Consider the following 56467-nt stretch of genomic DNA (forward strand, 5'->3'; position numbering starts at 1 on the left):
GTCCATCTCGGCGGGGTCGGCCAGCGTGACCTTCGCGATCCAGCCGGTCCCGAACGGATCAGTGTTGAGCAGCTCGGGGCTGGTGCGCAGGTCACCGTTGACCTCGGCCACGTCGCCCGAGACGGGGGCGAACAGGTCGCTCACCGCCTTGACGCTCTCGACCACGCCGAAACTGGCGAACTGGGCGAGGCGTGCCCCGATCTCCGGCAGCTCGATGTAGACGATGTCCCCCAGCTCGTCGGTGGCGAAGCTGGTGATGCCGATGACGGCGACGGAACCATCGACTTGCACCCATTCGTGCTCACGGGAGTAGCGCCGGTCGTCTGGGGGAGTCGTGGACATCGGGCTCCTTCGGGGGATGCGGCGCTCGCGCTCAGGCGGGATCCGGCTTTGGGCGGCGGTAGAACGGCAACTTTACCTGCTCGGCGGGGTGCGGGCGATCGCGGACGACCACCTCGACCTCGGCGCCCACCGCCGCGTCGGCGGCGGGGAGGTAGGCCATGGCGATCCTCTCGCCGAGCGTCGGCGAGAGCGTCCCGCTCGTCACCACCCCGGACTCCGCCCCATCGACCAGGACCGGATACCCATGGCGGGCGATCGCCTCGTCACGCATCATCAGTCCGACCAACCTGCGCCGCGGTCCGGTCTGCTGTACCGCCGCCAGGGCTGCGCGCCCCACGAACTCGCCCTTCTCCAGCTTGACGACGCGGCCCAGGTTTGCCTCATACGGGTTCACCGATCGGTCGAGCTCGTTTCCGTACAACGGCATCCCGGCCTCGAGTCGAAGCGTATCGCGGCTGCCGAGGCCGCAGGGCCGCAGCCCAAGGTCCGCGCCGGTCGAGATCAACGCGTCCCACAGGCGCTGTGCGCGGCGCGCGGCGCAGAAGAGCTCGAAGCCGTCCTCCCCGGTGTAGCCGGTGCGGGCGACCAGGCACTCGGTGCCGGCGACTCTGCCCGGGACCGAGCGATAGTTGCCCAGCTCCGAGAGATCGAGGTCGGTCAGCCGGCCGAGCAACTCCGCGGCCCGCGGGCCCTGCGGCGCGATCAGGGCGGTCTCGTCCGAGCGGTCGGCCAGGTGCACGTCGAAGTCGCCGTGGGCGCTGAGAGACTCGAGCTGCGCCAGCACGGCGTCGTGGTTCGCGGCGTTGCACACCATCAGGTAGCCGTCGTCGACGCGGTACACGATCACGTCGTCGATGATCCCGCCGTCGGGGGCGCACAGCATCGAGTACTGGGCCTGTCCGGGCTCCAGCAGGCCGGGGTCGCTGACGACGGCGTACCGAGCAAAGGCGAGGGCCTCCGGTCCCGACAGATGGAGCTCGCCCATGTGCGAGAGATCGAAGACGCCGACCGCGCCGCGCACGGTACGGTGCTCGTCGAGAATCGAGGTGTACTGCACCGGCATCTCGTATCCGGCGTAGGGAACCATTCGGGCGGAGAGCGCCAGGTGGCTGGCATGCAGCGGCGTATGGCGCAGGGTCGCGGGCGCCTCGGTCACGACGGCGCCCTGCCGACGGACAGCTCCGCCACTCCAGGACGCGCGGCCAGCAGCTCGGCGGCGCACTGCACGACGGCACGCTCGGTGGCGTGGGTCATCAGCTGCAGCGCCTCGTCGATTTGGAACCAGCCGACCTCGTCGAACTCGTGGTCATGATCCTCGAGGCTGCCGCCGATCGGATGCATCAGGAAGAAGTGGACGGTCTTGTGGAAGCGCGTCCGCCCATGAACGAAGAAGTAGGTGATCGCGCTGATCGGGTCCTCGATCTCGACCAGCAGGCCGGTCTCCTCGCTCGTCTCGCGGATGGCGGTCTCCGCCAGCGTCTCGCCCGCGTCGGGGGTTCCCTTGGGAAGCGCCCACAACGGTGGCTGGCGACGGCGAACGAGAACGATCTCGAGCCGACCGCCCTCGGTGCGGTGGACGACCCCGCCGGCCGACGTGGCTCGAGCGGAACGCAGCGCGGACACCCGCGCCGCTACGCGCGACGGGCGCGCGGTAGCCCGAGCGACAGGAGGGCGCGACGCGGGCTGGCGCGGCCGACGCTGCCCACCGACGGAAACCGGAAGCGGCTCGTCGGTGAACGCAGGGCGGCAATCGTCGGGGCGCGCTGATGCGCGGGCGAGGAGGCGTGGTAGATCAGCGACGGGCTCTGCAGGCCGAGGTTCCGCTTGCGACCGGCGGCGCGGCGCGCTCCGAAGTCGATCGCGGGATGGGAGACGAACCGGGCCGTCAGACTCGCGCGCATGGCTGGCATTGTACGCGGCGCGGCAGCCGGTGCAAGCAATCGGAGACGTACGTCAGCCCGGTTCGGCGAGAAGCTCCCGGTAGAGCGAGACCATGCTGTCAATGCGAGTCGCCACGTCGAAGCGATCGGCTCCGGCCACCGCCGCGTGCGCCAGCATCGAGCGGCGCGCGGGGTCGCGAACCAGACCGCGCAGGGCGGCCGCCAGACGGGTTCGTCGCTCCGCCGCCGGATCGACCGGGACGACCAGCCCGTCGACACCGTCACGCACCGAATCGGTGACCCCGGGGCCGGCGAGGGCAACCACAGGCAGCCCGAGAGCCAGCGCCTCGGACAACACCAGCCCCTGTGTCTCGGTGCGCGATGCCGCCAGAAGAAGGTCCGCGCCCTTGGCCAGCGAGAGCGCCTCGCGCCGCGGCAGCTCACCGGTCAGGTGCACCCGGCCGGCCAGGTCCGACTTCGCGGCTCGCCGGCGGAGCGACGGCTCGGAGGGCCCGCCACCGATCATGAGCAGGCGGATCGCGGGCTCATCGGCGGCGACCTCAGCGAAGGCATCGACGACGAGGTCCACGCTCTTCTCCGGTGCCAGCCGGCCGAGGGACGCCACGACGATCGCGTCAGCTGGCCAACCGGCCGTCGGTCGAGGGTCGACGGTAGGCAGCGCCGCCAGCGCGGCCACCTCCAGGCCGGTCGGGATCGTGCGTACCAGCGGTCGGGACCGCCGGCCGAGGCGATCCGCGATCTCCCCCGCCAGCTCGTTCCCCGGAGCCACGATCGCCGCGCAGCTGCGCCAGTAGCGGCGCAGGTAGGCGTCCATCAGCACGGAGCCGGGCAGGGCCAGCGGGCCAAGGTAATGACGGTAGTCGCCGAAACGGGTGTGATGGGTGAATACGAGCGGCGCGCCGCGCCGGCGGGCCAGCCGTCGTGCCATCAGCCCCGAGGTGAACGGCGACTGGGCATGGACGATCTGCGGCGCGAAGGCCGAGGCGGCCGCGAGTGCCTCGGATGGGACTGGCGTTGGCACCCGGTAGCCGGCCGGTGCCGGACCCGGGACCTGGAACGACGGGAGCCAGGCCACGCGGGGGTCGGGCCCCGAGGCGCCGGCGGTCCCCGGCTCGACGCCCTGGGCAGGCCGTGGCACCACCAGCAGCACCTCGTGCCCCGCGGCGCCCAGCCCCCGGGCGAGTGCCTCGGTCGAGACGGTCACCCCGGAGAGATAGGGCAGGTACGACTCGCCGAAGATCGCGATGCGCAGCGACTGATCGCCGGTCATGGCACCTTCCCGGCCAGCTCCGCGAGCGGGATCTGGCCCCGCTCCGGATCCCGAACGCCCGGAACGAAGAGGAGGACCCCCATCAGCAACGAACCGATCAGCCCGGCCGCGATCATGGTTGGCCCCGGGCCGAGCAGCGCCGCCACCGGGCCGGTCAGCGCGAATGAGACCGGCACGAGGCCGATGGAGACGAGCCAGTCCAGGCTCGACACACGGCCGAGCATCTCACGCGGTACGAGCGTCTGGAGCAACGTGATCCAGATAATCTGACCCACCTCGAAGAGCGCCGCTGTTGCGAAGCCGATGACGAAGGCCTGCCACAGGGAGTTCATGACGCCGTATCCGGCGAAGAGCGCCACGCCACCCGCCCAGACGGCGTACATGACCGTGATGCGTCGCCGGGGGAGGCCCAGCTGCCCGACCGCGAGGGCCGCGGCGATCGAGCCGACGCCGCCGACCGCGAAGATCGCGCCGAGCGCGTCCGGCCCCAGGCCGAGCTCATTCTTCACCAGGAACGGGAGCAGCACCTGGACCGGCCCGGCGAAGACCAGCAGGCTGAACATCGCCGACAGGAGGGTGGCCCAGCACCATGGGTTGCGCCGCACGAAGGCGAGGCCATCCCCCACCTCCGCGATCGTCTGGCGCGGCCCGTGCGCGACGACCTGGCGGGTGGGACGAGTGGTGATGAAGGCGATTGCGGTCGCGGACACCACGAAGCTGGACCCGTCCACCAGGAACGCAATTCCCGGTCCAACACCGGCGATGACGAATCCGCCGATGGCCGGCCCGGCCAGCCGGAACATGAGCGGGCGCACCAGCGCCTGAAAAGCATTGGCCTGCGGCAGCTGCTCCTCGCGGAGGAGGTCAGGGACGATCGCAGTGGAAGCCGGGTTGAAGAAGGCGTCTCCGAGGCCGACGAAGGAAATCAACGCGACCACGTGCCAGATCTCGATCAGGCCCGAGATGGACAGAACACCCAGCATGCCAATCGCCGCGGCCCGCACGCAATCGGCGCCGATCATCATCCAGCGGCGGTCGTATCGGTCCGAGAAGACGCCGCCGAGCAGGACGAAGAGGATCAGCGGCAGCGTCCACGCGACGCCGACGAGCGAGAGCGCGGTCGGCACGTTGCTGATCTCGTACACCTGCCAGGCCAGGGCCACGACGAAGAATCCGTCCCCCAGGAGGGACACGAGCGATCCGGCGGTGAGGAGCGCGAAGTCACGCTCCTGCAGCGGCTCGAGGAGCCGGGTGCGCAGGATTCGGGCGCGCAGAAAGCGAGGGATCAGCGGCATGGATCAGCCCAGGCGGGGAGCAATGGTGGGCGATACTGGATTCGAACCAGTGACCTCACGGATGTGAACCGTGCGCTCTAACCGGGCTGAGCCAATCGCCCACGCGGGGTTCGCCAGTATACCGATGGGCTCCCGAGCCCTCAATCGGCGAGCCGAATGACCAGGCGGAGCAGCAGCCCCAGCACGAGCATCGCGATCAGCGGTGCCCAGTCGAGCCCGCCGCTGGGCGGCACCACCCGTCGAATCGGGGCCAGGATCGGCTCGGTCGCCTGGTAGATGAAGGCGACCAGCCCGCCGCCACCACTCGGGGCGAGCCAGCTGACCACGACCCGGGCGATCACCAGCAGCATCAGGACGCTGATGAGGAGCTCAAAGAAGTTGAGGATAACGAGCGGCATCTCGACTTCGAGGATAGCAGTGCGCGTTCAGGTGAGCCGGGGCCCAAAGATCGCCGTGCCGATCCGGACGAGGGTCGCTCCCTCGGCCACCGCCGCATCAGCGTCCGCGGTCATCCCCATCGACAGCTCGGGGAGGGGGTGGCCGGCCAGCTGCTGCAGCTCGTCGCGCAGTCGTCGCAGCGTGGCGAAGACGCGCCGCGACTCCTCGGGCGGGACGCCGGCCGGCCCGATCGTCATCAACCCCGCCAACCTGACCGCGGTGAGATGGCCGATCGCGGCCGACAGCGCGCCCGGTCGCCGCACCGCCTCGTCGAACCAATCCAGCGCGAAGCCAGCCTTGCTCGTCTCCCCTGTCACGTTGACCTGAAGGAAGGCCATCGGGGCACGAGACTCCTCCGCGGCGATGCGGTCGAGGCGACCCAGCAGGTCAAGCGAATCGACCGAGTGGATGGCGGCGAATGCGCGCACCGCCGGCCGAGCCTTGTTGCCCTGAAGGCGGCCGACGAGGTGCCACTCGGCGTCGGGCGCCGCCGCCAGCTTGGGGATCGCCTCCTGGACCCGGTTCTCACCGAAGCGACTCAGTCCCGCGGCGGTCGCTTCGCGAATGACACCGATCGCGAATCCCTTCGTGACCGCCACCACCCGAACCGCGTCCGAGTCCCGCCCTGCCGCATCGGCCGCGGCGCGCAGTCGTGCGAGCAGCGCCTCGTGGCGGGAGCGGATCAGCTCGACGCTGAGCGCCGGCTCGTCGATCGGCAGCATCGCGAACGGGTGTCGGGGGGATGCGAACGCCCCGGCCGCTCGGCCGGGGCGCATCGGTCCATGGGAGCGCTATTCGCTCTTGCGGCGCAGGAAAGAGGGGATGTCCAAATCGGTCTCGCCGTAGGTGGGGCGATCGAGCCCGCTCCCACGCACCGGGATCGGCTGCCGCTCGCTGGTGCGCGCGGTCGTCTCGGCTGGCCTCTCGCTGGCGGCGAAGGGCGATGCCTGGGGCATCTGGTCCTCAAGTGCCTGGCGCTCGGCGCGGTCGCGCTCGATCTCGGCCAGGATCTCGCGGCTCCGATCGTCGAGCGATGCCTCGATCCCAGTGGCGACCTCGCTCGCGGCAGTCACGGCCCGGCTCGCCGGTCGTGGCTTGCGCGTGGCGTCGAAGCCGGTGGCGATGACCGTGACCTTGACCTCGTCCCGCATCCGGTCGTCGATCACCGTGCCGAAGATGATGTTGGCCTCCGGATCGGCGGCCTCCTTGATCACCTCGGCCGCCTCGTTGACCTCGAACAGGCCGAGGTCGCTGCCGCCGGTCACGTTGAACAGGATCCCGCGCGCCCCGGTGATGTTGACCTCGAGGAGCGGGCTCATGACCGCGGCCCGAGCGGCCTCGACGGCGCGGTTGTCGCCGGTCCCGATGCCAATTCCCATCATGCTCGAGCCAGCGTCGCGCATGATCGTCTTGACGTCGGCGAAGTCAAGGTTGATGAGGCCCGGCACGGTGATCAGGTCGCTGATCCCCTGCACGCCCTGGCGCAGCACGTCGTCGACCACCCGGAAGGCGTCGAGGATGCTGGTCTTCTTGTCGACCACCTCCCGCAGCCGGTCGTTGGGGATAGTGATCAGCGTGTCGCACTTGTCCTTGAGCAGCTCACTGTATTGCTCGGCGACGAGCTTGCGGCGGACCCCCTCGAAGCTGAATGGCTTGGTGATGACGCCAACGGTGAGGGAATCCAGGTCCTTGGCGATCTCGGCGATGACGTGCGCGGCGCCGGACCCGGTGCCACCGCCCATGCCGGCGGTGATGAAGATCATGTCGGCGTCCTTGAGGGCCTCGTAGATCTTCTCGCTGTCTTCCTCCGCGGCCCGCTGGCCGACCGCCGGGTCGGCGCCGGCGCCGAGGCCTCTGGTGATCTTGTCGCCGATCCGGATCTTGTGCGGCGCGTCGCTCTGCAGGAGGGCCTGGGCGTCCGTGTTCACCGCGATGAACTCGACCCCCATCATCTCGGCGCGGATCATGCGGTTGACGGCATTCGTCCCGCCGCCACCGACCCCGATGACCTTGATCAGTGCGAAGTGCTCGGCGTCGGAACGGAGCGGCATGGGGGGTTCTCCTGCACAAGGTGCTGGCTGCTTGGCTGGGCGAACCCGGAGCTCGCGCGGGTCTGACCGATTCTACCGACCCGGCGGAGGCGGCGTGGCCGATTTATCCACATACGCCTGCCGAGTTGTCCACAGGCCTCGAAATCACGGTGGAGCGATTGGCGGTTGCTCCACATCCGTTGCGTGGCCCGCGACCGATCAGCCCGGGAAGAGGCCTCGGAGCCAGTCCACGAACCGCCCGACGCCGCCGCCGATGGGCGACCCGGTGGTGAAGCTGATCGGCTCGCTGCCGATGTGGTGCGCGCCCCACAGGAGCAGCCCGATCGAGGTGCTGAAGGCCGGGTTTGAGAGCTGGTCCATCAGCCCGCCCACGCCCTGCGGCGACGCCACCCGGACCGGCATCTGGAGCACCTCGCGGGCGAGCTCCGCGACGCCGCCGAGACGCGCGCCGCCACCGGTCAGCACGACCCCCGCGGGGAGGGGGCCGGCGTGGCCCGAGCGCTTGATCTCCTCGCCGATGAGCGAATAGATCTCGCCCATGCGCGCCTCGATGATCTCGCACAGCTTCTTGCGCTGGATCGTCTGCCCGCCGCCCTCGCCGAGCACCGCCACGTTGAGCAGCTCCTCCGGCGCGATCTCGGCCAGGTTGGCGGAGCCGTGCTTGATCTTGATCTCCTCGGCCAGGTCGAGGCTGGTGCGCAGTCCGATGGCCACGTCGTTGGTGACATTGATGGCCCCTACCGGCAGGACGGCGGAGTGGTAGACGGCGCCATCGGTGAAGATCGCCAGGTCGGTGGTGCCGCCGCCGATGTCGGCGACCATCACGCCCAGCTCCTTCTCCGTGTCGGTCAGGGTTGCCTCCGCGGCCGCCAGCGAGCTGATCACCAGCTCGTCGATCTGGACGCTGGCGTTGGCGATGCACTTGGACAGGTTCTGGACCGAGGTGGCTGCTCCGGCGACGATGTGCGTCTCGACCTCGAGGCGCACCGCGCTCATGCCGAGCGGGTCCTTGATCCCTTCCTGTCCGTCGACGATGTAGCCGCGCGGGATGACGTGCAGGATCTCGCGGTTGGAGGGGACCTGGATGGCCTTGGCAGCCTCGGTCGCCCGCGCCACGTCCTCGCGGCTCACCTCGCGCTTGTGGCCGGAGACGGCCACCACGCCGCGGCTGTTCTGGCTGCTGATGTGGCTGCCGCCGACGGCCACGAAGGCCGAGCTGATCTTGTAGCCCGACAGGCGCTCAGCCTTCTCCAGGCTGGCGGCGATCGAGTTCACGGTCTGGTCGATGTTGGCGACCATCCCCTTCTTCATCCCGGCCGAAGGGGCGATCCCATAGCCGATGATGTTGACGTCGCCACCTCGGCTGACCTCGCCGATGAGGGTCGTCACCTTGGTCGTGCCGGCATCGATGCCGACCAGGACCGTCTCCCTGTCCAAGCTACCTCCCGTACGTCCCGTCGCGCTTCCGTGGCACGGGTGCGTCCGAGCCTACAGGAAGTGGCGGCGAATGAGTGCCACGTTTTGGAAGATGCGCAGCCCGAACGCGAACAGCGCGACCAGGTACAGGTCGATTCCCAGCCGGTCGCCGACGAAGGTGAGGGCCGCCGCCACGATGGTGTTCGTCACGAAGCCCGAGATGAAGACCCGGTTGTCGTAATGCGCGTCGAGCTCCGCCCTGATCGCGCCAAGGACCGAGTCGAGGCCGGCCAGGATGCCGACCGCGCTGTAGCGCGCCAGGTCCGGGCTGACGTTCACGTTGAGCGCCAGGCCGAGCGCCACGCCTAGGGCCAGGCCTCCGAGGGCAAGCCACATCAGAGATGCATCCTGCGTGCGCCGCACCGGCCGGTCTCGACCGAGCTGCGGATTTTACGGGCGCCAATATACCCTCCGTGGATCGCGAGCATCCACCCAGCCGACGGTCGCCTCCCCCTCGAAGGAGAAGAGGGTGCGCACCGCGCTGACCTGCGCCTCGACCCGCTCCTGGAGCGCTCCGGGCTGACCGGAATCGGAGTCGGGATAGAAGCCGAAATCAGCCTGCCAGCTGGGCTGATCCGACACGAGTAGGAAGCCGTCGTCGTCGGTCAGCCGCAGATCGAGGTCGGCCGCCGTCGACCCGAGCTCCGCCGGCTCCACCTCGGACAGGCGCAGCGCCGCGGCGAGGGTGGAGGAATCAATTCGATCGCCGACGATCATGCGCCGGCTCGCGACGCGACTATCGTCGATGAGCGGCAGCGCGGCGAGGTCGGCAGGCAGTTCGCCATTCAGCGCCGCCTGGCCGATCAGGGTGCCGTCGGCGTCGCCGATCAGGCGGACGGAGCTCGTCTGCCAGACGAATGCCGCCACTTTTTCCACGATGCGAACGTTCACGGCGTCTGGGAGGACCGCCTCCACCGTTGCCCGGGAGATGGCCGGCAGCCGCTCGAGCTTCGCGGCCACGGCGGTCGCGTCGATCGTCAGCAGGGCCATCCCGTCGAGCGATGCCAGCGCGCGCTGCACCTGAGTGGCCGGGGTGTACCGCTCGCCGGCCCACGCGACCCTGGCGACGCGCAGCCATGGCCCGTTGATGAGAGCCAACAGTCCGCCGATGAGGACCGCGGTCAGCACTCCGGCGGCGATCCGGCCAGGAGCCGGCAGCGCGCCTCTCACACGCCTGCGGAGCGGCGGACCGGGGCGGCGCGCATGGGCCGACGGGCGCTTCCGAGACGTGGTCGAGCGACGCGTCATCGGTCCGCCGGCGGGTCGCCGTTGCCCGGCGTTCGCCCCTCCCGAGCGGATTCCAGCCCAAGCTCGATCAGCCGCTCGATGAGCTCCGCGAATGTGAGGCCCGCCAGCTCGGCCTGCTTCGGGTACATGCTGGTCGTCGTGAACCCCGGCAGCGTGTTCATCTCCGAGAGGTAGACCGCGCCCGGTGGCGCCAGGAAGTCGACGCGCGCCAGGCCGGCGCAGTCGACGGCGCGATACGCGGCCAGCGCGAGCTCCTTGACGCGCGCCGCCAGGTCGGGGTCGACCTGCGCCGCGGGCACCACGTCGGCCAGCCCGGGGACGTACTTGGCCTCGTAGTCGTACCACTCGTGGTGGCTGATCACCTCGCCCGGCTCGAACACGAGCGGGTCGTCATTGCCGAGCACTCCGCATTCGAGCTCCCGGGCGCCTGCGACATACGCCTCGACGATCACCTTGCTGTCGTACCGGAACGCCTCGTCGAGCGCGGCGGCAAGCTCGCCAGGGCCGTGGACCAGGGTCATCCCGACGCTGCTCCCCAGCCGGGCCGGCTTGACCACGGAACGTTCCCCGACTGCATCCGCGATGTCACGCAGGACTCGCTCGGGCGCGCTGCGCCATGCGGTGCGACGGAACCAGGCATAGCCGACCACCGGCAGGCCGTGGCCCCGCATCAGGTCCTTGAAGACGACCTTGTCCATCGCCACCGCACTCGCCATCACCCCCGCGCCGGTGTACGGGATGCCGGCCATCTCGAGGAACCCCTGCAGGGTGCCGTCCTCGCCGAATGGCCCGTGCAGGGCAAGGAATGCGACATCGATCGCGTCGGCCAGCGAGCGCAGGACGGCGCGCGGCGCGAGCTCGGCGCGATCGTCGGCGACGGCGACCGGCAGGTCGGAGTGCGCGCGCAGCAGGCTCGTCTGCTGTGCCGGCGTCGCGGCTCCCAGCAGCTCAGCCAGCGGCTGCTCGCCCAGGAGCGGCGCCGGGCCGGCCGGCAGATGCCACCGCCCGTCGCGATCGATGTACACCAGGTACGGCTCGAACCGATCGCGATCGATGGCCCGCAGGATCGCGTCCGCCGAGCTGATGCTCACCTCGTGCTCGGCCGATTGGCCACCGGCGAAGATGCCGACCCTGAGACGTCCGCTCACCTTCCACCATCCCCGGCGCGGGCGGCTGCCCAGTCGCCGACGAACTCGATCTCATAGGCGAGGCCGATGCCGAAGCGCGCGCTGACCTCGGCGCGCACGCGATCGCCCAGGGCTCGGACATCGGCTGCGCGTCCACCGCGATCGGTCACGATGAAATTCGCGTGCAGCGTGCTCACGCTGGCGGTGCCCACGCGCAGGCCCTTCAGGCCTGCCGCGTCGATGAGGCGACCAGCGTGGTCACCCGCCGGGTTGCGAAAGACGCTGCCGGCATTCTGGTCGGCGAGCGGCTGCGTCGCCACGCGCTGCGCCTGGTGGTCCGCCACTCGTCCCGCGATGGCATCCGGCGCGTCGTTGTCGAGGGCCAGCGTCGTGGCGACGACCACGGCTGGGCTGTGCTTGAAGCGAGATTCGCGATAGGCGAAGCCACACGCGTCCGCGTCGAGCGTACCGATGCTGCCGTCTGCCGGCTCCCAGGCCTCGACCGCCACGACCACGTCCCGCATCTCGCGACCATGCGCGCCGGCGTTGGCCCAGACCGCGCCGCCCAGCGTGCCAGGGATGCTGGTGCCGAACTCCAGGCCGCCCAGGCCAGCGGCAATGCTGCGCCGGACGAGGAGCGCCATCGGCGTGCCTGCGTCGGCGTGCATCCGCTGCCCGTCGATCGCCACGCTCCTGGCCCGGTTGCGGACGACGAGTCCGCGGATCCCCGTGTCGGCGACCACCAGGTCGCTGCCGTTACCGAGGACGAACCACGGAACCTGCGCGTCGCGCGCCAGCCGCAGCGCCGCCAGCAGCTCATCCCGGCTCTGCACCTCGACCAGCCGGTCGGCCGAGCCCCCCACGCGCAGCGTGGTGAGCGGGGCCATCGGCGCATCCGCGGCCAGGGCGATCCCGCGCTCGGCAGCCAGGTCGTCGAGGCGCTCGAGGTCGGCCGTGTTGATCGGCGCCACGACCATCAACCCGCCGTCCCGGTCAGTGACGGCAGCAGCCGTCCCTCCGCCATGGCCAGGAGCTCCTCGGCCAGGAGGCGCGCGGCGTCTGGCCGGGCCAGCGCCCTGGCGGCCTGCCCGATGCGAGCCCTCTGCTCGTCGTCAAGCAGGGCGGTGGCCTCGGCCACCAGTCGATCCCCGTCAAGCTCCGCGTCCGGCACCATGACCGCAGCGCCCTGGTTGGCAAGCCACGCCGCGTTCGCCTGCTGGTGGCCGGCCGCGTGGGGATATGGGACCAGGATCGAGGCGACCCCGACGGCTGCCAGCTCGGCGCAGGTCGACGAGCCGGCACGCCCCAGTACGAGGTCGCTGGCGACCAGCGCCTCAGCCATGCGATCGGTCAGGAAGGCCATCGGCTCGTACCGCTTGGCGAGGGCCTCGGGAAGTCGGTCCCGCATGGCGAGCGCAGCCGGCATCCCCGCGGTCCCGGCCAGGTGCAGGATCCTCCATTCAGGCAGCAACTGCTCCAGCGCCGCATCGAGGGCGGAGGTGATGCGGGCGACCGCCTGCGACCCCCCGAAGACGAGCAGCAGGCGCTCGTCCGGCGCCACCCCGAACGTCGAGCGTGCCACGGCGCGGTCGATGCCGGCGAAGGAGCGAATGGGCGTCCCCGACACGAAGCTGCGGCCGGGAAACGAGTCGAGCGTGGGAGGGAAGGAGACCGCAACGCGGGTAGCCAGGCGGGCGACCGCCGCGGTCGCGCGGCCCGGGATCACGTTGCCCTCCCAGAGGAGGCTCGGAATGCGGCGAGCGCGCGCCGCGGAGACAAGGGGAAGCGCCAGGTAGCCGCCGGTCGTGAAGATCGCGGCCGGACGCAGCCGGCCGAGCAGCCGCCAGGCCTGAGGCACGGACGCAGCCAGGCGGAGCGGGTCGAGCACGAGATGCAGATCGGCACCCGAGCTGCGCAGCGACCGGACCACCAGCTGGTGGTAGGGCAGCTCGCCATTGGCGACCAGGGTGCGCTCGAGACCGCGCGCGCCGCCAATGTAGCTGACCTCAAGCTCGGGCTGCGCGTCGCGCAGTGCCCTTGCGACGGCCAGCGCGGGGTAGATGTGCCCGCCTGTCCCGCCGCCCGACACCGAACACCGCATCAAGCAATGATCCTGTCTGCGTGGTCTCGCGGGAGATCGACAGCAGAATGCCGACCGCCACGAGGTTGATGATGAGGGCCGAGCCACCGTAGCTGATGAACGGCAGCGGGATGCCGGTGACCGGCAGGAGCGCGGTGACGACCATCATGTTGATGCAGGCCTGGGCGAGCAGCCAGGTCGTGATCCCGGCCGCCAGCAGGCCGGAGAAGGTGTCGGGAGCCTGGATCGCGATGCGATAGCCCTGGTACGCCACCATGACGAAAAGGGCCAGCACGGTCAGGGTCCCGATCAGCCCCCACTCCTCGCCGATGATCGCAAAGATGAAGTCGGTCGAAGGGGCAGGGAGGTAGAGATACTTCTGGCGGCTGGCGCCGAGACCGGCGCCGGTGATGCCGCCCAGGGCCAGCGCCATCAGCGACTGCACCGCGTTGTAGCCGGTGTGCAGCGGGTCGCGGAACGGGTCGAGGAAGCCGTCGACCCGCTGCAGCTGATACGCCGTGGTCGTGATCATCAGGTAGGCCGCGCCGAGCACCGCCGCCCCGATCGCGCCGAGGTAGAGCAGGTTGGCCCCGGCCATGAAGAAGATGGCCAGGGAGGCCGCCGCAAAGACCCCGGCCGTCCCAAGGTCCGGCTCGAAGGCGATCAGCAGGAACCCGGGCGCGACGAGGATCACGAACGGCAGCAGCCCATTCCACAGCCCGTGTGCCTCGGTCCCGCGCCGATCCAGCCAGTGGGCGAGGTAGAGGCAGACCGCCAGCTTGGCGAGCTCGGCCGGCTGGAACCCGCCGATCCCCGGCAGGAACAGCCAGCGGCGCGACCCGAATGCCGATGTGCCGATGCCGGGGATCAGGACGATCGCCAGCAGAACCATGGTCAGCACGAAGACGGGGATCGCCGCGTAGCGAAGAAGCCGGAAGTCGGTGCGGCTGGCGGCGAACATGAGCAGCAGCCCAAGGGCCGCCCAGATCCCCTGCTGAAATCCCTGGCTGCCCGGGTCTGAGGTGGAGATGTAGGAGCGCACGCTCGACGCCGAATAGACCATCACCACGCCGATGGCGACCAGCGCGATGACGGAGATCAGGAGCGGATAGGCAATCTCGTGACGCTCGCGCCGCACTCCGGCTCGGGCGGTGCGGCGAGTGGCCGTCGCGGCCATGGCCGTCATGCTTCCGGCTCCGCGGCATTGAGGGCGCGGACGGCCGCGCGGAAGGCGTCTCCCCGGGCGGCGTAGTCGTCGAACATGTCGAACGAGGCGGCCGCCGGGGCCAGCACCACCACGTCGCCCGCCACCGCCCAGGCGGCCGCCGCCGCGACCGCTTCGCGCATGCCCTCGGCCCGGACCACCGGCACGCGGCGGTTGATCAGCTCCTCGAGCCGGTCTGCCGTCTCGCCGATCAGGACCGCCGCGCGACAGCGGCGGGCGACGGTGTCGGCAAATGCCCCGTAGTCGAGCCCCTTGTCCTTGCCGCCGGCGATCAGCACCACCTGCGCCGGCGCGAAGGCGTCCAGCGCGCCAATCGCCGCCATCGGGATCGTTGCCTGAGAGTCGTTGACCCATGCCACGCCCTGGCGTGTGGCGACCCGCTCGAGCCGGTGCGGCACGCCGCCGAAGTCGCGGATGCCGGCCGCGATCGCCTCGTTCGAGGCTCCGGCAAGCGAGGTGGCGAGGGCCGCCGCCAGGGCATCGGTCAGCGTGTGCCGTCCGGGAATGGGCACCTCGGCAGCCGCCAGCACCCGCTCGCCGCGGATCGTCAGCCAGCCGTCGATCAGGCGCGCCGCCATCCATGCGTCGTCGGCCGCGAGCGCATACCACGCGATCGAGGCGGCAGGCAGGCGCGCGCCCAGCTCCCGGCAGCCCGGATCGTCCGCGTTGAGCACGACGTGCCCATGGGTCACGCTCAGTTCGGCGAGGCGAGCCTTGACCGCGCGGTAGGCCTCCTCGGTCCCGTGCCGATCGAGATGATCGGCGCCGATATTGGTGTAGACGGCGATCTCCGCTCCGCGGGAGATGGTCGGAAGCTGCAGCTCGGACAGCTCGAGCACCGCCCAGTCATTCGGGCCGAGGCGCTCAACCTCCTCGATCAGCGGCCGACCGATGTTGCCGCCCAGCAGGTGCGGCATGCCGGCCGAGTCCATGATCGCCCCGATCAGCGAGGTGGTCGTGGTCTTGCCCTTCGTGCCGGTCACCGCCAGCACCCTGGCACGCGTCAGCCGCAGGAAGAGCTCGACCTCGCTCACCAGCTCCACGCCGCGCGCCACCGCCTCGTTGATCGCGGCGCGCAGCCACGCGTCTGTGGTGGGCATCGAGGGCGAGATGCTCGGGCTGGTGACCAGCAGGTCGGCCGCCTCGATCAGGGCGCGTGCGTCGTCAGTGCTGACGCCCAATGCCAGCCGAACCGGCCGGCCGCCCAGCGCCTGGACCGCCTCTGCCAGCTCGGTCGGGGGTCGCCGATCGTAGGCCGCGACGTCCGCGCCGGCATCGGCCAGCAGTCGTGCCACCGCGGTCCCGGAGCGTGCCAGGCCCAGGACCACGGCGTGGCGCCCCCGCAGGTCGTCGAGAGTCGCGATCGGTGCAGTCATGGTTTTCATCGGTCTCACTGCAGCCCGCGCACGGTCGCGAGATAGAGGCTGAAGCCAAGGAGGCCTGCCAGCGCGCCCACGATCCAGAAGCGGACCGTGATCTTCTCCTCCGCCCATCCGATCAGCTCGAAGTGGTGGTGCAGCGGGGCCATCCGGAAGATCCGACGTCCACGCAGCCGGAACGAGGCGACCTGCAGGACGACACTCATGATCACTGCGAAGAAGACGGCGCCGATGATCGCCAGCAGCGGGAGCTGGGCGGTGATGGTCGCGACGACCGCCAGGGTGGCGCCCATCGAAAGGGCGCCCGCGTCGCCCATGATCAGCTGCGCGGGATGGACGTTGAACCACAGGAATCCCATCAGCGCCCCGATGATGAGGGCGCAGAAGATGGCCAGGTTCGGCTGCGACGGCTTGCCGCCGGCGGCCACCAGGGCGATCAGCAGATACGCCACGAAGCTGAAGATGAGGACGCCGCCCGCCAGCCCGTCGAGCCCATCGGTCAGGTTGACGGCATTGCTCACGCCGACGATCACGAAGGCAACGAACAGGACGAAGAGGAGGCCGCCGATGACGACCTCGCCGCCGAACGGGATCGGCACCGAGATGAATGAGATGTCCACCCCCGGGATCGCGAAGTGGCGCTGGATGTAGAACGCGGCCAGGAGGCCCACGGCCGTCTGCCAGAGCAGCTTGACGCGGCCCCGCACTCCGATCCCGGTGTGCACGTTCACGAAGTCATCGATCGCGCCCAGGATGGCGACGCCGACGAGCGCCAGCATCGGGGTCAGGGTGTAGCCGTCCTCGATCCGCATGGCCATGGCCAGGAACATGACCACCACCACCAGCAGCATGCCACCCATGGTCGGGGTCCCCGCCTTTCCGAAATGCCCCTCCGGACCGTCGGATCGGATCTGCTTCCCGAAGCCGAGGCGCTGCAGGAGGCCGATGTAGACCGGGGCGAGCAGGACCACCCCGGCGAAGGCCGCGAGCAGGGCGACGACGATCGGCAGCATGGTCAGGGATGCCCCGCTGGCTGGCCGACGAGTGCCCCCACCAGTCGGTCGAGCTCGATCCCGCGCGATGCCTTCACCAGCAGCAGGTCGCCGACGCCGGGCGCCAGGTCACGCTCGACCGCCAGCACGGCCTCGTCGGCGTCGCGAACCGTGGTCACGCGGCCGAGTCCGGCCGCCCGCGCCCCCTCGGCGATCCAGCGGCCGCGCTCGCCGACAGTCACCAGCGCGTTGGCAACACCCGCCGCCATGGCCCCGACCTCGCGATGCAGCTGCTCCTCACCTGGCCCCAACTCGAGCATGTCGCCGAGGACCGCGTAGCGCGCGCGACCCGGAGCCAGCGGACTCTCGCCCAGGAATTCGAGCGCGGCGGCGACCGAGACCGGCGAGGCGTTGTAGGTGTCGTCGATGATGGTCGCTCCGGCCGTGGCCTCGACCACCGCCATGCGATGCTCGGCGTGGCTCCCCGCCGCCAGCGCCTCCCCCACCTCGTCGAGGGGGACGCCGAAGTGCTGGGCCACCGCGGCCGCGGCCAGCGCATGCGGCACCAGGTGGCGGCCCGGGGTCGCCGAGCGCAGCCGCCGCCGCCCCCAGGGCGCCTCGACGTTGAAAATCGTGCCGTCCACCCCGTGCGACTCGACCTCCGACGCGCGCACGTCGGCGTCCGGCCCGAGGCCGAAGGTGAGCACCGCTGCCGTGGTGACGTCGCGCATGGCCCGGACCCTGGGGTCGTCGAAATTGAGCACTGCCAGCCCATCGGCCGGCAGCGCGGCCGGAAGCTCTGCCTTGGCACGGGCGATCGCATCGAGGCTGCCGGCACGCTCCAGGTGAGTGGGGTGGACGGCCAGCACCACGCCCACCTCCGGGCGAGCGATCTCGGCAAGCCGGGCGATCTCGCCCTCCGAGTACATGCTCATCTCGAGAACGCCCACCTGGTGCGAGGGCTCCAGCTTGAGGAGGGTCATCGGCAGGCCAGTCTCGCTGTTCAGGTTGCCCTCGTTGCGAAGGACGCGCAGGGTGCGGGAGAGGACATCGGCGACGATCTCCTTGGCGATCGTCTTGCCGGTCGAGCCGGTGATGCCGACCACGCGAACGCCCGAACGGGCGCGCCACCAGGCGGCCATCTCCTGGAGGGCCATCAGCGCGTCTCCGACCTGCAGCACGGCAACGTCCGCCCCGGCCGGGAGCTCGACCGGGCGCTCGATGATGAGGACCGTGGCGCCGGCGCGCACGGCATCGGCTGCGAAGCCGTGGCCGTCGGTCCGCTCGCCCCGGAGAGCAACGAAGCAACAGCCCGGAACGACATTGCGAGAGTCAACCGCGGCGGTGGCGAAGGAGGTGATGCTCGTCGGCCCGAGGAGACGGGCCCCGGTGGCAGCCAGGAGATCGTCGAGCCGGATTGACGGTGGCACGCTGCTCCCTGCAACGGGGTCGGCCGAGTCTACCAGCCTCATTTAGCGGCGACCGGCGACACGATTCTGTCGGGAGCGATGGCCAGGTAGTCGAAGATCTGGGGCGCCATGGTCCGGAAGACGCTCACCGGGGTCTGGGCCATCCGATAGAGGCCCCAGGTCACCGGTCGGTGGATCAGGATCAGGGTCACGAACTGCGGGTCGTTGGCCGGCATGATCGAGATGAACGAAGAGTCGATCCAGCCGTGCTGGTAGACGAGGTGGGTCCTCATCTCGTAGATCGGATCCCCGGCGGCATCGGTCCCCACCCGCACGCGCTCCGTCTTTGGCCCGGCGACCTCGGCCGTCCCGGTCTTGCCGGCGATCGAGTAGCCCGGGATGGCGGCCGGCTGAGCCCGGCCGTTGTCGACTGCGTCGGTCAGGAGCCGGACCATCGTCGTGGCCGTCTCCTCGCGCATGATCCGCTCGCCCCTCTGAACGTCGGTGGCGTGATACATGCCATCGGGTCCGGTCCAGCCGGCGATGACGTGCGGCGTCACCAGCGTCCCGCCGTTGGCGATGGCGCAGTAGCCGGCGACGAGCTGCACGGCGGTCACGCTCAGGCCCTGCCCGAACGCATTCTGGGCGGCCGTCAGGTCGCCGGTCGCGTTCGGCCCATCCGGGTTCCAGACCACGCCCGGGGCCTCGCCGGCGATATCGACACCCGTCGGCGAGCCGAATCCAAAGCGCTTGAATGCCTCGTACAACGGCTGCCTGCCAAGAAGGAGGCCGATCTTGGCGGCGCCGACGTTGTCCGACAGGTTCAGCACGTCACCCGCCGTGATTTCGCCGTTGCCGTGGGGCTTGGTGTAGCGGTCGGCGTTCTGGATGCGGACGCCCGCGATCCGCAGGTTGTTGTCGTCGAGCACCGTCGTCCGCAGGTCGATCGCGCCGGCATCGAGCGCGGCGGCGACGGTGAAGGCCTTCATCACCGATCCGGGCTCGTACTGGCGGCTCACGGCCGGGTCCGTGAAGAGGGCCGGGTCGGTGTTCCCATACGTATTGGCGTCAAATGATGGGAACGACGCCATCGCCATGATCGCGCCGGTGTGCACGTCCATCACCAGCCCGGTCACCCCCTGGGCAACGTTCTTCCGATAGGTGCCCCACATCGTCTCCTCGAGGATGTGCTGCAGTCCTGCGTCCAGCGTCAGCTGCAGGTCTGCGCCATCGACGGGGGGCCGCAGCTCATAGACCGAATCGGCGATTCGCCGGCCGATGACATCCTCTTGCGCGCTCACCGATCCCGGCAGCCCTGCCAGGAGCGCATCCTGCGCGCCCTCGACCCCATACTGCCCGTCGCCGTCCACGTTCACGAAGCCGAGCAGCTGTGCGCCGAGCGTGGTCCTGGGTGCCACTCCGTTGATTGGATAGACCCGCTGCGTCTCGGGGAGCATCCCGACCCCGGGGATGTCGAGGGTGGCAACCCATTGAGCCACCTGCGGATCGATGCGCCGCTGCAGCCAGACCCATGGATCCTTGCTGGCGAGCCGGTCCCGCACCTCGTCCGCGTCCATCCCCAGCACTGATGCGAGCAGGCTGGCCGCCCGATCCCGATCGCCCGCCTTGATCTTCGGCGGGATGGCATACACCGACTGGACCTCGACCGAGGTCGCCAGCAACACGCCGTTGATGTCGCGGATCTCGCCCCGCTCGGCAGGGATCTCCTCGTTCTGAGCGAGCTGATTCAGTGCGATCGCCGCGACCCGATCCCGGTCCACCACCTGCCAGAAGACGAGACGCCCTCCGACGAGGCTGGCGAGCATGGCCGTGATGAGCAGCAGGAACAGGGCGCGGGCACGGCTGTCAGTCCTGGCGAGCACGGCTACTCCATCGACCGGGGCATCCCGGCCGATTACTTCAAGTGGGCTGGGTCAATCGATCTCGTGGCAAAGCGGACGACGGCTGGATCGAGCGCCACGAGCTCCAACTCGTTCTGAGCTTTCAGCTTGATGGTGCTCGGCGAACGGGCCACGCCGATCTGGTAGGTGAGCTGCTGCTGCTCCGCCCGCAGGTCGGCGACTCGCGCCTGCAGATCGTCGATCTCATAGCCGAGCGCTGCAACATGGGTCGACTGGCTCAGGTAGAAGAGGCACAGGCCGGCTGCGGCCGCGATCGCCACCAGCATGGTCGAGAGGCTGGCGACCGTTCCACGCCTGCGCGTCGCGCGACGAGCCCTCGCGCGTGAGGGGGAGGCGGGACGCACGCGAACGCGAGATCGACGTCGGACGAGGCCGATCCCAGTCGCTGGACGCGCCCCGACTATGGCCATCTAGGCTGCGCTGGGTCGCGCGTTGAGCTGGATGCTCCAGCTGGTCGTCGTCTCGGGCTCTCGCGCGTCGTCCGCCTCGAGCGCGCCATCGTGGTCGACGGCGCGCGGTGCATCCCATTCCTGGTGCGAGCGCCGCTCACGCAGGTCGCGCTGGCGGCCGCTGTACATGCGTCTGCGACTCGACTGATGACGTGGGCGTCCTCGGCTCATGGGTAACCTCCTGCAGCTGCTTACGCGCCTGCCGGCGCGAGCTTGATGGCCGCTCGCAGACGAGCGCTGCGAGCTCGGCGGTTGCGACTCACCTCGGCGGCGGTGGGCGTGATGCCCCTCCTGGCGATGGGACGGAGCTGTGCGCGGTGCCCGCACAGGCAGACGGGCGGGAGCGGTTCCTCCACGCAGTCGCGGCTCTCGCGGGCCATGAAGCGCTTCACGATCCGATCCTCGCCGGAGTGGTAGCTGATGACGGCCAGGCGGCCCCCCGCTCGCAGTGCCGCGAGGGCCCCGGCCAGTGCCGGCGTCAGCACCTCCAGCTCGCGATTGACGGCGATGCGGAGCGCCTGGAAGGTGCGGGTGGCGGGGTGGATCCGTCCGGCATCGGCGCGGCTGGTGGGAACGGCGGCGGCCACGACCTGCGCCAGGTCGGCGGCTGTCACGAGCCGCCCTTCCGCACGCGCCGCCAGGATCGCCGTCGCGATGCGGCCTGCACGGCGTTCTTCACCAAACGTCGCGAGGATTCCGGCGAGCTCTCGCTGCGACGATCGGTCGATGAGTTCGAGGGCCGATAGACCACGATCTTCATCGAATCTCATGTCCGGCGGCGCATCGGCCGCGAAGCTGAAGCCGCGTCGAGCGTCGGCCAGCTGGTAGCTCGAGAGGCCGAGGTCGAAGAGGACGGCATCGAGGGGGATGAGGTCGGCCGCGCGGGCCTCGTCATAGAGCGCCGAGAAGTTCGCCTGGCGAAGGATGACCCGATCGCCGAAGCGGGCGAGCGTGCGTTGCGTCTCCAGGATGGCCGCCCGATCGGCGTCGAGGCCGAGCAGGCGGCCATCCGGGGACGAGGCCTCCAAGAGCCGCTCGGCGTGCCCACCGCCGCCGACCGTGCAGTCTGCGATGGAGCTGCCGGGACCCACCGCCAACGAGGCAAGAACCTCGTCGACGAGGACCGGCAGGTGCCCTTCTCCCATTCGCGGTCGCACCTTTCGTGTCGGACGACGGGCCGATCGGCCCGGAGACGCATGAATGGAGGGTTCGCGGCGTGCGTCATTCGTCGCGTCCTCAGATCCCGAGATCGGCAAGGTGTTCGGCGAGCGCCTCTGGCTCGTCCTCGATCTTGGAGCGATACGGCAGCCAGGCAGCCGGCGCCCAGATCTCGAGTCGGTTGAGCGCCCCCACCACCACCACTTCCCCGTCGGAGAGGCCGGCGTACTCGCGCAGGTATCCCGGCACGAGGATCCGACCCTGCTTGTCGAGCTCGACCTCCACCGCACCGGACGACATGAAGCGCGCGAACTCGCGGGCGCGGGGGTTGGTCAGCGGCAGCGCCGAGATCTTCCCGGCGAGCTCATCCCACGCGTCGTGCGGGAAGAGGCCAAGGCAGTGGTCGAGCCAGCGAGCGAGCGTGGCTCCCTGTGCCAGGCGCTGCCGAAAGCGCACGGGGACGGCGACGCGACTGCGATCGTCGAGCGTGTGCCGGAATTCGCCGGTCAGGAATGAAGACTGCATGCGAGTCTGCTACCACTGCTCCCCATTTGTCCCCACTTTGGGCCACCGGGCGCCATTGTACAGGGCAGCAACGCGCCGTCAAGGGATTTCTGCACCCAAATGGACCGGACGATCGTTCTGGGACCCGGATTGAGGGGACGCACTCGCCCCTCGGATGGCGAGCGATCTGGTTCTGCGGGCCTAGGTGTCCTCTTGGTCGAGGACGAAGTACCGCTTCTGCCCGTCCGAGCCCTCGTAGACCTCGCGAATGAGGAAGGCGCCCGATCGATCGCGAATGTAGGAGAGGCCGGTGAAGAAGCCGTCACTCGTCCGCCAGTGAAGGAGGCCGTTGGACGCCTCGATTCGGTCCACCGGCGCCTGCGAGAATCGGTCGAAGTGGGCGGTCTCCGAGCGCAGGATGTTGCCGTCGGCGTCGACCTCGAAGAGGGTGTTTTCCCCCTGGAGGACCGTCACCTCATACCCCTTGAAGGTGTCATCCGGTCGTGGCGTCGGGTCCGGCTTGGGGGTCTCCGGGAATGGGGTCTGACTCGCCTGTGGGGTGGGCGACGGCTCCTGGCTGGGAGTGGCGCTGGCGCTCGGCGGGGTGCTGAGGGACGCCTGGGGTGTTGGCGTCGGTCGGGCGGCCACCCCCGGTCCGCTCAGGTAGAAGATGGCTCCGCCCGTGGCCGCGATGGCGAGCAGCATCACCAGCCCGATCAACAGGGGGGCGCGCCGGCCGCCACCACCATCACCGGGTTGCGTCGGAGGAGTCGGTGCGACAGGCGGCGCCGGCGGCACGGGAGGCAGCGGCCGGCGAAGCGCCTCGAGCTCCTCGGTTGGGATGACCAGCACGCCGCGCAGGTAGCGGGGACAATTCCCGTAGCCGCGCCCGAGGCAGACCCGCTCCTGCTGCTCGGCCGAGAGCTCGACCGGGTCGCCAAACGCATAGCAGCGATGCTCGCGGGTGAACCCGTCGTGATATTCGGTCTGGGAGCTGGCGAGGCCCAGAAACGGGCAGATGTTCGCGGGCCGCTTGGCGAGCTCCTCGAAGAGGGCGCGCCGGCTCTGCTCCCGCTCGGCCGCCTCGCGGCTCTCCCGGCTTCGGTTTCGACGCCCGAACAATGCCTGGCGACCTCATCTCGATCAGCGCTGTGGGGATCCAACCCCGATCGAGTGTAGCGCGGCAGAAGCACCGGGCGCGTTACAGCGGGCTGGGATGGTACCAACGCCCCATTGAGGAGGCGCGTGCACCGACCGTAGGCTGCGGGACGACCGGTTCCAACGCCACCCCGGTCAATCGAGGGGAAGGTCGACGCATGGCGGTCCAGAAGCTCGAGCCCAGCACGCGGATCCCGATCCCCCGCCAGGGGCGCATCCGCCGCTGCCGCGTGCGCCATGTTTCGATCCTGCCGGCCGGCGACGGCCCGCGCGTGCAGGTCGACTGCCTGCTTGGCGGTCTCGAGCATCCGCTCCCGCTGGGGACCATGGACGAGGCGCGTTCCATCTGCAACGCCTGCACCGCGACCACGATCTGGCGGGCCGACGAGGACTAGGCCGATGTGGGCGCGCATGCGTGCCCTACACCGATCCGTTGGGACGGTGCGGCGCCGCCAGACGTCGCGTGAAGAATCCCTGGAGAGCGGCCTGTAAGCCGAGTTCTGTGCCGGCGCCCGCGGCGCCGCGACGGCCATCCATCTGAGCGACCTACCCGAGGGCTGAGCGAGCAGCCTGCTGCGGCGCGAACGCCGCCTTGCGCCCTCCTATTCGGTCTTGCTCCGGCTCGAGCTTGCCGCGTTTCACTCCCGCTTGCGCGGGCATCGTCACTGTGGCGCTGGTCCTCGCCTCACGGCGGACGGGCGTTACCCGCGAACCTGCTCTATGGAGCTCGGACTTTCCTCGGACGCCGCCTTTCGACGATCGCGCCCGCGGCCGTCCGGCCGCCTCCAGGGACGAGCATTCTATCGCCGTTCGTCGATGGCGACGTTCGAGAGCCGATCGGCGTCCTTGTTCAGCTCGCGCGGCACGTGGCCGACCGTGTAACTGCTGAGCTGGCCGAGCATCGCCATCACACGAGCATGGATCGGCTTGAGATCGGGATGCTTGACGCGATAGCGGCCGCTGAGCTGGCGCGCCACCAGCTCAGAGTCCATCCGCAGGTCGACGTGGCTGGCGCCCAACAGGAGCGCTTCGCGCAGCGCTTCCTCGACCGCCGTCCATTCGGCGTAGTTGTTGGTACGAACACCCAGGAAGCGCGCGAGCTCGGCGAGGACGGCGCCGGTCTGCGCGTCGCGGAGGACCGCGCCCAGGCCGGCTGGGCCCGGGTTGCCGCGGGCCGCGCCATCGGTGTAGATCAGGAGGCGCAGAGGGTCATCCGTCGTCACGGGGAGGCGGCTTCGCCGCACCCGACTCGGCGACTCGTCGCCAGAACGCCTGGACGGGGTCGTAATAGGCATCGGCAACGCGCTCCTTGAGGGGGATAATGGCGTTGTCGGTGATCTTGATGTGCTCGGGGCAGACCTCGGTGCAGCACTTGGTGATGTTGCAGTATCCGATCCCGCCGTCGTCCTTCAGATCGCGCCGGCGGTCGGCGCGATCCATCGGGTGCAGCTCCAGGCCTGCGACCCGAACCAGGAAGCGCGGCCCCATGAACGGATCCTTGGTCTCGTGGTTGCGCAGCACGTGGCACACGTCCTGGCACAGGAAGCACTCGATGCATTTCCGAAACTCCTGGACTCGCTCGATGTCCTCTTGCTGCCAGCGCCACGCCTCCTCGGGAGCGTCCTCCGGCGGGGTGAATGGCTGGATTCTGCGGTTGACGTCGTAGTTCCAGGAGACGTCGGCGACGAGGTCTCGGATGAGCGGGAAGGTTCTCATCGGCTCGACCCGGATCGGCTCGCCGGCCGGCAGGTCGCTGAGCCGCGTCTTGCAGGTGAGCGTCGGCCGGCCGTTGACCTCGGCACCGCAGGACCCGCACTTGGCCGCCTTGCAGTTCCAGCGCACGGCGAGATCCGGCGCCTCGTGCGCCTGGATCCAGTGGAGGGCGTCGAGCACGACCATCCCCTCCTCCACCGGCACGGAGTACTCGACGTACTCGCCCTCGTCCTCCGGGCCGCCGCGAAAGACCTGGAGGAACCGGAAAGCGAAGGTGCGGGCAGTGGACAATGCGGCAGCTCCCTCAGGTCGTGATCAGGCGGCGCAGCTCGTCGGGCAGCTGGGGAAGTGGCTCAGCCGTCACTCGCATCTGCTCGCCGTCCCGTGCCACCGTGCTGTTGCGACTCCCCCAGCCGGGGTCAAGGTCCGGATGGTCGAGCCGCGCGTGCGCGCCGCGGGTCTCGGTCCGCTGCAGGGCGCTGCGCGTGACCGCCTCGGCACAGACCAGCATGTTCCGCAGCTCAAATGCCAGGTTCCAGCCCGGATTGAAGGCGCGCAAGCCAACGACCTGGACGGTCTCCCAGCGCTCCCGCAGCTGCGCGATCCGCGCGAGCGCCGCCTCCAGGTCGGAAGCTGTCCGGAAGATGCCGACCAGCGACTGCATCGCGGCCTGCAGATCAGCATGAAGCCGATACGGATTCTCGCCCGCCGGTCGGTCGAACGGTGCCGCCAACTCCGCCTCGGCATCGCGGAGCTGCTCCTCGTCGAGCGCACCGGCCGGCGGCGCGTCCGCCGCGAACGCGACTGCCCCGGCACCGGCACGCTGGCCGAAGACGAGCAGGTCAGAGAGCGAGTTGCCGCCCAGGCGATTGGCGCCATGCATGCCTCCCGCCACCTCGCCGGCGGCGAAGAGGCCCGGGCGGGTACTGGCCGCGGTCTCCGCGTCGACCCGTACGCCGCCCATGACGTAATGGCAGGTTGGGCCGACCTCCATCGGTCCGGCGGTGATATCCACGTCGGCAAGCTCCCGGAACTGCTCGTACATGGATGGCAGCTTGCGTCGCACCAGGTCCGGCGGGAGGTAGCTGATGTCAAGGTAGACGCCGCCGTGGCCCGATCCGCGACCCTCGCGCACCTCGGTGTGGATCGCGCGGGCCACGTTGTCCCGCGTCGACAGCTCAGGGGGCTGACGCGCGTCGGTCTCGCGCCCCTCGCTGAGCGCTTCGACCCAGCGGCTGGCCTCCTCATCGGTCTCCGCATACTCGTGGCGACGCTCTTCGGGCAGGTACCGCCACATGAAGCGCTCCGCGTCGCGGTTACGGAGGATGCCCCCCTCCCCGCGCACCGCCTCGGTGACGAGCAGGCCCCGCACGCCAGGCGGCCAGACCATGCCGGTCGGGTGAAACTGGACGAACTCCATGTCGATCAGCTCCGCGCCCGCCTGGTAGGCGAGCGCGTGACCGTCGCCCGAGTATTCCCACGAGTTCGAACTGACCTCCCACGCACGGCCGATGCCTCCCGTGGCAAGGATCACCGCCTTTGCCGCGAAGGCCACCGGCTCGCCGGTCGTGCGCCAGTACCCGAATGCCCCGGTGACCCGGTCGCCGTCGGTCAGCAGCCGGGTGGTGGTGCACTCCATGTAGACCGCCAGCCCCGACTGCACCGCACGATCCTGCAGGGTGCGGATCATCTCCAGGCCGGTGCGGTCGCCGACATGTGCCAGGCGCGGATGCGTGTGGCCGCCGAAGGGGCGCTGAAGAATCCGCCCGTCGCGGGTGCGATCGAAGACGGCGCCCCAGCGCTCGAGCTCGCGGACCCGCTCGGGGGCTTCCTGGGCGTGGAGCTGGGCCATCCGCCAGTTGTTCAGCATCTTGCCGCCGACCATCGTGTCGCGGAAGTGGGTCTGCCACGTGTCGGCGGCTGCGACATTGGCCAGCGCCGCGGCGACGCCCCCCTCGGCCATCACGGTGTGCGCCTTGCCAAGGAGCGACTTGCAGACCAACCCAACCGACACTCCCGCCGCCGCGGCCTCGATTGCGGCCCGGAGCCCCGCGCCCCCGGCGCCGATGACCAGGACGTCGTGCTCGTACGTCTCATAGCTCGGGGTCGCGGAGGTCACAGCCGGATTGCCGGATCCACGATCACCCCGGCCGCCAGGAGCCGGATGTAGAGATCGGCCAGCGCGACCGAAACGAGGCTGACCCATGCCCACAGCATGTGCCGCTCATTGAGGCCGGTGAGTCGCTGCCACGCCCCATAGCGCATCCTCGCGGCCACGCCGCAGGAGAAGGAGTCGAGCCGCCCGCCGGCGAGGTGGCGCAGCGAGTGACAGGAGAGCGAGTAGCCCGTCAGCAGTGCGGCGTTGACGAGGAGGAGGGGGGTGCCCAGGCCGATCCGGATCTGCCCGGTATTCCAGAGCGGGATCACCGCGTCGACCCACAGGAAGAAGAGCGGGATGAAGGCCAGGTACAGGAAGTAGCGGTGGATGTTCTGGAGGATGAAGGGGAAGGCCCGCTCCATCGCGTAGCACCGATGAATGCGCGGCTCACCTACCGCGCACGCGGGCGGATCGGCGAAGTAGGAGCGGTAATACGCCTTCCGGTAGTAGTAGCAGGTCGTCCGGAACCCCAGCGGGACCCACAGGATCAGGATCGCGGGCGAGAACCAGACCGGCAGCGACTCCTTAAAGAGGAGTGGCGAGAAGAGCGGCGAGAGGTAGCCGTCGACCTCGTACGGAACGTGAAAGAGCGGCTCCCAGATCAGCGCGGAGAAGAGCGAGTACGCGATGAAGGTCCCGAAGCCGCCGGCGATGATCCCCGGCACCAGCCACCACGGGTCGCGCCGGCTGGTGGCCCCGAGACCCTGCCGAGCCGTTCCTTGTGGGTTACTCAGGCGCGTGGCGGTCATGCTGGCAGCGGTCTCTCCTGTTTCGGTCTCAGAGTCCTGGCGGGCCGATCTGAGGCTGCCGCCGCAACGCGGCTCGGCCTTCGCCGAATTCTAGCCACAGCTCACCGGGTCCGTAGAGCGCGCCGCTACCGATCTACAGCCGCTCGATGACCGCCTGCGCGAACTCGCGGGTCCCGGCGCTCCCGCCGAGGTCGCGCGTTGTGGTCCGACCCTCCGCGATCACGGCGCGAACCGCGGATTCGACTCCGGCGGCGGCATCGGTCTCACCCAGATGGCGGAGCATCAGCGCGGAGGAGAGGATCAGCGCGGTCGGGTTGGCGCGGTTCTGACCCGCGTATTTGGGCGCCGACCCGTGCACCGCCTCGAAGACGGCCGCCGTCTCGCCGATGTTCGACCCCGGGGCCACGCCGAGCCCGCCCACGAGGCCGGCAGCCAGGTCGCTCACGATGTCGCCGTACAGGTTCGGGAGGACCAGCACGTCGTACAGGTCGGGCTTCTGGACCAACTGCATGCACATGTTGTCGACGATCCGGTCCTCGAACTCGACGCGGCCGGCGTATTCGGCCGCCACCTGGCCGCAGCTCTCCAGGAAGAGGCCGTCCGACAGCTTCATGATGTTGGCCTTGTGGACGGCGGTGACCTTGCGCCGCCCGTTGCGCACCGCGTACTCGAACGCGTAGCGCGCGATCCGCTGCGAGGCGGCGCGGGTGATGATCTTGATGCTCTCCGCCGCATCGGGCCCGACTCGGTGCTCGACCCCCGCGTACAGGTCCTCGGTGTTCTCGCGCACGATGATCAGGTCGACGTCTGTGTAGCGCGACTCGACGCCGACCATGCTGCGGGCCGGGCGGACGTTGGCGTACAGCTCGAGGGCCAGCCGCAGCCCCACGTTCACGCTGCGGAACCCCGTGCCGACGGGCGTCGTGATCGGTCCCTTGATCGCCACCCCGTTGCGACGGATGCTCTCGACCACGCGCTGGGGGAGCGGTGTCCCCTCCGTTGCGATGGTCGCCTCGCCGGCCTGCTGCACCTCCCAGGCGAAGCCGATCCCGGTCGCCTCGAGGACACCGACGGTGGCCTCGCTGAGCTCCGGGCCGATCCCATCGCCGGGGATCAGAGTGACGGTGTAGGTCACGAACGTGGTCTCCGGTGCGCGCGCCGGTCACAGCGCCGGCGGTAGGGATGGCAAGTGTAGGCTGATGGGTGACCACCCGTTCTGCCCGCAGGAGGGCGAAGTGAAGCTCCAGGAATATCGTTCGAAGGAGATCCTGGCGCGCTTCGGCGTGCCGGTCTCCGGCGGCGAGACGGCCACCAGCCCGGACGAGGCGCGCGAGGCCGCCGCCCGGATCGGCGGGCCGGTGGTGGTGAAGGCCCAGGTGCTGGTGGGCGGGCGTGGCAAGGCCGGGGGCGTGAAGCTGGCGGCCACCCCGGACGAGGCCGCCGCGCGCGCGAAGGAGATCATCGGCCTCCAGATCAAGGGCGTCACCGTCCGAACCGTGCTGGTCGCGACGGCCGCCCGGATCGCGAAGGAGTACTACCTGGGCCTGATCCTCGACCGGGGTGGGCAGGCAGTGACTATCATCGCCAGCGCCGAGGGGGGCGTGGAGATCGAGGAGACCGCCAGGACCAACCCCGAGGCGATCCTGCGCGTGCCGCTCCACCCGCTGATCGGGCTCCAGGAGCACCAGGTGCGCCGGGTGGGGTTCTTCCTAGGCCTGCCAGTCGAGCTGCGCAAGGAGTTCGGGGCGACCCTGCGCGGCTTTTACGCCGCCTTCATGGAGTCCGATGCGGACCTGGCCGAGATCAATCCGCTGGTGGTGACCGAGGACGGGCAGCTGCTGGCGCTCGACGCCAAGATCGTCCTCGATGACTCCGCCCTCTTCCGTCACCCCGACCTCGAGTCGCTCCGCGACCTGGGCGAGGAGGAGCCGTCCGAGATCGCCGCTCGCGAGGCGGGCATCAACTTCATCAAGCTCGACGGCAGCATCGGCTGCATGGTGAACGGCGCCGGGCTGGCAATGACCACCATGGACCTCGTCCAGCTGGCGGGCGGCGAGCCGGCGAACTTCCTCGACATCGGGGGCGGCGCCAAGGCGGACCGGGTGGCGGCCGCCTTCCGCATCATCCTGGATGATCCCCACGTGCGGGCGATCCTGATCAACATCTTCGGAGGGATCACCCGCGGCGACGAGGTCGCCCGCGGGATCGTCGAGGCGCGGGCGTCGCTCGGCCGGCAGGTGCCGATGGTGGTCCGCATCGTCGGCACCAACGCGGCGGAGGCAGCGGAGATCCTGCGCGCCGCCAACCTGATCACGGCCGAGAGCCTCGACGACGCGGCGCGCAAGGCGGTTGCCGCGGCCGCCTCGCCCGTATGAGCATCCTGGTCGGCGCGCAGACGCGTCTGCTGGTGCAGGGCATCACCGGCCGGGAAGGCGAGTTCCACTCGCGGGCGATGCTGGAGTACGGAACCAACATCGTGGCCGGGGTGACCCCCGGCAAGGGCGGTCAGGCAGCGGTCGACGGGCGGGTTCCCGTCTTCGACACGGTCGCCGACGCGATGGCCCAGTCGGGGGCCGATGCGGCCTGCATCTTCGTTCCCGCACCCTTCGCTCCCGACGCCATGCTGGAGGCTGCGGATGCGGGCGTGCCGCTGGTGATCTGCATCACGGAGGGGATTCCCGCACTTGACATGCTGCGCGTGCATCACGTGCTGCGCTCGAAGGGCGTGCGCCTGATCGGCCCCAACTGCCCGGGCGCCACGACGGTGGGAGGTGCCAAGGTCGGGATCATCCCCGGCGACATCCATCGCCCCGGGCCGGTCGGCCTGGTCAGCCGGTCCGGCACGCTGACCTACGAGGTGGTGCAGGCAATGACCGATGCGGGCGTCGGGCAGACGACCTGCGTCGGGATCGGCGGCGACCCGATCGTCGGGACGACTTTCATCGACGTGCTGGAGATGCTCAACGCGGATCCCGAGACGGAGGCGATCGTCCTGATCGGCGAGATCGGCGGCGACGAGGAGGAGCGAGCGGCGGACTACTGCGCCCGCGAGGTGCGAAAGCCGGTCGCGGCCTTCATCGCCGGACGGACGGCGCCGCCGGGCCGTCGCATGGGCCACGCCGGTGCGATCATCTCGGGAGGCGCCGGCACGGCCGAATCGAAGCGGCAGGCGCTGCACGCGGCAGGCGTCCGGGTCGCCGATTCTCCATCCCAGATCCCCGCGCTGCTGCGCGACGCGGGGGTCCGCTAGGCGCGGGGCTCTTCGTCGCGGACCGTCGACAGGAGCTCCCATAGGACCCCATTCAGGGCGCGGGGATGGAGGAAGGCCACGTCGCCATGTGCGCCGGCGCGCGGCTCGCGGTCGATCAGCTCTGCCTCCAACGCCGCCAGCGCCTCGAGGTCACCCGGCAGGTCGTCACTGATCAGGCAGACGTGGTGCAAACCCTCGCCGCGCGCTGCCAGGAACCGCGCCACGCCGCTCTCGTCGTCGGTCGGCTCGACCAGCTCGAGCTTCGCACCCTGCCCGGCGCCGGGCGCCAGGAAGCAGAGGCGCACGTGCTGCGAGGCGAAGATGCGCGGCTCGTCGATGGGCGCCCACCCGAACAGGGCCCGATAGCGCGGCAACGCCTCATCGATCGAGCGAACCACGATCGCGACGTGATCGATCGGGCCAATCGTCATGGCCGGTACTCTCCCCAGACACGCCGCAGGGTGCCGCTGATCTCGCCCAGGGTGACCTGTGACTCGACGCAGGCGCGGATGCGCGGAACCACGTTCTCGGTGCCGGCCGCGGCCGCCTCGAGGGCCGTGGTCGTCTCGGTCGCGCGGAGTGCATCGCGGCCCGCCCGCACGGCGCGCGTCCGGGCCACCTGCTCCGCCTCCGCCTTCGGGTCGATCACCTGCGCCTGGGGCCGCTGCTCGTCGCCATCCTCGACGAAGGCGTTGACGCCGACGACGATCTGCGCTCCCGTCTCGATGGCCCGCTGCGCGGCATACGCCGCGTCGGCGATGGCAGCCTGCTGGTAGCCGTTGGCCAGGGCAGCCAGCGTCCCGCCGCGACGATCGATCTCGGCCAGCTCCGCATGAACGCGCTCCTCAATCTCATCGGTGAGCGCCTCCAGGTAGTAGGAGCCGCCGAGCGGGTCCACCGGGATGCTGACCCCGGACTCGGAGGCCAGCACCTGTTGGGTCCGCAGGGCCAGCCGGGCCGTCGCCGGGGTCGGCAGCCCCAACGCCTCGTCGGAGGCGTTGGTGTGGAGGCTCTGGGCTCCGCCCAGGATGGCGGACAGCGCCTGGACGGTGGTGCGCACCACGTTCGTCTCCGGCTGCTGGGCGGTGAGCGTGCTGCCGCCGGTCTGGACGTGGAAGCGCATCGCCATGCTGCGCGGGTCGCGAGCGTCGAAACGGTCGCGCGCCACGCGTGCCCAGGCGGCGCGGGCGGCGCGGAACTTGGCCGCCTCCTCGAACAGGTCGTTGTGGGCGGCGAAGAAGAAGGAGAGGCGCGGGGCGAAGTCGTCGAAGGCCATCCCGGCCGCGATGGCGGCCTCGGAATAAGCGATCGCGTCGGCGATGGTGAAGGCGACCTCCTGCACGGCTGTCGCTCCCGCCTCGCGCATGTGGTAGCCGCTGATGCTGATCGTGTTCCAGGCGGGCAGCTCGGCACGGCAATAGGCGAAGGTGTCGGTCACCAGCCGCATCGAGGGGCCGGGCGGATAGATATAGGTCCCGCGCGCGATGTACTCCTTGAGGATGTCGTTCTGGATCGTGCCGCGCAGCACCCCGGGATCGATCCCCTGCCGCCGCCCCACCGTCTCGTAGAGGACCAGCAGGATCGCGGCAGTGGCGTTGATGGTCATGCTGGTGCTCACCGCATCGAGCCGGATGCCGTCGAAGAGAGCCTCCATGTCGGCGATCGTGTCGATCGGCACCCCCACCCGGCCGACCTCCCCGACCGCCATCGGGTCGTCGCTGTCATACCCCATCTGCGTCGGCAGGTCGAAGGCGACCGAGAGGCCCGTCTGGCCGCTGGCCAGCAGGTAGCGGAAGCGACGGTTCGTCTCCGGGGCCGATCCGAAGCCCGCGTACTGGCGCATCGTCCACGGCCGCCCCAGGTATCCGTCGGGACGAATGCCGCGCGTGAACGGATAGGAGCCGGGCTCTTGGGCCGCGCGGGCCGCATCGAGGTCGCCGGCACGGTACACCGGTCGGATCTCGATCCCCGAGGTGGACCGATGCGGAGGCCGCGCGCCGCGCTCGGGGTCGCTCATCGGCCGATTGTACGAGGCGCGCGATCCCGACCCGCGCTACTCGATGCGCAGCAGCGGCGTTCCGGCGGCGACCGTCTGGCCGGCCACGACGGCGACGGCCGAGACCCGGCCCGCCTGCGGCGCGCGGACCTCGTTCTGCATCTTCATGGCCTCGATGGTCAGGAGAGTCGCGCCAGGCGACACCTCGTCCCCCTCCTTGACGACGACGGCCACCACCAGCCCGGGGAGCGTCGCCCGCACCTCGACCGGACCGTGACGCCGCATTGACGCGGACTCGGCGTCGGCCAGGACGCGCTCCCGCCAGGTGCGCACCGCGACGGGGATGCGGCGCCCGCGAAGGGTGACCACCCAGTCCATGCCCGAGCCCTCGACCAGGCACACCTCGGAACGCGACCCGTTGCTCAGCCGGGCGACACCGGCATCGGCATCGAGCCAGGTGAGCGTCCAGTCGGCTGCCGGCTCGACCGGGCTGGCGTCGACGCTGAGCTCGAAGTCGCTCATCCGGGTCGCCGCCGACCCACCGCCTCGCGCCTTGCCACATGCTGCCAGGCACTCTCCGTGGGTATCGCGCCGACCGGTGCCCCAGCCGCGAGCGCGGCCTGGCGCGTGCGCGCCTGGCGGGCCACCTCGGCCGCCAGCGAGCGCTCCTCATCGGTCAATCCCGGACCGTCTCCCCATTCGTCCTGGATGAACCCCGTGTCATAGGCACCGGTCACGAAGGCCGGTTGGTCGACCAGCCAGCGCAGGAAGGAGAGATCGGTCTTAACGCCACCGATCGCGGTCTCGTCCAGGGCCCTGCGCAGCCGCCCCACGGCGGCCGGCCGGTCCTCCGCGTGCACCATCAGCTTGGCCAGGAGCGGGTCGTATTCGACCGGGAGCGGCGTACCGGCGGTGACGCCGGCGTCGACCCGAATCCCTGGACCGTCCGGCATCCGCCAGGTCGTGACCGTGCCCGAGACGGGGGTGAAACGCTGGTGCGGATCCTCCGCGTAGATGCGCCCCTCGATGGCGTGTCCCAGTGGCTCCGAGGCCAGCACCGATTCGGGCAGGTGCTCGCCGGCCGCCACCCGGATCTGCCAGGCGACCAGGTCGAGGCCGGTCACCAGCTCCGTCACGCCGTGCTCGACCTGCAGCCGGGTGTTCATCTCCAGGAAGTAGTGCTTACCCTCCGCGTCGACCAGGAACTCGACAGTGGCCGCGCTGTGGAACGCCACCGTGCCGGCGACGCGCCGGGCGCTCTCCGCCAGCTCGGCACGCAGGCTCGGGCTCACCGCGGGCGAGGGCGTCTCCTCGACCAGCTTCTGGTGACGTCGCTGGATGCTGCACTCGCGCTCGCCGAGGACCGCCAGGCTCCCGTGCCTGTCGCCGAGCAGCTGGACCTCCACGTGCCGTGCCGGCGAGATGAGGCGCTCGAGGTAGAGGGTGCCGTCGCCGAACGCCGCGAGTGCCTCCCGCGCCGCGCCGAGCAGCGCAGCCTCAAGCGCCGCACGGTCTGCCACCTGGCGCATCCCGCGCCCGCCACCACCGGCCGCGGCCTTGAGCAGTGCCGGGAAGCCAACCCCGGCCAGGTCGACCTTCGACACCGATCCGTCGCCATCCGCGACGAGTGGAACCAGCAGGCCCGGCACGATCGGCACCCCGGCGGCCGCAACCGACCGTCGCGCTGCCAGCTTGTCGCCGAGCGATTCCAGCGTCGCCGGCGGCGGCCCGACGAAGACGAGCCCCGCATCCTCGACCGCGCGAGCGAAGGCCGCGTTCTCCGACAGGAATCCGTAGCCGGGGTGGATCGCGGCGGCCCCGGAGCGGACGGCCGCGGCCAGGACCGCATCGATCGACAGGTAGGAGTCGGCGGCCGACGCCGGACCGATGCGCTCGGAGCGATCGGCCAGGCGCGTATGCATGGCATCCCCGTCCGCGTCGCTGTAGGTGGCGACCGACTCGATCCCCAAGTCGCGACAGGCGCGAATGATCCGGACGGCAATCTCGCCGCGGTTGGCGACCAGGAGTCGGTGAAACGGCGGCCCGTCTTTGCGCAAAGACGAGGCGTCAGAGCGGGATGTTGCCATGCTTGCGAGCGGGCACCACTTGACGCTTTCCCTGCAGCATGGCCAACGCGTCGACGACGCGCTCCCGCGTCTCGGACGGGAGGATCACCTCGTCCACGTAGCCTCTCGCCGCGGCGACATAGGGGTTTGCAAATCGAGCCTCATACTCCGCGACGAGGGTCGCCCGCTCTGCATCTGGATCGGCCGCTTCCGCGAGGCGCTCGCGAAAGATGATGTTGACCGCTCCCTCGACACCCATCACCGCGATCTCGGCTGTCGGCCACGCGAAGTTCAAGTCGCCGCGAACGTGCTTGCTGCTCATCACGTCGTAGGCGCCGCCGTATGCCTTGCGCGTGATCACCGTGACCTTCGGCACGGTTGCCTCGCAATAGGCGTAGAGCAGCTTGGCGCCGTGGCGAATGATGCCGCGATGTTCCTGGTCGACGCCCGGCAGAAAGCCAGGCACGTCCACAAGGGTCACGAGTGGGACGTTGAAGCAATCGCAGAAGCGGACGAAGCGCGCCGCCTTGTCGGACGCGTCGATGTCCAGCACCCCGGCCAGCACCTCGGGCTGCTGGGCGACAATTCCAACGCTCCGGCCCTCGACCCGCGCGAATCCGCAGATCACATTTCGTGCGAAGTGCGCGTGCACCTCGGTGAAAGATTCCGCGTCCACGATCCCGCCGATGGCACGACGCATGTCGTAGGAGCGTTGCGCAGAATCGGGTACCAGCGCATCAAGGTCAGCGCCGCTCACCTCCGGTGGCTGCCAGTCAGCCGCCGTCGGCGCCGGATCGATGTTGTTCTGCGGCATGTAGGTGAGAATCCGCCGCGTCAGCTCCATGGCCTGCGGCTCCCCCTCCGCCAGGAAGTGCGCAACGCCGCTTGTCTCATTGTGGACACGCGCGCCGCCGAGCCCTTCGAGATCGATCTCCTCGTGGGTCACCGTCTTCACGACGTTGGGTCCCGTAACGAACATGTAGCTGCTGCCATCGACCATGACCGTGAAGTCGGTGATCGCCGGCGAATAGACCGCGCCCCCCGCACATGGGCCCATCACCACCGAGATCTGCGGCACGACACCCGACGCCAGCGTATTGCGGAGGAAGATCTCGGCATATCCTCCCAGCGAGGCGACCCCCTCCTGAATCCTCGCTCCGCCCGAGTCCGAAAGACCGATGATCGGCGCGCCGGTGCTCATCGCAAGGTCCATCACCTTGCAGATCTTCTCGGCATGGGCCTCGGAGAGTGATCCTCCGAAGACGGTGAAGTCCTGCGCGTAGATGAAGACCAGCCGCCCGTCGATCCGGCCGTGCCCGCTGACGACGCCGTCCCCCAGGTAACGCTCCTCGTCCAGGCCGAAATCGGTCGCCCGATGCGTCACGAACGCGTCCAGCTCGACGAACGATCCCTCGTCCAGGAGCAGCTCAATCCGTTCACGCGCCGTGAGCTTGTTGCGTTCGTGCTGCTGCGCAATCCGCTGCTCGCCACCGCCGAGGCGGGCCTCTTCACGCAGGCGCTGGAGGTTTGCGAGTTTGTCGGCGGTCGACACGGGGGTCCTCCGCGCTGGTGGTGGGCCCAGCAGGGATCGAACCTGCGACCCGCCGGTTATGAGCCGGATGCTCTAACCACTGAGCTATGGGCCCGACAAGATGGTGGACAAGTCCGAGTATAGATGCTCGTCTTTGCACAAAGACATCGACATTCCTGCAGCTTGTGGATAACTCGGACGGTCGCTGGCGACCGTCGGCGGGTATGATCGATCGGTCGCGTCCGCGACCCTTCCTTCCCGCCCCGAGCCGCTTGCAAGGTGATCTTGTGACCAAGGTAATCTCCATCGCGAACCAGAAAGGCGGAGTCGGAAAGACGACCGCCTCCATCAATCTCGGCGGTGCGCTCGCCGAGTTGGGGTACCGGGTCCTCTGCATCGACATGGACCCGCAGGCGAATCTGACGGTTGGCCTGGGCATCAGCCTCTCCGATGTCCGACATTCGATGGCCGATGTCCTCTCCGAGAATCGAGTGCCGCTCGACGAGATCGTGCGGCAGACGGAGATGCCGGGCCTGTCGGTGGCACCGTCCACGCTGGAGCTGGCCTCGACCGAGGTCGAACTGTTCACCGCGATCGGCCGCGAGATGGTCCTGCGCGACGCGCTCGACGGCTGGGCCGAGCGGCAGTACGACGTCATCATCATCGACTCACCGCCGACGCTGGGCCTCCTCACCATCAACGCCCTGGTGGCGAGCTCGCGGGTGATCATCCCGGTCCAGACGCAGTTCTACGCGATCAAGGGCCTGACCGCTCTTATCAAGGTGATCAACACCATCAAGATCAAGCTCAACCACGACCTCGAGATCCTGGGTCTGCTGGCCACCTTCTATGACGGTCGCACGGTGCTCGCGCGCGAGATGCTCCAAAACCTGCGAGAGCTCGGCGACCATCGGGTCTTCTCGACCATGATCAAGCAGACCGTGAAGCTCGGCGAGGCGCCGCTCACCGGGAAGCCGGTCACCGAGTATGCGACCCATTCCGCCGCGGCTCGCGCATTCCGCGACCTGGCCCAGGAGGTAATTGAACTTGGCTAGCAAGCGACCGGCCTTCAGCGAGAATATCCACCGCCTCTTCGACGAGGCGCAGGCCACTGACCTTGCGCCGGGGATCGTCTCCCTGATCGAGTCTCGCGCGACCCATGCGCAGATTCGCGAGGTGCCCACCAATCGGATCCTGCCGAACCCCGCGCAGCCTCGTCTCTCCTACGAGGAGGAGTCATTGGTCGAGCTGGCCGATTCGATCCGCGAGCATGGCGTCCTGCAGCCGATCCTGGTGCGCCCGGTCGGCAGCCAGTTCGAGCTGATCGCCGGCGAGCGACGCTGGCGCGCATCACGCATGGCGCAACGGGACTCGATCCCCGCCATCGTCGTCGAGTTCGACGATGAGACGGCGCTCGAAGTGTCGATCATCGAGAACCTCCAGCGCGAGGATGTCTCCCCGCTGGAGGAGGCCGCGATGTTCCGCAAGATGACGGACCTTGGGTATTCGCTTCGTCAGCTTGCCCAGAAGATCGGAAAGGACAAGGGCTATGTCGAGAACCGCATCCGTCTCGCGGAGGCCCCACCCGAGATCCGCGAACTCGTGTCCCTGCGCAAAGACACGTTGAGCCATGCCTACGAGCTGATGAAGGTCAAAGACGAGCGGACGCGAAGGCGACTCGCCAAGAAGGTGGCCGCCGGCGAGCTGACTCTCTCGCGACTACGAGCCATCACCGGCGGCAGCCCACCCGAGACGGAGACGAGCGCCAAGCCGAAGCGCCGGGCGAAGACGGTCGCCGGACAATTGGCCGCCAAAGACACGGACGATGCCCTCGTCAACAATCGGGCACGGCTGGCGGGCGCAGTTGACGAACTGGTCGATCTCTTGAGTCAGCGAGAGCTGATCGACGAGATCCCCGACACCAACCGCGACAACCTGGCTCGCTATCTGACGGTCACCAAGCTCAAGCTCGAGAACGCGATCGCCATCATTCGGGCCACGCGCGAACCGGCGTAACCCTTCAGGGCGTGTAGCTCATCACCTCGCGCTGGCCGACGAGGAACGCCACCAGCTTGCGTCGTGCGTCGGGATCGGTTCGGCGCAGCCCGGCGATCGCGCGGGGCAGCTCGAAGATCGGCGCGGCCAAGGCCCCGGCGGTGTCGATGCCGACGACGTGATCCGGTCCCCCGCCGACGAGGAAGGTGCGCTGAAATCCCCTGGCGTCCAGGTCGGTCACCGCGCAGAACGCCGCAATGGCCGTGCCGACGCCCATCCGCTTGGCGAAGTCCATGAACAGGTCGCCCGCCCAGGTGTCGATTTGCTGGTCGCCCTGCGCCTCCACCATGGTTCGATAGCCGCGCTCTTCGATCGCGCTCACCCGGCTCCTCCGCTCGTCACTGGCCCCGCGATTCTACCCAAGCCGCCCCCTCGCTGACTGCGCCGATGCGCCGTCGGCCGCGCGCTGGCATCGGCTATCCTGCGGCCGTGATCGACCCCATCGCTCGGCTGCGGACCGAGGACACGATCGTCTACGAGCTGATCCAGGGTAACCAGGGCAGCGACCAGGGCACGGTCGTCGGCACCGCCACCTTCCGTGATGGCAGCGCGAAGGTCGAAGCCCCTGAGGCGATCTCGCTGGCCGTCGAGGAGCTCCTGTCCCGCCCCTTCGTCGACCGCGTCCAGGCGGACGAGCGGCCGCGCGGGTATCGCCGCAGCCGGGTCGGCCAGGTCGACCTTCTCGTGCCCGGCATGCCCGAGCACTTCGTGGCGCGCATGCGCGGTCTCTGGCTTGCCTACCCGGATGGCTCGCTGATCACCGCCCGCCCGTCAGCGGGGACCCCACCCGTTCCGGGCCCGCGGGCGGCTGTCCCCGAACTGGCCGAGGGCGAAGCGCCGGTCACCGACCCGGCCGTGCGACGTGCCACGCTGGCCGACAGCGGCGAGCTGCTCGGCGCGGGTCCGCTGGTTCGCGCCAGCGAGCCGGCGACCGGGATCCGGGCCGGCGAGGGTCGCGCGGTGGCACGCACGGACTGCGGCTGGCTCGTCTAAGTCATAGAAATACGCAGATTCGCTGCTGAGATGCGATCGCGCTGATGCCCACCGCTCCCCTATCATCTCGATCATGCTGATCCGCATTCTGGCGCTGCCGATCCTCATCGCGGCGGTCGGTGCCATCTACTGGTGGGCAAGCTACGAGCCTGCCGGCACCGCGCTGCTCCTCATCTTCGCCGCGGCGATGGCGGTCTTCGTGTGGGTCCTGCTTTCGACCAGCGACAACGTGGGACCGACAGCCCCGGTCGACCCCGACTTCGAGCCGAAGCGCCGTTAGCGGATCCCGGTGTCGTAAGAGACCTGCAGCTCGGTCATCGGCTGCCCGGCCTCGACCTCGACATCCATCAGCGCAGGCGTCCCCATCAGGCCCTCGACGGGCTGCGGAGTCACCTGGTACGCGCCGGGCGCGAGCTCGACGCTGTACGTTCCATCGGCGGCCGAAGTCGCTCGTGCCACCTCGGTGCCGTCCGCGTCGCTGAAGACGAGGACGGCTCCGGCCACCGGTCGCGCGGCGCAGGCTGGATCCGGGGGTACCGTCTCGACCGGACACGTCGGTCCGGCCGTCACAATGCCTCGCACGCCGCTCGCCTCCGGGAGGGCATCTCCCTCCTCGCGCAGGAGCTCGACGCTCGCGTCGCGATCGACCGCATAGATCCAGCGATGCTCGTTGATACACCCGGCCGGGCAGTCTCCCCAGCCGATCCGGATCAGGACCTGCCAGCCGTCCTCGACCTCGATGACCTTGTACCAGGCGGCCTGGCCGATCAGGTCTTCGTCCTGGGGGCCGATCCCAGCAAAGCGGGCGTGCTGGGCGAGCGCCAGCCGCGCAGCGACCCCAGCATCGATCGGTGGAGATCCGCCGGGGGCCGCGGCACATGCGGCGCTTCCGAAGGCGAGGAGGAGGGTGGCCAGGACCGCGCGACGAATCGGGCTTTTCATGCCGCCGTGACGCAAGCCACGGCAGGGTAGTTCCATCGGGTGAGTGTGGCTCCGGCGGTAGGATTCGAACCTACGACCCAAGCGGTTAACAGCCGCCGGTCTCGGGGCTGACTCTGAGCACGAATGTGGCCCATCATGCCGGCTGAATCAGTCACGGGGTCAGTCACCAAGTCGGCCGCGGCGGAACCTCGTGGTCGCGCGGGGCGGGCTAGCACCTATGGGAACGACCCGGCTGGGACGGTTCGGGTTGCCAGCACCGAGTCGATCGTCCTGACGAGAGTGTTGCATGAGCCGCTTGCACACCGAAGCACTCTCTCCTCACGATGACCTGGCTCGCGGTCGATCTCAAGGCCGAGCGCCAACGGTGAGCGGCGCACGAGGGATTCCGTCACACAATGGCGTGGGAGTCGCGGGGTGGAGCGCATCGGTCACGCGGCGCATCTCGTCGAAAGCTGGCCGCTCCGGGACGGTCCTACTCTCCTTTAGCAGATGCGCGGCCGGTAGCTCCACGCCTGTCCGCCGATGCCTGGCCGCCGGTCAAGCTCTGGAATGCCTTCCGAAGATGGTCCCGCACGGCCGGAATCACGATGTCGGTGGCCTCGAGCACGCCGGCGTGGTCGGCACCCGGAATCGGGATCACGCTCGCACTCGACGGCATGACCGGCTGGGATCCTGTCGGATCCCCGAAGAAATAGAGGACCGGCGCCTTGATATCCCGAACGCCAACGTCGAGCTCATCGGGATCGGCCCAGGCTCTTGTCTGGCGTGCGAATGCGGCCGGGTCCATGCGGGCGAACATCGCGGCGAATTCCGGCCGTCCTTCGCTCTCGAGCATCTCGATGAGCGGGCGCAACCCCTCGCGCTCCACGGTCGCCACCAGGTCCCAGTCATCTTGAGTGGTTGGAACGCGGTGATCCGCGAACCCCACCCCCCCGCCATCCGCGTCGAGCGAAACGACGACCGCGATCCGATCCGGATGGAGTGCCGCCAGGGCCAGGGCCGTACTGCCGCCCATCGAAAAGCCCACCGCCGCGGCACGCGACACCTCCAGGTCGTCGAGGACCGCGATCGCATCCGCCACGTGCGACGAGATCCGGTATTCCCGGTAATCGTCAGGCCGATCGCTCCGACCGTGCCCGCGGGCGTCGACCAGGATCAGCTGAAAATCATCGCGCAGGGTGTCCACGTAGCCGGCAAAACGCCAGACGTCGCCAGTGCCAGCGCCTCCGTGCAGGAGCAGTACGGGCGGCCCTGCGCCTTCGACCTCGTACCAGATGCGGACCCCGTCCCGATCGACCCACGCCATGCGGCTTCCACCCTGCGAGCTCGAACACAGTACGCCCGCTCGGCAATATCCAGGATCTAAGCACCATGAACCCTACTGCGTCGGCCCATCGCTGCGGGCGTGCTGGTCCCGCAGGCTTCGTGAGGATAAGCACTACTCGGCGACCCAGCCCGCAGCACGCGCCGACACCTTCGCCGCTGGCGGTGGAAGGCCGGTAGTGCATCAGTTTGATCCGCAGGAGTTCCGCAGGAGTAGGCTGGTGGCCCAGGGGTCAGTAGTCGCAGAAGGGAGCGGTCAGACCATGCGGGGAGTCGAGTGCGATGTTCCAAACTGCGCGCATCTCCACGCCGAGGATGACGACCAGCTAGTTCAGGAAGCGATGCGCCACTCGCAAGAAGTCCATCCGGAGGAGGAGTTCCCGGAGTCGGCGGCTCGTGAGTTCGTGCAGAAGGGTGCCTTTGACGACACGCAGCACATGGCGGGTGGCGGCAACACTAGCGGCTAGTCGAGCAGCGCCGCGATGTCCTCGCAGGACCAGATGTGATCCTCAATGCACGCTGCCATCGCAGGGGTCCGGGGGTACGGATTGGCGAGGCTCTTGTGCGGCCGCGTACATGTAGTGGAGCGCGACCGCTGCCGCGTGATTCTCGGCCTTCTTTGAGAAGCCATTGGTCAGCCGCGTGAAGCGCCGCATCCCCATCCGCATCGTCAAGTTTTGGCGCTCCACGCCTGATGGCGTCGGTGGGGCCGCCGCTCCTCGAGATTGCGCAGACCGAGGGATGCCGTGCGGATCGGCTTCTTCGCGCTCGTCGACGCGATCGCCATCGGGCTGTGGGGCACCCTGGAGCTGTTGCTTCTTGGCGGATGGCTGATGGGGCTGGCATGGTTCACCCGTCGAGAGGACCGCGGGCTCTCGATAGTGACGACCGTCGCTGCTGCCGAAGTCGTCGGCTACTCGGCAAAGGCCGGTCTGACCGGACAACTGTCACTCGATCAACCAGGGCCGCCTGAGCTGCTCATCATCGGTGCAGTCGGGTTTCTGCCGGTGTCCGCTATCTGGCTGGCGGCCAAACTTTGGCGGCAGGATCCTCCTAGCAGGAGGATCTGATGGGTCAGCGCGCTGCAGACACGAGGCGCCGGCGCTCGAGGGCGACCCAAGCGATCCACGCCGCGATCGCAACCGCAAAGCCTCCCCCAAGGACGGCCAACGAGTGGATCCCGGACATCGTCACGAATGCGAACGCCCAGCCCCACACGCCGAGCACGACCAGCAACCGCCCAACTAGAGGGCGGTCGCCGAGGATCAACCATCCAACGCTCAAGGCCCACGAGCCGGCGGTGATCCCATCAAGCGTCTGCCACACGCCGTACACGAACGCATCGCGCAGGAGATGTAAGGCAGTGAGGATCGCCGCCCGATCGGCGGGGGCCGCCGCGTCATGCGCCTCGATGAGGGAGCTGCCCGCCTGAGCGAGGATCGCGGCGGCGGCGCCTCCGATGAGGATATACGCCAACGCGCCGGCCAGGCCAAGGTCGGCCAGCCACGGCCGCCGCTCGCGGAGCCGCCGATGGAGGAACAGCGCCAGGGGCAGGAGCAGCAGGTAGGAGAAGAGCATGTCGCCGAAGAACCCCCAACGCCACAACACGGCTGTGTCGCGGCCGGCGCCCAGCGCCGCCTGGGGGTGGACGAAGATCGACGCCTCGAGATCCCAGCCGAACGCCGCGAGGTAGATCGGCGTGGCCACGATGGCGACGACGACCGCCAGCACCACCCCCACGATCGCGGCACGTCGTAGCGTATCGAGATCGGTCATCCCCGCCCCTCCGCGTCCCGGCCATGGCGACGGCGCCTGGCCGCCCCTGCTGTTCCACTGATCTTACTGACGGCAGGCGGGGTGGAAGGGCGAGGGGAAGCGGCGGATAAGCGGGCACTGCGGGGTCGAGCGCTCAAGAGTGCCCCCGGCGATCAGGGAGTCTGCACAAAGGCGCGCACAGCTCGTCGTCACGCGTCCCGGACAGCCGCCACTCCATCCACACCTCGTTCTCGCGCTCCGCCAGCCGGAGGATCCCCGCGGTGACATCCGGCATGGACGTGAACATGCGGGCGAAGTTGGCACGCACCTCGTCGCGGCCGCGCACCACCTCTCCCCGACGGGCGGGCGCCTCGTCCTCATAGTCCTCGGCGAAGCAGGCCGCGACCGCGTCGGCATCGTGCCGCGAGATGGCGGCGACGATGGCTTCGGCGAGTTCGCCCGGTCGGGTCACTTGACGAATCTGCGCGCGAATCTGATGCAAGTCAACGTCGGATTCGAACGAGCCGGCTTGGCAGCATGCAAGGCGGCTCGTGCCGGGTACGACCACGGGCGTTCGGCGCGGTGCGGATCCGAGTCTTGCATGCTTAAAGCGCAGAGTCGGCCAAACTGAGTCGCGTTTCGCTCGCGTGCCGGTGTGATGCGTTCCCTTGAGCAGCCCTCAGTGAAGGCACGAGTGAGAGAGGAGACATCGACATGGCTGAAGTCGTTACGTTGGTCACGGGGTACGTCGAACCAGATCGCGTAGCTGAGGTCGCGGAGACCTACCGGAAAGCGCTCCAGGGCGGAACGCCGCCCGATCTTGAGGAGACATTTCTCCTGACCGGATCCGAGGGACGTGTGGGCGTCCTGAGCGTGTGGTATCGCCGAGCGGATCTCGACGCCATGCTTGCTTCTGGCGAGGAGCCCTTCGCACGTCGGTTGATCCGAAATGCGGGAGGCACTCCAGAGGTAGCGATCTACGACATCGTGGTCCGGGCGACCGGCGAGGTCGGTCAGCCGTAGTGACGTGCCGGCCGCTGGGGCGAAGCCTGGAGCATCGGGCATACGTCGTCTCGGCCCACGTGGTCATGCGTGCGGGTGCCGATCCGGCGCGAGTCCCCTGCCTCACCGACGATTTCGACATGGAGCATTCGACCATCCAGCTCGAAACCGCGGATCGTCGGCGACTTGAGCACGCCATGCATTCGTGACCCGCTCGACTGGCGCCGCAGGACGCGAGTAAGCCGCCGTCGACTCGAAGCAGGTATCACACTAATCACTGTTAGTGGGATGCCCTCGGCGTCGCTGGGGCTACTCGCTCGCCACGTATCATGCTCGCTCGGCCGCCACACCTGTGGTAGGGCGCCCGAGGCCGCCGGGCGCTGACGAATGGCGCCGGAACGTGGCGAGGGGAGGGAAAATGGGTGCTTAGCGCAGATCGGAGCATCGGCGGCACGCTGCCGGAGCAAGCCAACGCGGCAGCCCGCCGCCGGAGGGCCGCACGTCTCCTCGCCGGGCCTGGCACAGGGAAGACGTGGAAGCTCGTCGAGTACGTGGTCGGGCTCCCGTTCCCCCCGCGGTTGAGCCCGATCCAGCTTCTGCCTTGCTTTCCCGATCTGTCGCATCCAGCCCAATGGCTAGGATGGACCGGTGAGCGAGATGTTCGAGCAGTGCCGGGCGCTGATGGAGACCATGATGTCCGGCGCCGGATCGTGGATGGGCATGATGCCGATGGGCGGCGGCATGATCCTCATCGGCCTCGTGTGGCTCATCCTCCTGGTGGCGGCCACCGTCCTCCTCGCCTGGCTCATCCTCCGTGGCCGAGGGCCTAGCGCGGCCACCGACGCGCGCCAGGTCCTCGACATCCGGTACGCCCGCGGCGAGCTCGAGCGCGAGACGTACCTTCGCATGCGAGCCGACCTGACTGACCACGCGCCGGCCGCGCGCTGAGCATACGGGCACGCGTGGTGGCAGCCAGGCGCAAGCGGCAGACAACGACCCCCCGATCTGCGGCGTCGCGCCGTCAGCCGTCCCGCCCCACGCCCGGACGCCGTTCCAGCACTGCCCTGCTCATCGCCGCCGGAGTCGCTGTGGTGGGGGTGGTGGCCTTCCTCATCCTCCGACCCCTTGAGGGCGGTGCCGCTCCCTCCGCCTGGGCGAGGCTCAATACCGCCGACGTCCACGCCCTGGCCTTCGCGCCGGACGACCCTGGGCGCCTCTACTTCGGCCACCACAATGGCCTACTCGAGTCGCGCGACGGCGGCCGCACCTGGCAGCCGGCCTCGCTCTCGGGCGCCGATGCGATGAACGTCCGGGCGGCCGGCGAGGGACGCATCCAGATCGCTGGGCACGAGGTGTACCTCGAGAGCACCGATGGCGGAGCCAGCTGGCAGCCGGTCCCCAACGACCTGCCCGGCCTCGACCTCCACGCCTTCGCCCTCGATCCCGCCGATGCCGATCACGCCTGGACCTTCGCCGTCGGCTTCGGTCTGTTCGAGACCCACGACGCCGGGCGGCATTGGGCGCTGCTCCAGTCCGGAAACTGGGGCTACCTCGCCAGCTACCGCGCCGGCGACCAGACCGCCCTGGTGGCGGTCGGCCCGGAGGGCCTGGTCCGCAGCGTCGACGATGGTGCGACCTGGCAGCCCCTCGCCTACCCCGGCGCGCCTCTGGCCGGTGGCCTCGCCGCCGCCGACGACGGCAGCGCGCTGTATGCGGCAACCAGCGCCGGTCTGAAGCGTTCGACCGACCAGGGGCAGACCTGGCAGTCGACCGGCTTCGACGGCGTGGCCCTCGCGCTGGCGGTCGCCCCGGGCGACCCGACGACGGTCGTCGTGGTCGACGACGCCACTCGCTTCTACCGCTCAGCGGACGGCGGCGCCAGCTGGCCGCTACCCTAGCGCGTGTCTCTTCACGAGACGCCGGCTCAGCCGTGGCTGCGGGCGCTGGCGGCCGTGCTGGCGCTCACCGCGGGGGCGGTGCACCTCGGACAGGTCGGCGTCCACCTCGCCGAGGGGTGGCCGATTGCCGGCTTCTTCCTGGTCGTCGGGGTCATCCAGGTCGCAGCCGCCGGTCTCCTCTTCCGACCCCGGCCGCGCTCGTGGTTCTGGGTCGGGATCGCCGCGTCGGCGGCGGTCATCGGGGTGTGGATCGTGTCGCGGGCGCTCGGCCTGCCGTTCGTCGAGGGCGGCGAGCCGGAGCCGGTCGGCGTGGCCGATGGGGTGGCCAGCCTGACCGAGGCGTGGACCATCGTCGTCCTCGGTGCGTACCTGGCCGAGCCGACGCGGCCCAGGCGGCTGACGGTGATCGGCCTCGCGACGCTCTCGGTGCTTGGCCTCACCGGGCTCTGGTGGCTGGCAGCCGATGCCGGGATCTTCAACGCCGACCCGGCGCGCCTGGCGCTCGACCAGCCGTGGGTGGTGGACTGGCTGGTGGCGAGCGGCGGGATCGGTCTGGCCGCCGCCATGCCGCTGGCGCTCCGACGAACGGCCTGGCGGCCGTGGCGGCGCGGCCTCCTGCGCGGCCTGGTCGGCATGACGGCGGTGAGCGTGGCTGGGCTGGCGTGGCTGACGCTGCCCCCGACCATCGGCCAGAACCTCGATTGCCAGGCTGCGCCACTGTCGACCGCGCTCGGCGGCGGCCACGCCGATGCAGCTGAGCCGATCGCCCTCGACACCGGCGAGCTTGTCTACTTGCCCGCCTTCGAGGTGCGTGCGTGCGGGAGCTCGGCGGTGACACTCGAGCGCGCCGAGCCGGTAACGACCGACGGTGGCGGGGCAACGATCGGCGGTGTCTGGCTGCTCCCGGTTGGAGTCCGGCTCACCGACGAAGGCTCCCCGGCGCTGCCGGCCGGCGCGGTTGCGGTCCCTCCTGGCGCCCAGATCGTCCCAGGGCAGCCACGCCAGCTCATCGTCGGCCTTGAGGCGACCGGCGACGGCGACTTCTCGCTCGCCTCGCTGCGGCTCACCTACCGCACGACCGAAGCGGGCTCGTTCGCCTTCGCCACTCAGATCGTTGTCTGCAGCGGTCCATGCGGCGATGGGTAGGCCGCCGGCCCATGTACTGCGCTAGACGCGAGCGGTTAGCCGATTGGAGACAGGGTCATCGCCTCGGGCCGGAGCCGGCCACTTACTGCGTTCGCGAGGCGAGCAGGCCGACGAAATCTCACTCCCCCGCCCTAGCCGCTCCCGCGAATGGTTGAGGGTAGCGCTTCTCGAGTGCCATCGGTGCCATCAAGTCATCGAACGCCGCTCTCCTGTCCAGCGGCATTGTCCCGAGTGCACGTCCACGCTCAAACGCATGCGGAGTCGACGGGCGATGGCGCGCTCCAGGGAGACGACCCGCGATTAGCGCGCCCCACGGTAAGGGACCTCTTCGAACGTGTCGACGTCGACAGCCGGGAGCTGAAGGCCGTTGCAGTCTGGAACGTGGCGACCGAACAGGGTGTTAACCGGTCGGACGCAGTAATCGAGTGGCTCCGGCGGTAGGATTCGAACCTACGACCAAGCGGTTAACAGCCGCCGGTCTCGAGGCTGACTCTGAGCACGAATGTGGCAGATCATGCCGGCTGAATCAGTCACACAGTCAGTCACCGAGTCGGCCGCGGCGGAACCTATTGGTCGGGCCGGGCGGGCTAGCCCGTACGCGAACGACCTTGTCGAAACGGTCCGCGTTGCGCGTCATCGAACTGACCGGGGCATTGAGGTCGTCGCATGGCGCTCACTCTGGCCGATCGGCAGCGACCAGGTGGTAGCGCAACGCTGACGGTCTAGGACAGGTCAGTTACCCCTTAGGAGTACCATTACGAGTCGGGGATCGGCCGGGGACTCGCCGAGCAGTCGTCTGGGAGCCAGCTCGTCGAGTCGACCACTCCATTCGCGCACCTCCGAGATGCCCTGCCCACCCAGTCGTCCCCCGTCCCGGTCTGGCGCTGGAGGTTTGCCCATGGGTCACATCCGCGACACGTTCCACATCGATGCAGCACCGGATCAGGTCTGGGCATTGGGTACCGATCCCTCGCGGTACCCGGAATGGCAGGCCGGCCTCCTCGAGGTCAGGGACATCAGCGGGCCGCTCGACCGAGTCGGCTCCAAGTACACCGCGGTCTATAAGGTGATGGGCCGGCGCCTCGAGGCCACCAGCGAGGTCACCAAGGTCGAGCCGGGAAAGCTGATCGAGGAGCGTGGCTCCATCGTCGGTGGAGGGCCGGCCGTCTCGACGCTTCGCATCGAGCCGGTGTCTGGCGGCACTGACATGACTGTGGAGCTCGACTACGAGCTGCCCGGAGGTCTGATCGGCGACATCGCCGATAAGTTGTTCATGGAGCGCGCGATCGATCGCCAGATTCGCCACTCCAACGAGAACCTCAAGGCCCTCGCCGAGGCAAAGGTCGGCGTTACGGCTTGACCGTGGTACGTCGGCGAAGCCGCCCCGTCGCAGGGGCGGCTTCGCATACCCCTCAGGCGAGAGTGGTACCGCATACCGGAATCGCGGCGAGCCTCCGGTGGAGTCCGACTGAGAACGATTGTTACGGTCGGCTCAGTGACCGCGCTGCCTGCGCGGGCACTCAGCCCGGGACGATGTTCTGGTTCAGGTGGAAGACGTTCTTCGGATCGTACCGGCGTTTCACGGCCTGCAGCCGCCGGTAGCGTTCCTCGCCGTAGACCTCCCGGACGTGCTCGTCGCCCTCCTCCATCAGCCAGTTGACATAGGCGCCCGTCCGGTAAGGAGCCATAGCCTCCCAGCACTCGCGGGCCCATAGGCGCTCCACGTCGAACCCGTCGGCCGAGTCCGTCGCGCCGACCACGTCCACGAGGTAGCCGCTGCGGGTGCTGCTGAAGGCGGTGTCCAGCGCGCCGACGCGTGCCACGGCGCCTCCGAGCTGCCAGGCAATCATTGCCGACCGCAGCGACCTGATGCGGGCGCCGTGATCCAGCATCACCTCCAGGACGCCATCCGAGAGCGCGGCGACGTCGGACGCCTTGGAGTAGATCCAGATGCCGTGCGGGAAGCTCGGGTCAAGGAGCCCCTGGTGCTCGACGAATGGGCGACGGCTGACGAGGTCGACGATCGGTGTGCCGAACTGCCGCATGGCGGCCAACGCGGCCTCACCCCGGTCGTGCTCGCCGACCCAGCAGCACGCGACGCCGATCACCGGCCTCCCGTGGAGCTCGGCGGGAATCAGGTCGACAGCCGGCGCGCGCCGCACGATCAGCGCGGTGGTGAGCTCATCGGGCGCGGCCAGCGCCCACTCCCGATAGAAGCGTCCCACCTCCGCGCCGTCCTCGAGTGCCCACAGGACGAGGCCGGCGACGACCGTCGGCGCGACTTGGTTCAGCCGATAGGTGAAGTCGGTGACGATGCCGAAGTTGCCGCCCCCGCCGCGCAGCCCCCAGAAGAGATCCGCATTGTGAGCGGCGCTCGCCTCGACCACTTCCCCTTTGGCGGTGACGACCTCGGCCGCGAGCAGGTTGTCGACGGTCAGACCGTGCTTCCGCATCAGCCATCCGAAGCCACCACCCAGAGTCAGGCCGGCGATGCCGGTGTGCGTCACCGAGCCAAGCGGCACGGCCAGGCCGTACGCCTGGGTCGCCCGGTCCAGCTCGCCGAGCAGTACGCCACCCTCGGCGCGCGCCACCCGACGCTCGGGATCGACGTCGATGCGCTTCATCGGCCCAAGGTCGATGACCACTCCGCCGTCCACGACCGAGAACCCCGGGAAGCTGTGTCCGCCGCCCCGGATGGCAGCGGTCAAGCCGGCTCGTCGTGCGAACGCCAGCGCAGCGACGACATCGGCGCGCCCCGAGCACCGGGCGATCAGCGCGGGCCTGCGGTCGATGGAGCCGTTCCACACCCTGCGCTGCGCCTCGTAGGCGGGATGGTCTGGACCGACGAGGTCGCCGCGGAACGAGCGCTCGAGGTGGGCGTATGCGCTGCGGCCTTCCGTCAGAGCTGCCATTCATGGCAGCATGATGCTCGGAGCGGCGAGCTGTCAGGAACTATCGTTCCTGAGCGGCGGCGATGGCCGAAAGCCGCTCCGGGTCGGTGAGCACGATCCCGTCGCGGCGGGTCCGGATGCAGCCCTGCGTCCGCAGCTCGCGGAGGACCCGGACGACGACCTCGCGCACCGTTCCGACCCCATCGGCGAGCTCCTGCTGACTGATGGAAGCGGCGAGCTCCTCCGAGTGCGGGTCGAGGGCGGCAAGGTCGAGGAGGTGCCGTGCGATGCGCTGCCGGACCGTGGCGAAGGCGTGGCCGGAGAACTCCGCGACAAAGGTCATCACTCGCTCGCTCGTCTCGACGAGCAAGGCGTTCGCGACCCGGGAGTCGCGGAGCGCCTGCCGTACCACGCGCGCGGGATCGAGCCGAAGCAGCTCCGCGTCCGTCAACGCCTGGATGGTGAAGGGCCTGACGGCCTCGGCGTACAGCGTGGCCGCGCCCATGAGCGCTCCGCGGCGGCAGTAGCGAACGGTCAAGGCCCTACCGTCTGCGGCGGCGACCTGGATGCGGACCAGCCCGGATACTACGAGCTCCAGGTGCGGTGACTCGCCTGCCACCGGGCGGACCGTGGATCGCGCTGGGATGGTCACCCGCGTAGCGCCCGCCAGCACTTCGCCCAGGACATCCGCTGGCAGCGTGCCGAGCCGGGACGCGGCGAGAGCTTCACGCTCGCTGTGATCGAGCCGTAATCCCACGACTGAACGCTACTGCAGCGAGCGGTCGGCGTGGGGGCAGGTTATCGCGCGACCAGGGTGGTACCGCATACCGGATGCGCTGTATTTCGTGCCACGCGTCCCACAGAGCGACAGGATGGGCAGCATAGGCGACATGGGACGTATGGGACACGACCGATAAGGGCTCAGATAAGGGCTCAGACACCAATGCGGTGGTGGCTTCCCGGACCACCTCACGGGCAACGCGCGCAGTACCGGACCTCGTCCCCGGCAGGTGACGGGGCCGCGCTAGCAACCATCCCTATCCTTGGGCGTCACGAACTGAAGTCAGCTGGCGAATCAGCAAGAATGCAATCGGCCGAGGGTTCCCCGACGCGACACTGAGGTCGGAGGCGCAAGTGGGACTTAAACCGGCAGATACCAAATGCCGAATCGTCTTGCCGGCACAGGTCCACCACTCTCGGATGGCCGCTTAGCGGGGTGGCGGCTTCCGGCGCAGCCTTCAACTTCAGTCGTTAAGCATACTGACGAGCGGGTTGTGGATAAGTCAACGCATCGGTACGGCGCAAACGCCTGAAGTCGAAAGCCTCGAGAAGAGGAGAACCAAGAGATGAGGTCGAGCACCAACTACCAGCCGCCGCCCCTCCCTGAGGGTCTCCCCGTTCCGGTCGACGACGGTGCGGCTGCACACCTACCAGACCGGCTGATACCCGACCTCAAGCTTCGCTCGACCGAGGGACAAGACGTCAACCTCGCCGAGCTGGCTGCGACACAGCTCGTTCTGTACATCTACCCCAAGATGGGGCGCCCTGACGACGCCGACCCACCTGGCTGGAACGAGACGCCGGGAGCGCGGGGGTGTACGCAGCAGAGCTGCGCCTTCCGCGACCTTCACTATCAGTTCCGTGACCTCGGATACAGGGTTGCAGGCGTGTCTGCCCAAGATAGCGAGGAGCAAGAGGAGGCAGCCCAGCGACTCCACTTGTCGTTTCCCCTCCTGGCTGACCCGACGCGCCAGCTGGGCGAGGCGTTGAAGCTTCCTACCCTCGAGATCGCCGGAATGATCCTTTACAGTCGGCTGACACTCGTCGCCCGAGCGCGCCGCATCGTCAAGATCTTCTACCCGGTGTTCCCACCAGACGAGAACGCCGAGGAGGTCCTGCAGTGGATTCGGTCGGACAGCAGTTCAGACTGACAGCCGCGCCCAGACTTCTTCAGGCTGACATGCCATCGCTGGAGGCTTCTTGTTATGGGCCGAGACTCAGGAGCACGGCCGTCGCGAGCGGACTCTACGTGAACCGTCTCATACGTCTCAGCCGAGTTCAGCGAGACCTACCAAGAGACGCATGAGACGCAGGAAACAGGACAGATAAGGGCTCCAATAAGGGCTCCTGAAGCTCGACACGTCACCGTCGTGGGTGACTCGCCGTTGCTGTGACGCACCTGGCCGGCTTGCGGCGGCGTGGAGGAAGGTGTAACGGGGGACCCCGACCCATGATGGCGCCGATGATGAGCTGGATTACCCGTAGAAGTCGGCCTGGACTCGCGGGTCGCCGCTGAACCACGCTTCACTGATCTGCCCGTCGCGCACGTGGAACACGTACACGACGCGGTCCGCCAGCGAGCGGCCGTTGCGTTCGGCCCGGGTGATATGCAGGGCGACGGTGTGATCGTCATTGGCCAAGACGTCATGCAGTTCCCAACGGAGCGTGCCGTTCGTCATCTCGCGCAGCTGCCAGATCATCCGCGCGATGCTCTCTGACCCGGCAACTTCGACTCCTTCGCCCCCGTGCAGAACCGCATCCGGGGCGAACGCGGCGGCGAAGCCGGCCATGTCATCGCGGTCGAGGGCCGTCCGCCGCAACGAGGCGAAACTCGTGACCCTGCGACGCGTCACCCGATCGAACATCGAGGCTCTCACCCCAGAGCGTGCGCGAGGCATCCTCAAGGCAATCAGCGGCGACCGGCTCGAGGCAGCCTACGCGCTCTCGTTCATGGGTCTACGCTCGTCGGAAATCCTGGGGATCGCTCGCTCCGACCTCGACCTCAACGACGGGACCGTGACTATCCGGTACCAGATCGCGGGATCGGGCCGGAAAGCGGCTAGGGTTGAGACGAAGACGGCCGCGTCAGCAGCCACTATCGCGCTGTCGCCCTTCGTTGTTGACCGTCTGCGGGGGCACCTCCGGCGGCAGGAGGCCGAACGACCCCTAGTGCCATTCGGGGATTCTCTCGTGTTCGTCACGAAAGGCGGTCTGGCGATCAATGGCTCGTGGTTCACCAAGCACTTCCAGTCGCTACTGCTGAGAGCAAGCCTGCCGACGATGCGCCTCCACGATATGCGCCACGGGGCTGCGAGCCTGCTCGTGGACGCGGGAGCACACCCTCGCGTCGCCCAGGAGTTGCTCCGCCACGCGCCCGGCAGCCAGGTCACCATGGAGCGATACGCTCATGTCACGGCAAGGCAGCAACGCGATGCGGCCGACCTGCTAGAGCGGGCAATTGCCGGGCATGGGTTCATGGCGGAGGAGTCAGTCACGGAATCAGTCACGGAGGCCGCAAAAGGAGTCGCCTCGAGTGGACTGCAGCGACCAAGCGTGGGCGATCCACTCGGGAAAAGTGGCTCCGGCGGTAGGACTCGAACCTACGACCAAGCGGTTAACAGCCGCCCGCTCTACCACTGAGCTACGCCGGAACATTCGCCTCATCCAGTCGCCGTGGCCGATGAGGCCGGCCGATGATACCCGTGCCTGACGCGACGGGTCAAAGAGGAATCAGGCGGCCGGACGGCCGCCATCGGTCTATTCCAGGTAGTCCTTGAGCTTCCGGCTGCGGCTTGGATGGCGCAGCTTGCGCAGCGCCTTGGCCTCGATCTGGCGGATCCGCTCGCGGGTCACGTTGAAGTCTCGACCGACCTCCTCGAGGGTCCGACTGCGGCCGTCCTCCAGGCCGAAGCGCAGCTGGAGGACGCGTCGCTCACGGGGGGTCAGGCTGTCGAGCACGCCCTCCACCTGCTCCTTGAGCAGCTGATGGCTGGCGGCGTCGGCCGGCGCCACGCTGGCGAGGTCGGGGATGAAGTCGCCGAGATGGCTGTCCTCCTCCTCGCCGATCGGCGTCTCGAGGCTGACCGGCTCCTGGCTGACCTTCATGATCTCGCGCACCTTCTCGGGTGAGACGGTCTGCGGCCCGGCCGCCTCGCGCTCGTCGGTCTCGGCTTCGGTCGGCTCCCGCTGCAGCTTGTCGCGCAGCTCGCGGATGATTTCGTCGCGGCTCATGCGCCGGGCGATCTCTTCCACCGTCGGCTCGCGGCCCAGCTCCTGCAGGAGAGTGCGGCTGACGCGGATCAGGCGATTGATCGTCTCGACCATGTGGACCGGGATCCGGATCGTGCGTGCCTGGTCCGCGATGGCGCGCGTGATCGCCTGCCGGATCCACCAGGTGGCGTAGGTGCTGAACTTGAAGCCCTTCTCGTAGTCGAACTTCTCGACCGCCCGGATGAGGCCGATGTTTCCCTCCTGGATCAGGTCCAGGAAGCTCATGCCACGCCCGATGTACTTCTTGGCGATGCTGACCACCAGCCGCAGGTTCGCCTCGGTCAGGCGCTTGCGGGCGTCGACGCTCTGCTCGACCAGCCTGCCGGCGCGCTTCTCGAGCGGCACCTCGGGCGGGATGGTCGGGTCGTAGCCGAGCTCGTGCAGATAGGCGGCGTCGTTGCCGTCCTCGATGTAGGCCCGCACGATCTCCTGCGCCGTCTCGCGCGCCCAGCGCTCGAGCTCGACCAGCTCGGCGGCACCGGCATGTTCGAGGGCGCGCTGGCGATAGGTATGGCCGAACAGGATCGCCTGCTTCAGCGCCTCGCCGGGGTCCTCGCCGATCAGCTTCATGATCGACTCGGCACGCATGATCCGCTCGCGTGCCTCGTCGTCGAGGTCGGGCGCCCGACGCGCCTTGGAGAACTTGACGCTGGGCGGCGTCACCGTCTCCTTGCGGACGAGCCACCAGTCGACCGCGTCGCGCGTCACGCGGGCCGATTCCTTGGGCAGATCGAAGGCGCGCATGGCAGCCATGCTGCGTGCCTTCGGCTCGGAGTTGGAGCTGACCCAGGTATACAGGTTGACCAGCGCTCGGGCCGGGTCCTCGACCGCCAGCTCGCCCAGCTCGATGGCCTTGGCCAGGACGACCTCCTCTTCGGCAGTCAGCAGGGCGACCTTACCGATCTCCTTGAGGTACATGCGGACCGGGTCGTCGATGCCGATCAGGTCGGCCGCGAGCGCGTCCACGTCCTCGTCGATCCCCTCGCGCTTGATCACCGCGGCCGCCTCATCGGCGTCGAGGCCGGCCTCGGCGATCAGGGTCGGGTTGTTGTCAGCGTCGAGAACCTCAACCCCGCTCTCCTCAGCGGCCGCATACAGCTCTTCGATCGCGTCGGGATTCGCCTCGGGCTGTGGCATCGAGTGCAGGATCTGGTCGTGGGTGATGAACCCCTCGTCACGACCCTTGGCGAGCAGGTTCTCGAGGGCTGCGCCCATCCCCTTGCCCTGCTCCGCGCTGGTCTTCGAGGCGGCTTTGACCTTGCTGCCGCGCGGTGCCTTGGCCGCGGCCTTCGGCGCCTCGGTGGCAGCGGCTGCCTTGCGGGCGAGCTTCGGCGTTTCGACGACTGCGGCTGCCTTGCGGGCGAGCTTCGGCGTTTCGACGACCGATGTCGCCTTGCGGGCGAGCTTCGGCGTTTCGACGGCCGCGGTCGCCTTGCGCGCTGGCTTCGGGGCGTCGACGACAGTGGCCGCCTTACGCGCCGGCTTCGGGACGACGGCCGCGGTCGCCTTGCGCGCTGGCTTCGGG

The 56467-nt window shown here is 69.1% G+C and carries 57 protein-coding genes, 3 tRNA genes, 1 other RNA gene and 3 pseudogenes (1 of these 64 cut by a window edge); 14 read left to right on the forward strand and 50 right to left on the reverse strand.

The features are described 5' to 3' along the window. From gcvH to WEB29_07065, 26 genes are all read right to left on the reverse strand, one after another. On the reverse strand, window positions 1–342 hold the 5' portion of the coding sequence (gcvH, locus tag WEB29_06940) for a glycine cleavage system protein GcvH (GenBank protein ID MEX2136680.1). Its footprint begins 45 nt before the window's first position; 342 of the gene's 387 nt are visible here — the first part of the coding sequence; it begins with the start codon at window positions 340–342; the stop codon falls past the left edge of the window. Between the two features lie 31 nt (window positions 343–373). Continuing rightward, entirely contained in the window at window positions 374–1498 is a 1125-nt protein-coding gene (gene gcvT / locus WEB29_06945) for a glycine cleavage system aminomethyltransferase GcvT (protein MEX2136681.1), read from the reverse strand. Then, complete coding sequence (locus WEB29_06950; GenBank protein MEX2136682.1) at window positions 1495–1965, reverse strand: NUDIX hydrolase; 471 nt, start codon at window positions 1963–1965, stop codon at window positions 1495–1497. The genes gcvT and WEB29_06950 overlap by 4 nt, the downstream gene beginning before the upstream one ends. 8 nt (window positions 1966–1973) lie before the next feature. Further along, window positions 1974–2243 (reverse strand): hypothetical protein, encoded by a 270-nt coding sequence (locus WEB29_06955; protein MEX2136683.1) that lies wholly within the window; start codon window positions 2241–2243, stop codon window positions 1974–1976. A gap of 52 nt (window positions 2244–2295) precedes the next feature. Beyond that, entirely contained in the window at window positions 2296–3513 is a 1218-nt protein-coding gene (locus WEB29_06960; protein MEX2136684.1) for a glycosyltransferase, read from the reverse strand. After that, a complete protein-coding gene (locus tag WEB29_06965) occupies window positions 3510–4808 on the reverse strand; it encodes an MFS transporter (GenBank protein MEX2136685.1) in 1299 nt (432 codons plus the stop codon). The genes WEB29_06960 and WEB29_06965 overlap by 4 nt, the downstream gene beginning before the upstream one ends. 23 nt (window positions 4809–4831) lie before the next feature. After that, a tRNA-Val gene (locus WEB29_06970) sits at window positions 4832–4909 on the reverse strand. A gap of 39 nt (window positions 4910–4948) precedes the next feature. Further along, window positions 4949–5206: a YggT family protein gene (locus WEB29_06975; protein MEX2136686.1), complete on the reverse strand. Its 258-nt coding sequence runs from the start codon at window positions 5204–5206 to the stop codon at window positions 4949–4951. A 27-nt stretch (window positions 5207–5233) separates the two neighbouring features. After that, complete coding sequence (locus tag WEB29_06980) at window positions 5234–6022, reverse strand: YggS family pyridoxal phosphate-dependent enzyme (GenBank protein MEX2136687.1); 789 nt, start codon at window positions 6020–6022, stop codon at window positions 5234–5236. Between the two features lie 15 nt (window positions 6023–6037). Next, window positions 6038–7297 carry a cell division protein FtsZ gene (gene ftsZ, locus WEB29_06985; GenBank protein ID MEX2136688.1) on the reverse strand — a complete coding sequence of 420 codons (1260 nt, stop codon included), beginning with the start codon at window positions 7295–7297 and terminating at the stop codon, window positions 6038–6040. Window positions 7298–7495: 198 nt separating this feature from the next. Continuing rightward, window positions 7496–8734, reverse strand: coding sequence for a cell division protein FtsA (gene ftsA / locus WEB29_06990; GenBank protein MEX2136689.1), 1239 nt, complete (start codon window positions 8732–8734; stop codon window positions 7496–7498). A gap of 51 nt (window positions 8735–8785) precedes the next feature. Beyond that, window positions 8786–9109, reverse strand: coding sequence for a small basic family protein (locus WEB29_06995; protein ID MEX2136690.1), 324 nt, complete (start codon window positions 9107–9109; stop codon window positions 8786–8788). 54 nt (window positions 9110–9163) lie between these two features. Next, window positions 9164–9943: an FtsQ-type POTRA domain-containing protein gene (locus WEB29_07000; protein ID MEX2136691.1), complete on the reverse strand. Its 780-nt coding sequence runs from the start codon at window positions 9941–9943 to the stop codon at window positions 9164–9166. A 74-nt stretch (window positions 9944–10017) separates the two neighbouring features. Then, window positions 10018–11169 (reverse strand): D-alanine--D-alanine ligase family protein, encoded by a 1152-nt coding sequence (locus WEB29_07005; protein ID MEX2136692.1) that lies wholly within the window; start codon window positions 11167–11169, stop codon window positions 10018–10020. Next, window positions 11166–12125 (reverse strand): UDP-N-acetylmuramate dehydrogenase, encoded by a 960-nt coding sequence (gene murB / locus WEB29_07010; protein MEX2136693.1) that lies wholly within the window; start codon window positions 12123–12125, stop codon window positions 11166–11168. Before murB ends, WEB29_07005 begins: the two co-directional genes overlap by 4 nt. Beyond that, window positions 12125–13249 carry a UDP-N-acetylglucosamine--N-acetylmuramyl-(pentapeptide) pyrophosphoryl-undecaprenol N-acetylglucosamine transferase gene (locus tag WEB29_07015; protein ID MEX2136694.1) on the reverse strand — a complete coding sequence of 375 codons (1125 nt, stop codon included), beginning with the start codon at window positions 13247–13249 and terminating at the stop codon, window positions 12125–12127. The genes murB and WEB29_07015 overlap by 1 nt, the downstream gene beginning before the upstream one ends. Beyond that, window positions 13155–14405: a putative lipid II flippase FtsW gene (gene ftsW / locus WEB29_07020; GenBank protein MEX2136695.1), complete on the reverse strand. Its 1251-nt coding sequence runs from the start codon at window positions 14403–14405 to the stop codon at window positions 13155–13157. Before ftsW ends, WEB29_07015 begins: the two co-directional genes overlap by 95 nt. Before the next feature lie 5 nt (window positions 14406–14410). Beyond that, the gene (murD, locus tag WEB29_07025) at window positions 14411–15829 is read right to left on the reverse strand and encodes a UDP-N-acetylmuramoyl-L-alanine--D-glutamate ligase (GenBank protein ID MEX2136696.1); all 1419 of its coding nucleotides are present in this window, start codon (window positions 15827–15829) and stop codon (window positions 14411–14413) included. 14 nt (window positions 15830–15843) lie between these two features. Then, window positions 15844–16845, reverse strand: a complete 1002-nt coding sequence (gene mraY / locus WEB29_07030) for a phospho-N-acetylmuramoyl-pentapeptide-transferase (protein MEX2136697.1) — start codon at window positions 16843–16845, stop codon at window positions 15844–15846. Between the two features lie 2 nt (window positions 16846–16847). Beyond that, entirely contained in the window at window positions 16848–18296 is a 1449-nt protein-coding gene (gene murF, locus WEB29_07035; GenBank protein ID MEX2136698.1) for a UDP-N-acetylmuramoyl-tripeptide--D-alanyl-D-alanine ligase, read from the reverse strand. After that, window positions 18293–20116: a penicillin-binding protein 2 gene (locus WEB29_07040; protein ID MEX2136699.1), complete on the reverse strand. Its 1824-nt coding sequence runs from the start codon at window positions 20114–20116 to the stop codon at window positions 18293–18295. Before WEB29_07040 ends, murF begins: the two co-directional genes overlap by 4 nt. Window positions 20117–20148: 32 nt before the next feature. After that, window positions 20149–20421, reverse strand: a complete 273-nt coding sequence (locus WEB29_07045; protein MEX2136700.1) for a hypothetical protein — start codon at window positions 20419–20421, stop codon at window positions 20149–20151. Window positions 20422–20565: 144 nt separating this feature from the next. Then, window positions 20566–20733, reverse strand: coding sequence for a hypothetical protein (locus WEB29_07050; protein ID MEX2136701.1), 168 nt, complete (start codon window positions 20731–20733; stop codon window positions 20566–20568). 62 nt (window positions 20734–20795) lie between these two features. Next, window positions 20796–21749: a 16S rRNA (cytosine(1402)-N(4))-methyltransferase RsmH gene (gene rsmH / locus WEB29_07055; protein MEX2136702.1), complete on the reverse strand. Its 954-nt coding sequence runs from the start codon at window positions 21747–21749 to the stop codon at window positions 20796–20798. A 91-nt stretch (window positions 21750–21840) separates the two neighbouring features. After that, window positions 21841–22287 carry a division/cell wall cluster transcriptional repressor MraZ gene (gene mraZ, locus WEB29_07060; protein MEX2136703.1) on the reverse strand — a complete coding sequence of 149 codons (447 nt, stop codon included), beginning with the start codon at window positions 22285–22287 and terminating at the stop codon, window positions 21841–21843. A 180-nt stretch (window positions 22288–22467) separates the two neighbouring features. Next, entirely contained in the window at window positions 22468–23388 is a 921-nt protein-coding gene (locus WEB29_07065; GenBank protein ID MEX2136704.1) for a hypothetical protein, read from the reverse strand. A 194-nt stretch (window positions 23389–23582) separates the two neighbouring features. On the opposite strand from WEB29_07065, the gene WEB29_07070 reads away from it, so the two are divergent. After that, window positions 23583–23819 (forward strand): hypothetical protein, encoded by a 237-nt coding sequence (locus tag WEB29_07070; protein ID MEX2136705.1) that lies wholly within the window; start codon window positions 23583–23585, stop codon window positions 23817–23819. A gap of 77 nt (window positions 23820–23896) precedes the next feature. Here WEB29_07070 and rnpB read toward each other — a convergent pair. The 6 genes from rnpB to WEB29_07100 form a co-directional block, all read right to left on the reverse strand. After that, window positions 23897–24211: RNase P RNA component class A (gene rnpB / locus WEB29_07075), an RNA gene on the reverse strand. A gap of 13 nt (window positions 24212–24224) precedes the next feature. After that, entirely contained in the window at window positions 24225–24647 is a 423-nt protein-coding gene (locus WEB29_07080; GenBank protein ID MEX2136706.1) for a ribonuclease HI family protein, read from the reverse strand. Next, window positions 24634–25428 (reverse strand): succinate dehydrogenase/fumarate reductase iron-sulfur subunit, encoded by a 795-nt coding sequence (locus WEB29_07085; GenBank protein ID MEX2136707.1) that lies wholly within the window; start codon window positions 25426–25428, stop codon window positions 24634–24636. The genes WEB29_07080 and WEB29_07085 overlap by 14 nt, the downstream gene beginning before the upstream one ends. A 13-nt stretch (window positions 25429–25441) precedes the next feature. Further along, entirely contained in the window at window positions 25442–27256 is a 1815-nt protein-coding gene (locus tag WEB29_07090; GenBank protein MEX2136708.1) for a fumarate reductase/succinate dehydrogenase flavoprotein subunit, read from the reverse strand. Further along, window positions 27253–28044, reverse strand: a complete 792-nt coding sequence (locus tag WEB29_07095; protein ID MEX2136709.1) for a succinate dehydrogenase — start codon at window positions 28042–28044, stop codon at window positions 27253–27255. The genes WEB29_07090 and WEB29_07095 overlap by 4 nt, the downstream gene beginning before the upstream one ends. 133 nt (window positions 28045–28177) lie before the next feature. Then, a complete protein-coding gene (locus WEB29_07100; protein MEX2136710.1) occupies window positions 28178–29179 on the reverse strand; it encodes an isocitrate/isopropylmalate dehydrogenase family protein in 1002 nt (333 codons plus the stop codon). Between the two features lie 100 nt (window positions 29180–29279). On the opposite strand from WEB29_07100, the gene sucC reads away from it, so the two are divergent. Further along, on the forward strand, window positions 29280–30419 hold the full coding sequence (gene sucC / locus WEB29_07105) for an ADP-forming succinate--CoA ligase subunit beta (GenBank protein MEX2136711.1): 1140 nt from the start codon (window positions 29280–29282) through the stop codon (window positions 30417–30419). Next, window positions 30416–31294 carry a succinate--CoA ligase subunit alpha gene (sucD, locus tag WEB29_07110; GenBank protein ID MEX2136712.1) on the forward strand — a complete coding sequence of 293 codons (879 nt, stop codon included), beginning with the start codon at window positions 30416–30418 and terminating at the stop codon, window positions 31292–31294. Before sucC ends, sucD begins: the two co-directional genes overlap by 4 nt. Here sucD and WEB29_07115 read toward each other — a convergent pair. The 6 genes from WEB29_07115 to WEB29_07140 form a co-directional block, all read right to left on the reverse strand. Then, window positions 31291–31725: a VOC family protein gene (locus WEB29_07115; protein ID MEX2136713.1), complete on the reverse strand. Its 435-nt coding sequence runs from the start codon at window positions 31723–31725 to the stop codon at window positions 31291–31293. The genes sucD and WEB29_07115 overlap by 4 nt on opposite strands. Beyond that, window positions 31722–33311 (reverse strand): methylmalonyl-CoA mutase family protein, encoded by a 1590-nt coding sequence (locus tag WEB29_07120; protein ID MEX2136714.1) that lies wholly within the window; start codon window positions 33309–33311, stop codon window positions 31722–31724. Before WEB29_07120 ends, WEB29_07115 begins: the two co-directional genes overlap by 4 nt. Before the next feature lie 36 nt (window positions 33312–33347). Further along, window positions 33348–33812 (reverse strand): acetyl-CoA carboxylase biotin carboxyl carrier protein subunit, encoded by a 465-nt coding sequence (locus WEB29_07125; GenBank protein MEX2136715.1) that lies wholly within the window; start codon window positions 33810–33812, stop codon window positions 33348–33350. Then, the gene (locus tag WEB29_07130) at window positions 33809–35377 is read right to left on the reverse strand and encodes a biotin carboxylase N-terminal domain-containing protein (protein MEX2136716.1); all 1569 of its coding nucleotides are present in this window, start codon (window positions 35375–35377) and stop codon (window positions 33809–33811) included. Before WEB29_07130 ends, WEB29_07125 begins: the two co-directional genes overlap by 4 nt. Next, window positions 35358–36908, reverse strand: a complete 1551-nt coding sequence (locus WEB29_07135; GenBank protein MEX2136717.1) for an acyl-CoA carboxylase subunit beta — start codon at window positions 36906–36908, stop codon at window positions 35358–35360. The genes WEB29_07130 and WEB29_07135 overlap by 20 nt, the downstream gene beginning before the upstream one ends. 18 nt (window positions 36909–36926) lie before the next feature. Continuing rightward, a tRNA-Ile gene (locus WEB29_07140) sits at window positions 36927–37002 on the reverse strand. A 172-nt stretch (window positions 37003–37174) separates the two neighbouring features. Here WEB29_07140 and WEB29_07145 point away from each other — a divergent pair. Then, window positions 37175–37942, forward strand: a complete 768-nt coding sequence (locus WEB29_07145; protein MEX2136718.1) for an AAA family ATPase — start codon at window positions 37175–37177, stop codon at window positions 37940–37942. Continuing rightward, window positions 37935–38903: a ParB/RepB/Spo0J family partition protein gene (locus WEB29_07150; GenBank protein ID MEX2136719.1), complete on the forward strand. Its 969-nt coding sequence runs from the start codon at window positions 37935–37937 to the stop codon at window positions 38901–38903. Before WEB29_07145 ends, WEB29_07150 begins: the two co-directional genes overlap by 8 nt. Before the next feature lie 4 nt (window positions 38904–38907). Here the strand turns inward: WEB29_07150 and WEB29_07155 are convergent, their stop codons facing one another. Beyond that, the gene (locus tag WEB29_07155) at window positions 38908–39264 is read right to left on the reverse strand and encodes a hypothetical protein (protein MEX2136720.1); all 357 of its coding nucleotides are present in this window, start codon (window positions 39262–39264) and stop codon (window positions 38908–38910) included. A 107-nt stretch (window positions 39265–39371) separates the two neighbouring features. Between WEB29_07155 and WEB29_07160 the strand changes: the two genes are divergently transcribed. After that, a complete protein-coding gene (locus WEB29_07160; protein ID MEX2136721.1) occupies window positions 39372–39935 on the forward strand; it encodes a hypothetical protein in 564 nt (187 codons plus the stop codon). 73 nt (window positions 39936–40008) lie between these two features. Next, window positions 40009–40215: a hypothetical protein gene (locus tag WEB29_07165; GenBank protein MEX2136722.1), complete on the forward strand. Its 207-nt coding sequence runs from the start codon at window positions 40009–40011 to the stop codon at window positions 40213–40215. Here the strand turns inward: WEB29_07165 and WEB29_07170 are convergent. The 3 genes and pseudogenes from WEB29_07170 to WEB29_07180 form a co-directional block, all read right to left on the reverse strand. Beyond that, the gene (locus WEB29_07170; protein MEX2136723.1) at window positions 40212–40877 is read right to left on the reverse strand and encodes a carboxypeptidase-like regulatory domain-containing protein; all 666 of its coding nucleotides are present in this window, start codon (window positions 40875–40877) and stop codon (window positions 40212–40214) included. The genes WEB29_07165 and WEB29_07170 overlap by 4 nt on opposite strands. Before the next feature lie 472 nt (window positions 40878–41349). Then, window positions 41350–42183, reverse strand: coding sequence for an alpha/beta hydrolase (locus tag WEB29_07175; GenBank protein MEX2136724.1), 834 nt, complete (start codon window positions 42181–42183; stop codon window positions 41350–41352). A gap of 480 nt (window positions 42184–42663) precedes the next feature. Next, window positions 42664–42901 (reverse strand): annotated as a pseudogene (locus tag WEB29_07180) (IS1 family transposase). A 45-nt stretch (window positions 42902–42946) separates the two neighbouring features. Here WEB29_07180 and WEB29_07185 point away from each other — a divergent pair. Then, complete coding sequence (locus tag WEB29_07185; GenBank protein ID MEX2136725.1) at window positions 42947–43270, forward strand: hypothetical protein; 324 nt, start codon at window positions 42947–42949, stop codon at window positions 43268–43270. A 4-nt stretch (window positions 43271–43274) separates the two neighbouring features. Here the strand turns inward: WEB29_07185 and WEB29_07190 are convergent, their stop codons facing one another. Further along, complete coding sequence (locus WEB29_07190) at window positions 43275–43976, reverse strand: hypothetical protein (GenBank protein ID MEX2136726.1); 702 nt, start codon at window positions 43974–43976, stop codon at window positions 43275–43277. Window positions 43977–44109: 133 nt separating this feature from the next. Beyond that, on the reverse strand, window positions 44110–44427 hold the full coding sequence (locus WEB29_07195; protein MEX2136727.1) for a nuclear transport factor 2 family protein: 318 nt from the start codon (window positions 44425–44427) through the stop codon (window positions 44110–44112). 242 nt (window positions 44428–44669) lie between these two features. Between WEB29_07195 and WEB29_07200 the strand changes: the two genes are divergently transcribed. The 5 genes from WEB29_07200 (at window position 44670) to WEB29_07220 (ending at window position 49361) form a co-directional block, all read left to right on the forward strand. Continuing rightward, entirely contained in the window at window positions 44670–44978 is a 309-nt protein-coding gene (locus WEB29_07200) for a hypothetical protein (protein ID MEX2136728.1), read from the forward strand. A gap of 636 nt (window positions 44979–45614) precedes the next feature. Further along, a complete protein-coding gene (locus tag WEB29_07205; protein MEX2136729.1) occupies window positions 45615–45905 on the forward strand; it encodes an SHOCT domain-containing protein in 291 nt (96 codons plus the stop codon). A 14-nt stretch (window positions 45906–45919) separates the two neighbouring features. After that, a complete protein-coding gene (locus tag WEB29_07210; GenBank protein ID MEX2136730.1) occupies window positions 45920–46855 on the forward strand; it encodes a YCF48-related protein in 936 nt (311 codons plus the stop codon). Between the two features lie 3 nt (window positions 46856–46858). Beyond that, the gene (locus WEB29_07215) at window positions 46859–48001 is read left to right on the forward strand and encodes a hypothetical protein (protein MEX2136731.1); all 1143 of its coding nucleotides are present in this window, start codon (window positions 46859–46861) and stop codon (window positions 47999–48001) included. A gap of 898 nt (window positions 48002–48899) precedes the next feature. Beyond that, window positions 48900–49361 (forward strand): SRPBCC family protein, encoded by a 462-nt coding sequence (locus WEB29_07220; GenBank protein ID MEX2136732.1) that lies wholly within the window; start codon window positions 48900–48902, stop codon window positions 49359–49361. 160 nt (window positions 49362–49521) lie between these two features. Here WEB29_07220 and WEB29_07225 read toward each other — a convergent pair whose 3' ends face one another. Together WEB29_07225 and WEB29_07230 are read right to left on the reverse strand one after the other, a co-directional pair. Then, a complete protein-coding gene (locus tag WEB29_07225; GenBank protein MEX2136733.1) occupies window positions 49522–50913 on the reverse strand; it encodes an FAD-binding oxidoreductase in 1392 nt (463 codons plus the stop codon). Between the two features lie 40 nt (window positions 50914–50953). Further along, window positions 50954–51649 (reverse strand): Crp/Fnr family transcriptional regulator, encoded by a 696-nt coding sequence (locus tag WEB29_07230; GenBank protein MEX2136734.1) that lies wholly within the window; start codon window positions 51647–51649, stop codon window positions 50954–50956. Between the two features lie 589 nt (window positions 51650–52238). On the opposite strand from WEB29_07230, the gene WEB29_07235 reads away from it, so the two are divergent. Continuing rightward, window positions 52239–52823: a peroxiredoxin gene (locus tag WEB29_07235; GenBank protein MEX2136735.1), complete on the forward strand. Its 585-nt coding sequence runs from the start codon at window positions 52239–52241 to the stop codon at window positions 52821–52823. 324 nt (window positions 52824–53147) lie between these two features. On the opposite strand, the gene WEB29_07240 is transcribed toward WEB29_07235, so the two are convergent. From WEB29_07240 to WEB29_07255, 4 genes and pseudogenes are all read right to left on the reverse strand, one after another. Further along, window positions 53148–53525 (reverse strand): nuclear transport factor 2 family protein, encoded by a 378-nt coding sequence (locus WEB29_07240; GenBank protein MEX2136736.1) that lies wholly within the window; start codon window positions 53523–53525, stop codon window positions 53148–53150. A 723-nt stretch (window positions 53526–54248) separates the two neighbouring features. After that, window positions 54249–54323: transfer RNA gene (locus WEB29_07245), tRNA-Asn, on the reverse strand. 106 nt (window positions 54324–54429) lie between these two features. Then, a pseudogene (locus WEB29_07250) lies at window positions 54430–55239 on the reverse strand (sigma-70 family RNA polymerase sigma factor). A gap of 549 nt (window positions 55240–55788) precedes the next feature. Beyond that, window positions 55789–56157: pseudogene (locus tag WEB29_07255) on the reverse strand (sigma-70 factor domain-containing protein). Window positions 56158–56467: the final 310 nt, after the last annotated feature.

It is taken from the genome of Chloroflexota bacterium (assembly GCA_040902225.1).
In the GTDB taxonomy this organism is placed as follows: Bacteria; Chloroflexota; Limnocylindria; order QHBO01; family QHBO01; genus CF-167.

Coding starts and splice junctions, on each gene's coding strand:
- WEB29_07235 (MEX2136735.1), top strand. CDS start 52,239: ATGAGGTCGAGCACCAACTACCAGCCGCCGCCCCTCCCTGAGGGTCTC.
- WEB29_07070 (MEX2136705.1), top strand. CDS start 23,583: ATGGCGGTCCAGAAGCTCGAGCCCAGCACGCGGATCCCGATCCCCCGC.
- mraY (MEX2136697.1), bottom strand. CDS start 16,845: ATGCTGCCGATCGTCGTCGCCCTGCTCGCGGCCTTCGCCGGGGTGGTC.
- WEB29_07125 (MEX2136715.1), bottom strand. CDS start 33,812: ATGAGCGACTTCGAGCTCAGCGTCGACGCCAGCCCGGTCGAGCCGGCA.
- mraZ (MEX2136703.1), bottom strand. CDS start 22,287: ATGCAGTCTTCATTCCTGACCGGCGAATTCCGGCACACGCTCGACGAT.
- rsmH (MEX2136702.1), bottom strand. CDS start 21,749: ATGGGAGAAGGGCACCTGCCGGTCCTCGTCGACGAGGTTCTTGCCTCG.
- WEB29_06995 (MEX2136690.1), bottom strand. CDS start 9,109: ATGTGGCTTGCCCTCGGAGGCCTGGCCCTAGGCGTGGCGCTCGGCCTG.
- WEB29_07015 (MEX2136694.1), bottom strand. CDS start 13,249: ATGCGGTGTTCGGTGTCGGGCGGCGGGACAGGCGGGCACATCTACCCC.
- WEB29_07095 (MEX2136709.1), bottom strand. CDS start 28,044: ATGACCGCCACGCGCCTGAGTAACCCACAAGGAACGGCTCGGCAGGGT.
- WEB29_07190 (MEX2136726.1), bottom strand. CDS start 43,976: ATGACCGATCTCGATACGCTACGACGTGCCGCGATCGTGGGGGTGGTG.
- WEB29_06980 (MEX2136687.1), bottom strand. CDS start 6,022: ATGCGCCCCGGCCGAGCGGCCGGGGCGTTCGCATCCCCCCGACACCCG.
- WEB29_07165 (MEX2136722.1), top strand. CDS start 40,009: ATGCTGATCCGCATTCTGGCGCTGCCGATCCTCATCGCGGCGGTCGGT.
- WEB29_07175 (MEX2136724.1), bottom strand. CDS start 42,183: ATGGCGTGGGTCGATCGGGACGGGGTCCGCATCTGGTACGAGGTCGAA.
- WEB29_06960 (MEX2136684.1), bottom strand. CDS start 3,513: ATGACCGGCGATCAGTCGCTGCGCATCGCGATCTTCGGCGAGTCGTAC.
- sucD (MEX2136712.1), top strand. CDS start 30,416: ATGAGCATCCTGGTCGGCGCGCAGACGCGTCTGCTGGTGCAGGGCATC.
- WEB29_06965 (MEX2136685.1), bottom strand. CDS start 4,808: ATGCCGCTGATCCCTCGCTTTCTGCGCGCCCGAATCCTGCGCACCCGG.
- WEB29_07205 (MEX2136729.1), top strand. CDS start 45,615: ATGTTCGAGCAGTGCCGGGCGCTGATGGAGACCATGATGTCCGGCGCC.
- WEB29_06975 (MEX2136686.1), bottom strand. CDS start 5,206: ATGCCGCTCGTTATCCTCAACTTCTTTGAGCTCCTCATCAGCGTCCTG.
- WEB29_07225 (MEX2136733.1), bottom strand. CDS start 50,913: ATGGCAGCTCTGACGGAAGGCCGCAGCGCATACGCCCACCTCGAGCGC.
- WEB29_07120 (MEX2136714.1), bottom strand. CDS start 33,311: ATGAGCGACCCCGAGCGCGGCGCGCGGCCTCCGCATCGGTCCACCTCG.
- WEB29_07130 (MEX2136716.1), bottom strand. CDS start 35,377: ATGGCAACATCCCGCTCTGACGCCTCGTCTTTGCGCAAAGACGGGCCG.
- WEB29_07170 (MEX2136723.1), bottom strand. CDS start 40,877: ATGAAAAGCCCGATTCGTCGCGCGGTCCTGGCCACCCTCCTCCTCGCC.
- murD (MEX2136696.1), bottom strand. CDS start 15,829: ATGACTGCACCGATCGCGACTCTCGACGACCTGCGGGGGCGCCACGCC.
- WEB29_07200 (MEX2136728.1), top strand. CDS start 44,670: ATGGCTGAAGTCGTTACGTTGGTCACGGGGTACGTCGAACCAGATCGC.
- WEB29_06955 (MEX2136683.1), bottom strand. CDS start 2,243: ATGCGCGCGAGTCTGACGGCCCGGTTCGTCTCCCATCCCGCGATCGAC.
- WEB29_07115 (MEX2136713.1), bottom strand. CDS start 31,725: ATGACGATTGGCCCGATCGATCACGTCGCGATCGTGGTTCGCTCGATC.
- WEB29_07045 (MEX2136700.1), bottom strand. CDS start 20,421: ATGCTGGTGGCGATCGCGGCCGCAGCCGGCCTGTGCCTCTTCTACCTG.
- ftsW (MEX2136695.1), bottom strand. CDS start 14,405: ATGGCCGCGACGGCCACTCGCCGCACCGCCCGAGCCGGAGTGCGGCGC.
- WEB29_07220 (MEX2136732.1), top strand. CDS start 48,900: ATGGGTCACATCCGCGACACGTTCCACATCGATGCAGCACCGGATCAG.
- murB (MEX2136693.1), bottom strand. CDS start 12,125: ATGGTCGTGGCGCCGATCAACACGGCCGACCTCGAGCGCCTCGACGAC.
- murF (MEX2136698.1), bottom strand. CDS start 18,296: ATGAGGCTGGTAGACTCGGCCGACCCCGTTGCAGGGAGCAGCGTGCCA.
- ftsZ (MEX2136688.1), bottom strand. CDS start 7,297: ATGCCGCTCCGTTCCGACGCCGAGCACTTCGCACTGATCAAGGTCATC.
- WEB29_07050 (MEX2136701.1), bottom strand. CDS start 20,733: ATGTACAGCGGCCGCCAGCGCGACCTGCGTGAGCGGCGCTCGCACCAG.